The organism is Franzmannia pantelleriensis, from assembly GCF_900102875.1.
GTDB lineage: Bacteria > Pseudomonadota > Gammaproteobacteria > Pseudomonadales > Halomonadaceae > Franzmannia > Franzmannia pantelleriensis.
In genome coordinates this window covers 114,210-171,325 of record NZ_FNGH01000004.1, presented here as the reverse complement: position 1 = coordinate 171,325, position 57,116 = coordinate 114,210, and the positions used below count along the sequence as shown (strand labels likewise).

The following is a 57,116-nucleotide window of genomic DNA, read 5'->3' as shown; positions in this document are numbered from 1 at the left end:
TCGCTGAACTGCGGGCGCTGGTTCTGCAAGTGCTCCACGGTCCACAGCGCCGGCCCACTGGGTTCGTCAGCCGCCGCACGGCCCTGTTCGGCACTGGCCACCCGCGGCGCCTCGACCGGGGGGCGCTCTGGCTCGGGAGCCGGCTGGGGCTCGACGCCCGGCGACGTTTCATCGGCATCTGCCACATCATCCACAGCGTCGCTGACGCGCGGCGCTTCGCCAGGCTGGTCAAGATCGGACCATGACAGACGCGGCTCGTCGGCGTCGTCGTCCCAATCGGCGTCGCGCCAACTGACCAGGCTGGGCTCGCGCTTGTCGCTACGTGCAGGCGAGTGCGGTGACGAGCCCGATGAAGCCCAACCCTGCGCCGGCCTATCGTCGTCAGCGTCCTGCTCGTCATCAGCACTGGGCGGCGGCTCGGGAGGCGCCGGCTCGGACACGGCGGGGCTGGGCGCATCATCGCGCTGAGCGCTCAGCGACATGCCCGCCCAGGAGGGCTCATCGGTGTCCGGGCGCAGCGGCGTCTCGCTGGCCGCAGCGCTAGCGGCAGAGGCCGTGCCGGTCCAGGCAGCCTGATGGGGAGCCGCCGCCACCTGAGTGCTGTAAGCCGCCTCAGGGCGCTTGGCCGAGGGGGTATGCGCCGGCACTTCCCAGGGAATATCGGTCTTGCCGTCGTCGCCAAAGCCCGGCTCACGGCGCGTCTCGTCGCGTGAGGGCGCCGCATCTGATGTCACCTCGGGCATGCTGTCACCACCTCGCCCGGGCAGCAGGCGCTGCCACCAGCGGCGCACCGGCGCGTCGTCGGTTTCATCGACGTCAACATCGGACTTGGCCTCTTCATCGCTGCGCTTGGCATCACGGGCCTGCTCGCGGCGCACCAGCCAGTGATCCTTGGCGCCGCCCAGCTGGCTCCAGACCCAGCCGATGAGTCGAAACAGCTGGCGGCCCAGCTCGTCCATCACCGTCAGCCAGGAGAGGCCGGTAAACAGCGGAAAGCCGCAGAGGATCGCGACCATCGCCAGTAACGTCGTGCCGTGTGCGCCGACCAGCGGATAGAGTCCAGCGACCAACCCCTCGCCGAGAATCCCCCCCGAGGCGTAGGGCAGGCCGCTGTAGGGGCTGTAAAAATGCAGCGCCCCCAGCGTCGTGGTGCCCAGCAGCAGCAGCACCAGGCCAGCAGCCTTGACCGCCAACGCGGTGGTGTCCCACTCGAAGCGTACCTGGCGCGAGCGAACCAGCCACCAGGCGGCGAAGCCCAGCATGCCCGGCCACCACAGCGCGCTGGCGCCGAACAGCGAATACAACACGTCGGACAGCCAGGCGCCGACCGGCCCCATCCAGTTGCCAACCGCGGTTTCCGGGCCGCTGTGCGACCACCCCGGATCGCCGGACTGGTAGCTGAACAAGGCCAGCAGCAGAAACACGCAGCCGGCCAGCAATATGATCACCACGCCTTCACGGCTGGCACCCTGTAATTTCAAACCGACGCGGCGCGCCCTGTCCTTGGCCTGACTGGCCCTCCCGCTGGCCTGGGTCGCCGTAGTCCGGCGACCGCTGGCTCTCTTCTTGACACTCAAGCGGCCTTCCCCCTTGTACGCCTGTCACGGCGTCGTCCATGGTCACGCAATGGCGCCATCATACCGAGCCAATACGCTGCATCACAGTAGGGAATCGGCGACAGCGCCACCGCGGGGATGACCCCCGCCCCAGCCATGGTCAATAATGGTTGTCCGCTTCCAACACAGACCCTGTTCACCGATGCTGCCCTGGCTGCCCCCGACGCCGATTCAGTTTCCACCGACCGACACCGCGCTCGACGATCCCGACGGCCTGCTGGCCGCCGGCGGCGCCCTGACGCCGGCGTGGCTGCTGGCAGCCTACCGCCGCGGTATCTTCCCCTGGTACAGCGACGACCAGCCGATCCTATGGTGGAGCCCCGATCCTCGCATGGTGCTGTTTCCCAGCGAGCTCAAGGTGCGTCGCAGCCTGGCCAAGCGGCTACGCAACGGCGGCTTCTCGACCAGCGTCGACCGCGCCTTTACCGAGGTCATCGCCGCTTGCGCCGAGAGCCGCGCCGCACACGAAGGCACCTGGATCACCGACGAGATGCGCCACGCCTATCTGGCACTGCACCGCCTCGGCCACGCCCATTCGGTAGAGGTATGGCAGGGCGATGCGCTGGTCGGTGGCCTCTACGGCGTCGCCATCGGCCGGATGTTCTTCGGCGAGTCGATGTTCTCGCGGGAACGCGATGCCTCGAAGGTGGCACTGGTCACCCTGGCCAGGCGCCTCGAGGCGAGCGGTGGCGGATTGATCGACTGCCAGATGCATACCGCTCACCTGGCCAGCCTGGGCGCTCGGGACATCGCTCGGCCGGCGTTCCTCGACTATCTTGAGCAGTATGCACAGGCCGACCCAACGGCCTTTCACCCGCTAGGAGAGGGCGACAGTGAGCAGTAATACGCCTCGGCAGCCAACGCGGGATCTGCGTTTCTTTCTGACGGTCCCGCATGCCTGCAGCTATCTCGAGAAACGCGAAGCCACCACGCTGTTTCTCGACCCCCAAGAGTCACCCGGCCAGGGCGTCTATGATGCGCTGGCTCTGCTGGGTTTTCGGCGTAGCGGACGGCACCTCTATCGACCCCACTGCGATGCCTGCAACGCCTGTGTCTCGGTGCGTATCCCGGTTGCCGACTTCACCCCCAGCCGTAGCCAGCGCAAGCTGATGCGGCGCAATGCCGACCTGACCCTGCACGAGCGTCCGGCGCGCTTCGATGCCGAGCACTATGGCCTATATTCGCGCTACATTCGCGAACGCCACGCCGACGGCGACATGTACCCGCCCAGCCATGAGCAGTACCGTACCTTTCTGACCCTCGATCACCCCTATGCGCGGCTGCTCGAGTTTCGCCTCGAGGGGCGACTGGTGGCAGTCGCCGCCATCGATCTACTGGGGCACGGGCTGTCGGCAATCTATACCTTCTTCGACCCCGCCCCGGCCTTCGAGCGACGCTCGCTAGGCAGCTATGCGGTGCTGACCCTGGTGGAGCTGGCCCGTCGCCGAGATCTCCCCCACGTGTATCTCGGCTACTGGATTCGCGAATGCCGCAAAATGAACTATAAGCGCAGTTTTCAGCCGCTGGAGTACCTGCACGGCCGCCACTGGCGGCGCGAAATTCCATTATGAGCGGCTTTTTTGCCTTGTCGGGCGGCTTGCGGCACAATATCGCGCTATCTTGTTGACCAACACCAAGCACGAGGAACCGCCTCATATGGCACGTGAAGACCATATCGAAATGGAAGGTGTCGTCGTCGATACCCTTCCAAACACCATGTTCCGCGTCGAGCTGGAAAACGGCCACGTGGTCACCGCGCACATCTCCGGCAAGATGCGCAAGAACTACATCCGCATCCTGACCGGCGACAAAGTCAAGGTCGAGCTGACGCCCTACGACCTTTCCAAGGGCCGCATCGTCTACCGCTCACGCTGAGTGCGCCCCGCGCCTGCCCGCCACCGGCTCTGCGCCACCTCTTGGAACCGCGTGCGCCCGTTAGCGCACGGCTGAGCTAGCGACTTCCCAAAAGCGCGACGCCCCGTCATGTGACAGGGCGCCGGTGTTGTGTGGAAACGCGCTGCGTGCGACCGGCATTGCCGGTCGCCGATCGTTCAGGCCAGCTCGGCCTCGGTTTCCAGCCGCAGTTCGTTGCTGTCCTCCTCCAGGGTGACATGCACCACGCCACCGTGCTCGGCCAGTTCGCCGAACAGGATCAGCTCGGCCAGCGGTTTCTTGAGCTTCTCCTGTATCAGGCGTGCCATCGGCCGCGCCCCCATCTCCGGATCGTAGCCCTGCTCGGCAAGCCAGGTACGCGCCGCTTCGTCGACGTCGAGCTGTACCCGCTTCTCGTCGAGCTGGGCCTGTAGTTCGACCAGGAACTTGTCGACCACGTTGCGCACCACCTCTGGAGCCAGACCGTGGAACTGGATGATGCCGTCGAGACGATTGCGGAACTCGGGGGTGAAGGTCTTGCGAATCACCTCCATGCCATCGGTGGAGTGATCCTGGGTCTGGAAACCGATCGAGCGCCGTGCGATCTGTTCGGCGCCAGCGTTGGAGGTCATGATCAGGATCACGTGACGGAAATCCGCCTCGCGGCCGTTGTTATCGGTCAGGCGACCGTGGTCCATCACCTGCAGCAGCAGATTGAAAACCTCGGGGTGCGCCTTCTCGATCTCGTCGAGCAGCAGCACGCAGTGCGGCTGCTTGGTGATCGCCTCGGTCAGCAGGCCGCCCTGGTCGTAGCCAACATAGCCAGGAGGCGCGCCGATCAGCCGCGATACGGTGTGGCGCTCCATGTACTCGGACATGTCGAAGCGTACCAGCTCGATGCCCATCAGCGAGGCCAACTGCTTGGCCACCTCGGTCTTGCCGACCCCGGTGGGGCCTGAGAACAGGAAGCTGCCCACCGGCTTGTCAGGCGACTTCAGGCCTGCCCGCGACAGCTTGATCGCCGCCGACAGGCTAGTGATCGCCTCGTCCTGGCCGAATACCAGCATCTTGAGGTCGCGTTCGAGGTTCGAGAGCAGCTTGCGGTCGGAGCTGGAGACGCTCTTCGGCGGAATCCGCGCGATCGACGCCACCACCGCCTCGACCTGATCAACGTCGATGGTATCGACCCGCACTTCGGGCGGCAGCAGGCGCTGATGGGCGCCGGCCTCGTCGATCACGTCGATGGCCTTGTCAGGCAGGTGCCGGTCGTTGATGTAGCGATCCGCCAGGCGCGCCGCACTCTCCAGAGCCCCATCGGTGTACTTGAGCTTGTGATGCTCCTCGAAACGCCCGCGCAGCCCCTTGAGGATGCGAATGGTGTCCTCCACCGAAGGCGCCATCACATCGACCTTCTGGAAACGCCGCGCCAAGGCGCGATCCTTCTCGAATATCCCGCGGAACTCTTGGAAGGTCGTCGAGCCAATGCAGCGCAGCTCGCCCGACGAGAGCAGTGGCTTGAGCAGGTTGGAGGCGTCCATCACCCCGCCCGATGCCGCGCCGGCACCGATCACGGTATGGATCTCGTCAATGAACAACACCGCGTTGGGCTGTTTCTTGAGCTCGGCCAGCAGGCTCTTGAGACGTTTCTCGAAGTCGCCACGGTACTTGGTGCCGGCCAGCAAGGCGCCCATATCCAGCGAATAGACCACCGCATCGGCGATCACGTCGGGCACTTCCTCCTCGACGACCCGCTTGGCCAGGCCTTCGGCAATGGCGGTCTTGCCCACGCCGGCCTCGCCGACCAACAGCGGGTTGTTCTTGCGACGCCGGGCGAGGATCTGCACCACCCGCTCGAGCTCATGGTCACGACCGATCAACGGATCGATCTTGCCCAACCGGGCCTGCTCGTTGAGGTTAGTGGCATAGCCGGTAAGCGGGTGCGCGGCACCTTCGCTACCGCCCTCCTCGGCCTCTTCGGCATCCGATGACGGCGCCGACGAGGGGCTCTGGGTATGCCCCGACACCTTGGAGATGCCGTGGGCGATGTAGTTGACGGCATCCACGCGCGCCACATTCTGCTGCTTCAGGAAGTAGACTGCCTGACTCTCCTGCTCGGAGAAGATCGCCACCAATACGTTGGCACCGGTGACTTCGCTCTTGCCGGAGGATTGCACGTGGAAGACCGCACGCTGCAGGACGCGCTGGAACCCCAGCGTCGGCTGCGTCTCGCGGTCGACCTGATCCTCGGGAATCAGCGGCGTGGTGGAGTTGATGAAATCCTGCAGGTCGGAGCGCAGCTTTTCGAGGTTGGCCCCGCAGGCTCGTAGCACATCTGCCGCAGAGGCATTGTCCAGCAGAGCCAGCAGCAGGTGCTCCACGGTCATGAATTCGTGGCGCTTGGACCGGGCCACGGTAAAGGCCGTGTTCAGGGTCAGTTCAAGTTCTTTGCTCAGCATGGCAGTCCCCTTCTCGCCGCCTCGGGCTTACATCGGCAAATATTTCGGCCGTATTCTCACCATCGGGCACATTCACGGGTTTCGCAAGCTCGATGTTCCAACGCTTGCCGGTCGCAGCATGCGAACGACCGGTCGCGTAGTCACTCAATCCGCCGCATCGATATCACACAGCAGCGGATGCTGGCACTCGCGGGCGTATTCGTTGACCTGGTGACTCTTGGTTTCGGCAATGTCGCGAGTAAACACACCGCAGGTTGCCTTGCCCTGTGTATGTACCGCCAGCATGATCTGCACGGCTTTCTCGCTCTCGAAGTGAAAGAAGGTCTGCAGCACCTCGACCACAAACTCCATCGGCGTGAAGTCGTCGTTGTGCAGCACTACCTTATACATCGGCGGCCTGGCCAGTTCCGGATCGGCCGGCTTGACCGCCAGGTCACCGTCCTCCTGCGGATCCGATTCTGGCGGCCGCGTCATGCCCAGCGTGGCTGCGCGGTGGGCGGCGCCGATCCCTCTGAGCTCATCGTGTTCGTACATAAACATTCGTGTCCATCGATAACGTCTGCTCATCGTTGGCGCCACACTCTTTCGACGCCATTCACGGCAGCGGGTTCATTACTCAGTGATAAATGCGTCCCCGGGACGCGACTTGCAAGGCCCAGGCCAGCGGCACACGCAAAAAGGCCCCCGGCCGCCAGGCGGACGAGGGCCCTGTGCCTCAGCGGACGCTGGCGTCAGTCGTTGGCGACCACGTTCAGCGCAGCGTTGAGGGTCTGGCTGGGACGCATCGCCTCGCGGGTCAGATCGTGGTCCGGGTGATAGTAGCCACGGATATCGACCGGCTTGCCCTGCACGCCATTGAGTTCATTGAGGATAGCTGCTTCATTACTCTTCAGCGACTCGGCCAGGCGCGTGAACAGCGTCTTGAGCTCGGCATCGTCGTCCTGGGCGGCCAGCGCCTCAGCCCAGTACATCGCCAGGTAGAAGTGGCTACCGCGGTTGTCGATTTCACCGACCTTGCGCGACGGCGACTTGTTGCTGTCGAGGAACTTGCCGTTGGCGCTGTCCAGCGCCTTGGCCAGCAGCGTGGCGCGCACGTTGCCAAAGGCGTTGCCCAGATGCTCCAGCGACGCCGCCAAGGCCAGAAACTCGCCCAGCGAATCCCAGCGCAAATGGTTCTCCTCGAGGAATTGCTGGACGTGCTTGGGCGCCGAACCGCCAGCGCCGGTCTCGAACAGGCCACCGCCATTCATCAGCGGCACGATGGAGAGCATCTTGGCGCTGGTACCCAGTTCCATGATCGGGAACAGGTCGGTGAGGTAGTCGCGCAGCACGTTGCCGGTGACCGAAATGGTGTCCTGGCCATTGCGGATACGCGCTAGCGAGACCTGCATGGCCTCCACCGGCGGCAGGATGCGGATATCCAGGCCACTGGTGTCGTGGTCCTTGAGATAGGTCTCGACCTTGCTGATCAGCTGGGCATCGTGGGCGCGCTTGGCGTCAAGCCAGAAGATCGCCGGCGCGCCGCTGTCGCGGGCGCGGGTCACCGCCAGCTTGACCCAGTCCTGGATCGGCGCATCCTTGGTCTGGCACATGCGCCAGATATCACCGTGCTCGACGGCGTGCTCGAACAACACCGCGCCGCTCTCGTCGCTGACCCGCACGGTGCCGTCGGCGGGAATCTCGAAGGTCTTGTCGTGGGAGCCGTACTCCTCGGCTTTCTGCGCCATCAGACCGACGTTAGGCACGCTGCCCATGGTGGTCGGATCGAAGGCACCGTTGACCTTGCAGTCGTCGATCACGGTCTGATAGATGCTGGCATAGCAGCGATCCGGAATCACCGCCTTGGCATCGTGCAGCTGGTCGTCGGCGCCCCACATCTTCCCGGAGTCGCGGATCATCGCCGGCATCGAGGCGTCGACGATCACGTCACTGGGAACGTGCAGGTTGGTGATGCCCTTGTGGGAGTTGACCATCGCCAGGCGCGGACGCTCGGCGTAGAGCGCCTCGACATCGGCCTTGATCGCCTGCTGCTTGGCCTCGGGCAGGGTCTTGATGGTGGCGTAGAGGTCGCCGATACCGTTATTGGCGCTGAAACCGGCCTCGTGAAGGTCGTCGGCGTGCTTGGCCAGCACGTCGCGGTAGAAGGCATCCACTGCCACGCCGAAGATGATCGGGTCGGAGACCTTCATCATGGTGGCCTTGAGGTGCAGCGAGAACAGCACATCCTGCTGCTTGGCGTCTTCGATCTGCTCGGCGATGAAGGCGCTCAGCGCGCGGCGGCTCATCACTGAACCGTCGACCACTTCACCCGCGAGTACCGGGGTCTTTTCCTTGAGCACGCGGGCAGTGCCGTCGGCAGCCACCAGCTCGATCTTGACGTTGCCGGCGGCCTCGATCAGCGCTGACTTCTCGCTGGCGTAGAAATCGCCGTCGCTCATGCTCGCCACGTGGGATTTGGAATCGGCACTCCACTCACCCATGCGGTGCGGATACTTGCGCGCAAAGCCCTTGACCGACTGCGGCGCACGGCGGTCGGAATTGCCCTCGCGCAGCACCGGGTTGACCGCACTGCCCTTGACCTTGTCGTAGCGCGCCTTGACGTCGTGCTCGACCTGCGAGGCCGGCTCGTCGGGATAATTGGGCAACTTGTAGCCCTGCTGCTGCAGCTCGCGGATCGCTGCCTTGAGCTGCGGCGTCGAGGCGCTGATGTTGGGCAGCTTGATGATGTTGGCTTCCGGCGTCTTGGCCAGCTCACCAAGCTCAGCAAGGTGGTCGCCGATCTGCTGCGCGTCACTCAAGTAATCAGGAAACTGGGAAAGGATACGCCCGGCCAAGGAAATGTCGCGGGTTTCCACTTCGATGCCGGCGGGATCGGTGAACGCATCGATGATCGGCAGCAGCGAGTGGGTGGCAAGGGCGGGCGCTTCGTCGGTAAGCGTGTAGATAATCTTCGGCGTTTTTGACATGTTAGCGGTAGTCTCTCTGGTCTCTCTGGTCACAGCGATTGCAATAAAAAGCGAGCGGGTCGGAACACCAGGCAGGGACAGGACTCGGCGGGTCCGGTTGTGACGACGGCGCTCCCAGCGATCGGCTGGCAGTATACCAGTGCAGGGCCCGTTTCGCATGAGCGATATTCGTCTACCCCGGCGCCCAGACGCCCGCCCAGCGCTTGCCGGTCACCGTTTCCATCGCCAATCACGGAGTCACATGAGCACCCTCTATCTATTGCATAAGCCTTTCCAGGTGCTCTCGCAGTTTACCGATCGCGAGGGCCGCGCGACCCTGGCAGACTACCTTGGCGTTTCCGGGGTGTACGCCGCCGGGCGCCTCGACTACGACTCCGAAGGCCTGCTGCTGCTGTCCGATGATGGCGCGCTGATCCATCGCATCAGCCATCCGCGCCACAAGCAGCCCAAGACCTACCGCGTCCAGGTCGAGGGCGAGCCGGACGACGCCGCGCTGCAGGCCCTGCGCCACGGCATCCGGCTCAAGGATGGGCCGACACGACCGGCCAAGGTGCGACGCCTCGAGGCCAGCGGTCTGGCCGCGCGTCAGCCACCACTGGACCCCAGGCGGCATCCGCTGACGACCTGGCTGGAACTGACCATCAGCGAGGGTCGCAACCGCCAGGTGCGACGCATGACCGCCCATGTCGGCCACCCGACCCTGAGACTGGTACGCGTGGCCATCGGCCCTTGGCGACTCGACGGTCTGCCCCCCGGTGAATGGCGCCAAGAGCCCCTGCACGCACCGAACCGCCCCGCGGGCCGGGCACGCCCCGCATCACGGAGTCAATCGCGATGAAACGTTGGTCCCCCCGTGTCACGGTCGCCACCGTGGTCGAGCGCGCCGGGCGCTATCTGCTGGTCGAAGAGGATCGCGGCGGCCCTTTCACCCTCTTCAACCAGCCCGCCGGCCACCTCGAGCCCGACGAACGGCTGCTCGAGGCGGCCGAGCGTGAAGTCCGTGAAGAGACCGCCTGGCGGGTCGGCATCACCGACTACCTGGGACTCTACGTCTACCACGCACCGGACGGCGCCACCTTCCACAGCCACGGCTATGTGGGCATGGCCCTGGCCCACCTGGGTAACGAACTAGACCGCGACGTATTGGCCATTCACTGGCTGACCTTCGACGAGATCGAAGACCTGGAACGCGCCGGCCGGCTGAGAAGCCCGCTGGTGATGCGCCGCATCCGCGATGCGCGCAGCGGGCGGGTGTTTCCCATGGAGGTCATCCAGGAGCGCTAAGGTCGCATCAGCAACCGGTAAAGCGCCGGGATCACCAGCAGGGTCAGCAGCGTCGAGGCCACCAGCCCGGAGATGATCGCCCAGGCCATCGGCGGCCACAGCGTCGATTGCGTCAGGGTCAGCGGCACCAGGCCGGCCACGGTAGTCGCGGTGGTGAGCAGCACCGGCCGCGTGCGCCGGGCCACCGCCGAGACCACGGCCTCGCTCACCGACTCGCCCTGGCGTCGATTGGCATTCATCAGGTCGATCAGCACGATGGCGTTGTTGACCACGATGCCGACCAATGCCACTACACCGAGAATGGCGGTGAAGCCGAACGGCTGGCCGGCCAGCCACAGCCCCGGCACCACGCCGATGATCGCCAGCGGCAGCGTGGTCAGCACGATGAACAGCTGGCGGAAGGAGTTAAACTGGGCGAGCAGGAAGACCACCAGCAGCAGGCCACCAAACGGCAGCGTCTGGAACAGCGCAGTATTGGCATCGCCGGCAGATTCCGCCGCCCCGCCGATGCTGTAGCTGACCTCGGGCGGCAGTTCCAGCGCCTCCAGGCGCGGCAGGATCTCGCCCAACACGCCATCGTAGGTCCAGCCATCCGCCACCTCGGCGAGCACCGCGGTCATGCGCTGCAGGCCACGATGCTGAATCACCGCCGGCCGCCAGGCGGGCGTCAGGTTGGCAATCTCCCCCAGCGGTAGCGAACGCCCGTCGGACGCGGTCAGACGTAGCCCTTCGAGCCCCTCGACGGAGAAACGCTCGCCCTCCGGCGCACGCACCAGCAGCGGGGCCAGGTCGCGTCCGGCACGCCAGGCGCTGACCTCGATGCCGCGACTGGCACCGGCCAGGGCTAGGGCCACGTCGTGTCGCGAGAGGCCGTACTCGGCGGCGCGGGCATCGTCGGTTTCGACCCGCAGGGTGGCCAACCCCTCGCCCAGGCGATGCCGCGCATCCCGGGCGCCCTCGGCCGCCCGCACCACGCTGAGAATCGCACCGGCGGCGTCGGCCAGGGCGGTGCGATCCTCAGCGAATACGCGAATCTCCACCGGCGCTTCCAGCGGCGGCCCCTGCCCCAGCCGGCGCGCTACTACCTCGGCCTCGGGCAGCCACTCCGCTGCCACGGTTCTCACCCAACGGATCAGCGCGGGCAGATCGTCGGCACTATCGGCCTCCACTACCAGCCGCGCCAGGTGCGACTGGCGCGGCTGCTCGACCAGGTTGTAGTAGAAGCGCGGACCGCTGAAGCCGGCGAAACGGTGCACCGCCTGCACCGCCGGACGCGCAACCAGCTCGGCGGCCAGCACCTCGGCCTGATAGGCGGTGTAGTCGAGGTGGGTGCCCTCGGGAAAATTGAGGTCGACGACGAGTTGGTTGCGGTCGGTGTCGGGGAAAAAGTCCTGGTCGAGCAGCGGCAGCATGGCGATGGCCGCCACCAGCAGAACGCCCGCCCCTGCCAGCACCGCCAGCGGCCAGCGTACGGCGACCCGACCGACACGCTGGCCAATGGCCTGCAGCCGCTCGCGGCGTGCCGCCAACCGGGGCTTGAGGATACCGGCGGCGAATACCGGGGTGACGAACACCGCATAGACGTAGCTCACCGCCAGGGTCAGCATCACCATGATGGGTATGGCACGGGTGAAGTCGGCGGTGTTGCCGCCGGAAAGCAGCAGCGGCACGAAAGCGGCCAGCGTGGTGCCGGTCGCCGCCAGCAAGGGCGTGGCCAGCTCCCGCACCGAGCGGGTCACGGCCTGCATGGCCGAGCCCCCCTGATCGCGGTGGTACTGGATGTTCTCGACCATCACGATGGCGTTGTCCACCAGCATGCCCAGCGCAATCACCATGCCGGCCACGGCGATCTGGTGCAGCACACCGCCGCCCATGGCGTACAAGGCCAGGGCGGAAAAGGTCACCAGCGGCACGATCACCATCACCGCGAGCCCCAGCCGCAGCCCCATGACCAGGAACAGCAGCACGCCGAGAATGGCAACCCCCAGCAGCAGCGAGACGCCCAGCTCCGCCAGGCGGCGCTCCACCCAGTGCGGCTGATAGAAAGTCTCCTCGATGGCCAGCGGGGCGTAGGCGGGACGCAGCTCATCCACCAGCGCACGCAGCTGTTTGCCGAAGCGCACGGCGTTGCCCCGGTCGTTGGCGAGCACCACCCCCAGCGCCACCGCCGGGCGTCCGTCATGCCACATGCGCGCGGTGGCGGGCTCCTGGGGGGCCAGGCTGACGTCGGTGAGTTCGCCGAGCGGCACCAAGTCGCCCTGCCGGGTACGAATCGGGGTGGCGCCGAGCTCCTCCAGCGAGCCGAACTCGGTGAGCGGGTCGAGCACCAGGGAGCGCCCTGCCATCTCCAGCGTGCCTCCGGGCGAGGTCAGGTTGCGCGCGGCGAGCTGGTCGCCGAGGGCCCGGGCGTCGAGTCCGGTCATCTCGGCCAGCGTATCGTCCCAGCCCACCACCACCTGCTGGCCCGGGTCGGCGAGCAGGTCGATACGGGACACCGCCTTGAGCCGGAACAGGTCACGGCGCAGGCGCTTGGCCGCCTCGCGCAGCTCGAGCAGATCGTCCGAGCCGGTCACTGCCAGCACGATGCCGTGGGTATCGGCGTCACGGTCGCTGATCTCCGCCTCGCCCACGCCGTCGGGGAACTGCCGCATGGCCCGATTTACGGCGATACGTACCTGCTCCCAGGCGGCATCGGTGTCGTAGACGTGCTCGTGCATCTCGATGGTGACATGGGCCACGCCGAGACGCGCGGTACCGATGATGTCGTTGACCTCCTCGACCTGGGCCAACTCCTCTTCGAGGGGGTTGAGCACCAGCCGCTCGACCTGTTCCGGCTCCGCGCCGGGATAGGGCACCAGCACCTGGCCGAAGCGATAGGGAAAGAAGGGGTCCTCCTGACGGTCCATCGCCACCCAGGCCGCCAGGCCCAGTAGCGCCAGCAGCAGCGTGACGGTCAGGATCAGGCGTTTGTAGCGCAGCGAGGCGAGCATCCAGCTCATGGCAACACCCTCACCCGCATGCCCTCTTCCAGGCGCCCCTGCCCTGCCGTTACCACCCGGTCACCCGTCGCCAATCCCTCGCCGTTGACCGATACCCAACCGCCGGCCAGACGCCCCGGCATCACGTGTACACGCCGAATCGTGTCGTCGTCGTTCAACGCCAGTACGTAGGGCGCGCTGCCGGCGGGGTCGACCACCGCCGCCAGCGGCACCCGCGTAACCGCACGGGCGGCGATCTCGAGCTGAACCCGCACCGGCTCGCCCAGCGCCGGAGCACTGTGGACGGGAATCGCAGCGATGACCGGCGCCATGCTCTCTCCCGCCCGCCCGACATGGACGATTTCCGCGACGATCCGCTGGGCACCGAACGTCGGCATGACGCTCACCGCCTGCCCGGGCTCGAGACGCGAGGCGAGGCTCGCCGGCACCCGGACCTCCACCTCACGCTCGGCCACTCCGGCCAGCTGCATGATCGGCTGGCCGGCCGCAACGAAATCGCCGGGCTCGGCGTCCAGGTCGGTTACCACGGCGGCGAACGGTGCGCGCAGCGTCAGCTCATCGAGCTGCGCCTGAGCCTCGTCGCGCTGTGCCAGCGCCTGCTCGCGGGCCTGAGCGACCGCCTCACGTTCCGCGCTAAGTCGATCCAGTTCACTCGCGGCGCTGAGATTGCGTTCACGCAGGGTACGGGCACGCTCCACGTCGCGCCCTAGACGGCTCAGGCTGGCATCCAGTTCACGCACCCGCGCCTCGGCGACGGCGAGCGCCGGCGCCATGGCCGGGTTGTGCAGCGTGGCCAGCGGCTCCCCCTGCTCGACCCGCTGCCCCAGCACTACCTGGCGCTCGCGCAGTACGCCGCCGTGCAGAAAGGCCGTGGCCGCACGCTCGCTGGCTCGCACCACGCCAGGAAAGCGATATCGCACCTCGTCCGGCACGAACTGCACTGCTTCACTGCGCACACTGGGCAGCGGCGCTTCGACACCTTCTCTCTGCGCCGGTGCCGCATCGCAGCCCGCCAGTAGAGCCGCCGTCAGCATCAGCAAAGCCGCATGGCTTGCACGTCCCCCCCTCGCCATCGCTTTTCCCTCCCTCGAACGGTATTGACTGGCCACCTATAAACTGGCCGACCGGTCAGTTATTTACGTAAAAAAATGCTCATTCTCTTGGCGTTACGCCTTCCATGAAGATCTTCAGGAAATCCTCCAGAAACGCTTCATCGGAGCCCATGCCCGGCCAGTTCTCATGATGGCACTTGGCTTCGAACCACTGGGTGCAGGTCATCACGAAGACGGCGATGACATGTGAGGGGTTGATGTCGTCGCGCAGCAGGCCGCGCAGCTGGGTCTGCCGTACCCACTCGGCCCCTGCCCCGACGAGCTGGCTGTCGAGCTCGCTGCAGTGGTTGTCCCCTTCCAGATGGGTCCAGGCGAACAGGCGCACCACGCCGGGATTGTCGCGCAGAAAATGGAAGTAGGCTTCCACCGAGCGGCGCAGTAGCGCGGCATCCGGCTCCTTGGCTTCTTCTAGCATCGCCATCTGGGCCGTGAAGTAACGCTCGAAGGCGCGATTCTTGACCGCCTGCCACAGCTGCTCCTTGCTGCCAAAGTGGTGATGGATCAAGCTCTTGGTGACGCCAGCAGCACGCGCCAGCTCGCTTAGCTTGACGGCGGAAAAGCCCTGTTCGACGAACAACGCTTCGGCTGCGTCGAGGATGCGGGCACGGGTAAGTTCGGGGTCGCGGGTCTGGGGTTTCTGATTCATGCGGCGAACATAGCGCTAACTGGCCGGCCGGTCAATTACTCCCAGCGTATTCGACCCGCGCCTCACAGGATGAAGCTGCGCACCGACATGGGGTATAATTTTCGGCCACTTGCGATCCACTCAATCCGAGAGCGCCCATGACCGCCACCTCAGGCAAGGTCATCGTCGGCATGTCCGGCGGTGTCGACTCCTCCGTTTCCGCGCAGTTGCTGCTCGACCAGGGCTACCAGGTCGAGGGCTTGTTCATGAAGAACTGGGACGAGGACGACGGCACCGAATACTGCACCGCCAAGGAGGACTTGGCGGATGCCCAGGCGGTGTGCGACAAGCTGGGCATCACGCTACATACCGCCAATTTCGCCGCCGAATACTGGGATAACGTGTTCGAGCACTTCCTGGCCGAATACCAGGCCGGGCGGACGCCGAACCCGGACATCCTGTGTAACCGCGAGATCAAGTTCAAGGTGTTCCTCGAGTACGCCGAGATGCTCGGCGCCGACAAGATCGCCACCGGCCACTACGTGCGCGGCGGGGAGCGCGACGGTCGTCCACGCCTGCTCAAAGGCATCGACACCAACAAGGACCAGAGCTACTTTCTGCACGCGGTACCCGAGGCGGCCATCGCGCGCACCCTGTTCCCGGTCGGCGAACTCGAGAAACCCGAGGTGCGCGCACTGGCCGAGCGCCACGGCCTGGCCACCGCCAAGAAGAAGGATTCCACCGGGATCTGCTTTATCGGCGAGCGCCGCTTCAGCGACTTCCTCAAGCAGTACCTGCCAGCTCAACCGGGCACCATCGAGACCCCTGAAGGCGAGGTGATCGGCGAACACATGGGCCTGATGTACTACACCCTCGGTCAGCGCCAGGGGCTCGGTATCGGCGGGCTGGCCCATCATCCCGACGCGCCCTGGTACGTGGCTGCCAAGGACCTGGAGCGCAACGTGCTGGTCGCCGTGCAGGGCAAGCACCACCCGTTGCTTTACACCGACAGCCTGGCCACCGAGGCGATGGACTGGGTGGCCGGCGAGCCGCCCGTCACCGAGGGGCGCTTCACCGCCAAGACCCGCTACCGCCAGGAAGACGTGCCTTGCCATATGCAGACTCGGCCCGATGGCGGTGTCGAGGTGCGCTTCGACGCGCCGCAGCGCGCGGTCACGCCAGGCCAGTCGCTGGTGCTCTACGCTGGCGACATCTGCCTCGGCGGCGGCGTGATCCGCACCACCTGGAACGCCACGGAGGCCGCCGCATGAATACCACCCCGATCCACAGCGCCCCGGACAGTCCGGCAGCCCGCCAGGCCCTGGCGCTGGCCGGCGTGTTTCAGGCCGCCGCGGTGGTCGACGAAATGGCCCGCACCGGCCAGGCCGACGAACGCGCCTGGAGCACCTTGATTCGCGCCACCGTGGACACCGATCCCGACAGCTTCGAAGCGATCTACGGCGGCCATCCCAACTACCTGCGCCAGGGCCTCGACGTGCTCGAAGCGGTGGTGGGCCGCAAGCAGGCCAACCCGGTAGTGCTCCGCTACGGTTTCTCGCTGCTGATGCTGATGAACAAGCTGCGCAGCAACAGCAACATGATGAGCGAGCTGGGCAACAAGCTGACGCGCATTCAGGGCCAGGCCGAGCACTTCGGCGACACCCACGAGAACGTGGTCGCCAGTCTCGGCGAGCTCTATCAAGAGACCCTCTCCACCTTCAAATATCGCATCGTGGTGCAGGGCGAGCCCAGCCTGCTCCAGCAGCGCATGATGCCCGAGCGCGTGCGCGCCGCGCTGCTGGCAGGAGTGCGCTTTGCCCTGCTCTGGCATCAGCAGGGCGGCCGGCGCTGGAAGCTGATCTTCCAGCGCGGCGCCATGAAGCGTGCCATCGACCAGATCAACCGCCAGTGACGCGTGACCAGACGGCCCGTCCCAACCACCAGGAAGACCCGACCATGCAGCTCTCCTCCCTGACCGCCCTCTCCCCCGTCGACGGCCGCTACGGCAGCAAGGCCGCGGCGCTGCGCGAGCACTTCAGTGAATTCGGTCTGATCCGTGCCCGGGTTATCGTCGAGGTGCGCTGGCTAGAGGCGCTGGCCGCACTGCCAGGCATCGCCGAGGTGCCGCCGCTGTCTCCCGCCGCCAAGGCCTTCCTCGACGCCCTGGTAGCGGATTTCTGCGAAGCCGATGCCGCCCGTATCAAGGAGATAGAGCGCACCACCAACCACGACGTCAAGGCGGTGGAGTACTTCCTCAAGGAGCGCATCGCCGAGCAGCCCGAACTGCACGCCATCAGCGAGTTCGTGCACTTCGCCTGCACCAGCGAGGACATCAACAACCTGTCACACGGCGTCATGCTGACCGACGGGCTGAACAGCCTGCTGCCAATCATGCACGGGGTCGCCGACGCCATCGCCGCGCTGGCCCATGAGCACGCCGCCCAGCCGATGCTGTCACGTACCCACGGCCAGACCGCCAGCCCTACCACGTTGGGCAAGGAGATGGCCAACGTCGCCTATCGGCTGCGCCGCCAGCTCAAGCAGATCGAAAGCGTCGAGATCCTCGGCAAGATCAACGGCGCGGTGGGCAACTACAACGCCCACCTCACCACCTACCCCGAGGTCGACTGGGAAGCCAACGCCGAGCGTTTCATCAAGGGCCTGGGGCTTACCTTCAACCCCTACACCACTCAGATCGAACCCCACGACTACATCGCCGAGCTGTTCGACGCCATCTGTCGCTTCAACACCATCTTGATCGACTTTGATCGCGACGTGTGGGGCTACATCTCGCTGGGCTACTTCAAGCAGCGTACCGTCGAGGGCGAGATCGGCTCCTCGACCATGCCGCACAAGGTCAACCCCATCGACTTCGAGAACTCCGAGGGCAACCTGGGACTGGCCAACGCCATCCTCGGCCACCTCGCCCAGAAGCTGCCGATCTCGCGCTGGCAGCGCGACCTCACCGACTCCACGGTGCTGCGCAACCTCGGCGTCGGCCTGGCCTACGGCCTGATCGCCTACCAGGCCTCGCTCAAGGGCATCTCCAAGCTCGAGGCCAATCCCGCGCGCCTGGCCGAAGACCTCGACGCCAGCTGGGAGGTGCTCGCCGAGCCGATCCAGACGGTAATGCGCCGCTACGGCATCGAGCAGCCCTACGAGAAGCTCAAGGAACTGACCCGCGGCAAGCGCATCGACCAGGCCGGCTTCGCCGCCTTTATCGATACCCTCGAGCTGCCCGCCGAGGTCAAGACCGAGCTCAAGGCGCTCAGCCCGGCGACCTATACTGGCAATGCCAGTGAGCAAGCGAGCAGGCTGTAAGCGCCCAGCCCCCAGATAGTCTAGTAAGCATAAGCGGCGCCGGAGACAGGCCGTAGAGGGGGTTTTTGCCATGGATGGCAAAAGGTAGCGTACAGGAACGTATTCACAGCGCCCCCTCGCAGGCCTGTCGCCGGGTCAGCCGCGGGACAGCATAAGCGGCGCCGGGGACAGGCCATAGAAGGGGTTTTTGCCAGGGATGGCAAAAGGTAGCGTACAGGGAGGTATTCACAGCGCCCCCTCGCAGGCCTGTCGACGGATCAGCCGTGGGACAAGATGAGCGGCGCCGGGGACAGCCGCGACGCCTGCCCGCGGCTTCACACTTTGCAACGAGGTACGACGCATGTCCTCCGATACCCCGCGACAACTGCTCGGCGGTCTCACCGCCAGCGAGTTCCTGCGCGACGTCTGGCAGCAGAAACCGCTGCTGATCCGCGGCGCCCTGCCCGACCTCGAATGCCCACTGAGCCCCGACGAACTGGCTGGCCTGGCCTGCGAGGAAGGCATCGAGGCTCGCCTGGTCGAAGAGCATGGCCGCGATGGCCCTTGGCAAGTCCAGCACGGTCCCTTCGACGATGCCACCTTCGCCGCCCTGCCCGACGAGGACTGGTCACTGCTGGTCCAAGCCGTGGACCACTATGTGCCCGAGGTCGCCGCGCTGCTCGATCACTTCGACTTCCTGCCACGCTGGCGCCTCGACGACATCATGATCAGCTATGCCCCGCCCGGCGGCAGCGTAGGCCCCCACGTCGATCACTATGATGTCTTCCTGCTCCAGGCCAGCGGCCAGCGTCGCTGGCAACTGGGCGGCAGGGTCACCGACGATGCCCCGATCATTGATGGCATCGACCTACGCATCCTCGAGCGCTTCGACGTCACCCCCGGTGATGACTGGGTCCTCGAGCCCGGCGACATGCTCTACTTGCCCCCCGGCTGGGCACATCACGGGGTCAGCGATTCCGACGACTGCATGACCGTCTCGGTAGGCTTCCGCGCCCCTTCCGCCGACGAAGCAGTGACCTCCTATGCCGACTACGTCGGCGAGACGCTGCCCGCCTCGCAACGCTTCAGCGACGCCGGCATGCCCCTCCCCGCCGATCCCGGCGAGCTCAACGATGCCGCGCTGGAGCGTATGCGCCGGCTGATTCTCGACAGCCTCGACGACCCCGCCCAACTGGCACAGTGGTTCGGACGCGCGATGACCCAGCCCAAGTACGTCGACCAACTGGTGCCCGCCGACGAACCCATCGACATCGAAGAACTTGTTGCGGCACTACACGACGGCGAGGAGCTGGTGCGTAGCCTGGGGTCGCGCTTCGCCTGGCGAGCGCTCGACGCTGAGCGTGCCACGCTGTTCGTCGACGGCGATGGCCTGTCCTGCTCACTACCGCTGGCTCGGACGCTGGCGTCGGATGCTGCACTGGACGCTACACTGCTCGAATTCGACGGCGCCGCCGAGCTGCTCGCGCTGCTGCATGACCGTGGTAGCCTAAGCTGGCCCCAAGAGGACGATGACGACGAGGATGACCAATGAGTGACGCCATCAGCATTGAACAGGGTGACTGGGAAGAGCTCGGCAGCGAGGCCGGCGAGATACGCCGCATCGTATTCATCGTCGAGCAGCAGGTGCCCCAGGAGGAGGAGTGGGACGGCCGTGATGCCTTCTGCCTGCACTTCCTGATCCGCCACCAGGGGCGCGCGCTGGGCACCGCCCGACTGTTGCCGGACGGCCATCTGGGTCGGGTGGCCGTCCTCGAAGAGGGGCGCGGCCTGGGTCTTGGCCGACGCCTGGTCGAAGCCGCCATCGAGGCGGCACGCAGCCAGGGTCACGCCCATCTTGAGCTGGCCGCCCAGCTGCAAGCGATCCCCTTCTACGAGCAACTCGGCTTCAGCGCCTATGGCGACGAATTCCTCGACGCCGGCATTCCGCACCGCAACATGTCCCTCCCCCTAGGTGATTGATTCACCTGCGCCTTTCTAAAATCCGGAAAGTTGACTACAGAAAGCGAGCTATTCCTGGCTCGCTTGTAGTCATACTACAACCTCTTCTGCCGCTAAGTAATGATTGTTGAGGCCAGTATTCATGGGCCATAGTTCCATTACAGGCAAACATTAAAACGACTGTTTCAATGCTTCTTGTAGTCGCCATTAAACATTCGTTTTATATCGGCGCCTGATACGACCAAGGCAGTACAGACAGCGTTAATGGCCTGGTCAATGCTGAAACAACTTCGCAGGTGCAGCATAGAAGACGAACGCCAAGGCACCCGGTGAAGTCGACCAAGCCAATAGCGTGATACTGCAGCGCAATAGACGAGAAAGGACGGCCCCATGTCAGCTTACCAAGACGACCTCAACACCATCACTCGACTACGTGACGCCCAGGGCGGCAAGTGGGATGCCATCAATCCCGAGTATGCCGCGCGCATGAAAGCCCAGAACCGCTTCAAGACTGGCCTCGACATCGCCCGCTATACCGCTGGCATCATGCGTCAGGACATGGCCGACTACGACGCCGACACCAGCCAGCACACCCAGTCGCTGGGCTGCTGGCACGGTTTTATCGGCCAGCAGAAGATGATCGCCATCAAGCGCCACCACGGCACCACCAAGAAGCGCTACCTGTACCTGTCGGGATGGATGATTGCCGCGCTGCGCTCCGAGTTCGGCCCGCTGCCCGACCAGTCAATGCACGAAAAGACCTCGGTCCCGGCGCTGATCGAAGAGCTCTACACCTTCCTGCGTCAGGCCGATGCTCGCGAGCTGGGTCATCTGTTTCATGAGCTGGATGATGCCCGTGCCAAGGGCGATGACATCACCGTGCGCGCCGTGCAGAAGCGCATCGACAACTACGAAACCCACGTGGTACCGATCATCGCCGACATCGATGCCGGCTTCGGCAACGAAGAGGCGACCTATCTGCTGGCCAAGCGCATGATCGAAGCCGGGGCCTGCTGCATCCAGCTCGAGAATCAGGTCTCCGACGTCAAGCAGTGCGGCCACCAGGACGGCAAGGTTACCGTGCCCCATGAGGACTTCCTGGCCAAGATCAACGCCGTGCGCTATGCCTTCCTCGAACTCGGCGTCGACGACGGCGTGATCGTGGCGCGCACCGACTCCCTGGGCGCCGGTCTGACCCAGAAACTACCGGTGAGCAAGGAGCCGGGGGACCTCGCCGCGCAGTACAACAGCTTCCTCTACACCACCCCGATCGACTCCATCGACGACGTGCGCGAAGGCGACAGCGTGGTCAAGCTGGACGGAGAGCTACGCAAACCGCTGCGCCTGGCCAACGGCCTCTATCGATTCCGTTCGGGCACCGGCGAGGACCGCGTGGTACTGGACTGCATCACCAGCCTGCAGAACGGTGCTGACCTACTGTGGATCGAGACCGAGAAACCCCATGTCGGCCAGATTGCCAGCATGGTCGACCGCATCCGTGAAGTGGTGCCGGATGCCAAGCTGGTCTACAACAACTCGCCGTCGTTCAACTGGACCTTGAACTTCCGCCAGCAGGTATTCGACGCCTGGCAGGCCGAGGGCAAGGATGTATCAGGCTACGACCGCGATCAGCTGATGAGCGCCGAGTATGACGCCACTGAGCTGGCCAAGCTGGCCGACGAATGGACGCGCAACTTCCAGCGCGATGCGGCGCGTGAAGCGGGTATCTTCCACCATCTGATCACCCTGCCCACCTACCACACCGCGGCGCTATCCACCGATGAACTGGCCAAGGGCTACTTCGGCGAGGAGGGCATGCTGGCCTACGTCGCTGGTGTCCAGCGCAAGGAAATTCGCAGCGGCCTGGCCTGCGTCAAGCATCAGGACATGGCTGGCTCCAATATCGGCGACGACCACAAGGAGTACTTCTCCGGCGCCGGGGCCCTCAAGGCCGGCGGCAAGGACAACACCATGAACCAGTTTGGCTGAGGCAAAGCCAAGGCAAGCAGCTCGCATGGCACGACAGTGATTGGGGAGGCAGCCGCCTCCCCTTTTTTGTGCCTTTCCTTATTGTTTGTCGATTGGAGGGCCTACACTAGGGGCACTCGAGCGTATAGCGCTGGTCGAAGCGGGAAAGTAGGCTTAAACTCGCTGAAAACGCCGTTTTTTAATCTGTTTGATCATTGGAGGAGCTCCCATGAAACGTCTTCTTCCCGTCGTTGCCTTGGGCATACTGACACTGGCCGGCTGTGCCAACACCGCGCCCTATGGCGGCGATGTATACCGCGGCAGCCAGGCCCAGACCGGCCAGAGCGTTGCCTACGGCACCATCACCGCACTACGCCAGGTGCAGATCCAGGCCGACAGCCCGCAGGGCAACGTGATCGGTACCGTCGGCGGCGGGGTGATCGGCGGGCTGCTCGGTAGCCAGGTCGGCGGTGGCTCCGGGCGCCAGCTGGCAACGGCCGCGGGTGCCATCGGCGGTGCCGTAGCCGGCTCGCGTACCGAGGATGCGGTCAATCGCACCCGTGCCTGGGAAATGGAGGTACGCCGTGACAACGGCGAAAGCGTGGTCGTCGTTCAGCGCGCCGACCGCAACTTCCAGGTCGGCCAGCGGGTTCGCCTGATCGGCAGCGGTGCCAGCATGAGCGTAGCGCCCTACTGATACGCTCTCCTACGCAAAAAGGCTCGCCTACTGGCGAGCCTTTTTGCGTTGCGTATTAGCCAAATGCCTGTCGGCTCAGTGCGACTTGGCCTTCTTCATGGCCCAGCACAGCAGCCGTTTGGCGATCCACGCCACCAGCGCGATGACCAGCAGCGTCAACAGCATGTCCACCGGGCGCACCAGGAACGTCGCACCCAGCACTGCCACTGCCGGGCACCATACCCAGCGATCATCGCTGTCGCTGCGCAGCGCCTCAGGCAGCACGCTCGCCAATAACGGGCTCAGGGTGGCCTCCCAGCCGCGCAGGCTCAGAAAGAGGATAGCGGCAAATCCTATCAGCCAGATAATGGTCACGGTCATCGGCAATCTCCATCATTGATTATCGGTGGAAGGTCCAGGCGCAGAGTTAAATGGATCATCAGGGTAAAACATGCCGGCTGCGAAAAGTACCCGCTATTGGCCGCACACCGTGGCGCCATCTCAACGCCGCGCACGGCCGGCCGCCAGCCCAGGGCGGCTCGCTGCGGCCTTGAGCGTCAGTCATGATGGGCAATCGAAACCTGAAAAAATTCCCTGCGCCCCTGACAGCCCCCCAACCGGCACGTTACCATTATCAAGACATGCACTCACCGAAAGGTTCATCAATGCAGATTGCGCAGAACTCCGTTGTCGCGTTTCACTACACCCTGACCAACGACGCAGGTGAGGTGCTGGACAGCTCGGAAGGCCGCGACCCGCTGACGTATCTCCATGGCGCTGGCAACATCATTCCGGGCCTGGAAAAAGAGCTGGAAGGCCGTGAAAGCGGTGAGAAGCTGCAAGTGACCGTGCAGCCGGCCGAAGGCTACGGCGAGAACCAGCCGTCGCTGGTACAGGAAGTCCCGCGCGATGCCTTCCAGGGCGTCGAGAGCGTCGAGCCAGGGATGCAGTTCCAGGCGCAGACCCAAGGCGGCCCGCTGATGGTCACCGTGACCCAGGTCGAAGGTGATACCGTGACCGTAGATGGCAACCACCCGCTGGCCGGTCAGACGCTTAACTTCGACGTCGAAATCGCCACGGTACGCGAAGCCAGCCAGGAAGAGCTAGAGCACGGCCACGTGCACGGCGAAGGTGGCGTGGAGCACTAATCGCTCTCAACGTCGTCGCCTTCCCTACGCGCGGGGCAGCCATTGGCTGCCCCGCGCGCATTTCAAGACTCGTCTGCGTCCTGCTGTGGCACCAGCACTAGTTGACCGTGACGCACACTGCGCTCGGCGATCACCTCGCTGGCGAACGCCTGCACCTCACGCCCTTGCCCCTTGAGCACCGCCACCTCCAGGCAGCTGTGGTGGTCGAGATGCACGTGCAGGGTCGAGACGGTCAGGTGATGATGCGCATGCGAGTGGTGGGTCAGACGCTTGGCCAGCTCTCGTGCAGCGTGATCGTAGACATACACCAACGCCCCCACACAGGGCTGCTCGGCGTCGCCGTCGAGGGCCGTCTCCTTGATCCCGGCCCGCGCCAGGTCACGAATCGCCTCGGAGCGATTCTGATAACCGCGCTGGGCAATCAATCGATCCAGATCCGCCATCAGGCCATCATCCAGGGTCACCGTTACCCGCTGCATTACTCCCTCCTTACCTCGTGTCGCTCGCTGCACGAGTATGATGTTATTGGCTAGACTTCATACGATTTCGACTTTAGGGTAAAGAAAAAACCCAAGGACCCTATGATGACGCTATTGTGCCGCCACTGGCTGGCCGCCGCGGCGCTTGCCGCGCCCCTCGCGCTCCCCCCCCTTGCCGCTCAAGCGGAGACGTCGCTGGTGATGGCCATCGGCGGAGAGCCAGCGGACGGTTTTGATCCGCTGCTGGGTTGGGGCCACTACGGCCACCCGCTGTTCCAGTCGACGCTGCTGAGACGTGATGCCGACCTGGCGACCCAGCCCGAGCTGGCCAGGGAGTGGACGCTATCCGATGATCGGCTGCGTTGGACCCTCACCCTGCGTGATGATGTCACTTTCAGCGACGGCACGCCGCTAACCGCCGAGGACGTGGCGTTCACCTTCAACGCCGCTTCCCGCAGCGGAGGCCGCGCCGACCTCAGCGTATTGGCCCATGCCGAAGCCCTCGATGAGCGGCGGGTAGCGCTGACCCTCGAAGAGCCCCGGGTCACCTTCATGGACACTTTCTATACCCTGGGCATCGTCCCCGCCGCGGAGCGTGATAACGGTTACCACGACGGCTATGGACGTGCGCCGCTGGGATCCGGCCCCTATCGGCTGGTGGAGTGGCAGGAGGGCGAACAGCTGATCGTCGAGCGCAACCCCCATTACTACGGCGAGACGCCCGCATTCGAACGCCTGGTATTCCAATTCACCGGCGAGGATACCACGCTAGCCGCGGCCAATGCCGGCCGCCTGCACCTAGCCTCAGTCCCCCCGGCGCTAGCCGTCCAAGCACCCCACGGGATGCAGCGCGTTGCCATGCACAGCGTCGACAACCGCGGCATCCTGTTCCCGATGCAGCCGGCACGCGGCGAGGCCAGCGACAGCGGCGCCCCGATCGGCAACGATGTCACCGCTGACCCGGCGATCCGCCGCGCGGTCAATCTCGCCGTCGACCGCGAGCTGCTGGTCGACGTCGCCCTGCACGGCTTTGGCCAGCCGGCCTTCGGCCCCGCCGATGGGCTGGCCTGGACCGACCCGACCGAGCGCTTCGATGACGGCGACCTGGCAGCCGCCGCCGAGCTGCTCGACGCTGCAGGCTGGCAATTGGAGAGCGATGGCCTGCGCCGCCGCGACGGCCAGGCGGCGCGCTTTCGCCTCACCTACCCGGCCGGCGATACCACCCGCCAGCTGCTCGCCGAGAGCGTCGCCGAACTGCTGCGTCCGCTGGGCATCGCGATCGAGCCGAGGGGTCGCCACTGGGACGAGATCCGTCGCGAGGCACTGCATCAGGATGCCATCCTGTTTGGCTGGGGCAGCCACAGCCCTCAGGAGATCTACTACCTCTATCACAGCCAGTACGCCGGCCAGGATTATTACAACAGCGGCTACTACGCCAACCCAGCGGTTGACGCCCACCTAGAAGCAGCCCAGGCCGCCGAGGGCTTCGAGGCCTCGCTGCCCCACTGGCGCGCGGCTCAGTGGGACGGCGATACCGGCTATGGCATGCGCGGTGACGCCGCTTGGGCCTGGCTGGTCAACCTCGAGCATCTCTACTTCGTCGACGACTGCCTCGATCTGGGCGAACTAGGTATCGCCCCCCACGGTCACGGCTGGCCGATCACCGCCAATCTGCTCGACTGGCAGTGGCAGTGCGATTGATCGCGCCACTGACGCGGCGGCTGCTTCGCCTGGTCGCGGTGCTCGGCGTAGTGGCGCTGGCCGCCTTCGGCCTAATGCAGGCCTCGCCCATCGACCCGGTGGACGCCTATCTGGGACCTCAGGTCGCCCAGGTCAGTCCCGAGCAGCGCGCGCTTATCGCCGAGCGCTGGGGCGCCGATCAACCAGCGACGCAGCAGTTCCTGCACTGGCTCGGCAACATGCTGCGCGGCGAGCTTGGCTGGAGCCGGGTCTACAACGCCCCGGTCAGCGAGGTGATCGGGACTCGCTTCATGGCCTCGTTGCCGCTGCTGGCCAGCGCCTGGCTGGGCGCCACGCTGATCGGTTTCGCCCTCGGCGTGATCGCCGGTACCCGTGAAGGCGGCTGGGTGGATCGCTGGATTTGTCGCTACGCCTACACGCTGGCCTCAACGCCGACCTTCTGGCTGGCGATCCTCGGCCTGCTGCTGTTCTCGGTGACCCTGGGCTGGACGCCGGTGTGCTGCGCGGGTCCCGCTGGCGTGACCCGCGATGAACTGAGCCTCGCCACCCGCCTGCATCACCTGCTGCTGCCAGCGCTGACCCTGTCGCTTCTGGGTGTGGCCCAGATCACCCTGCACACCCGCGCGCGCATGCTTGAGCTGATGCGCTCCGAGGTGGCCCTGCACGCCCTGGCCCAGGGTGCCAGCCGGCGGGATGTGGCCTGGCGACATGGCGCGCGTCACGCCTGCCTACCGGCCTTGACGCTGGCGTTCGCTTCACTCGGCGAGCTGTTCGGCGGCTCGATGCTGGTCGAGCAGGTGTTCTCCTATCCCGGTCTGGGCCGTGCCACGGTGGAAGCCGGCCTGCGCAGTGACGTGCCGCTGCTGCTGGCCATCGCACTGTTCACCGCGCTATTCGTCAGCGTCGGCAATGCCCTCGCCGACGGCCTCTACCGCCTGGTCGACCCGCGCCTGCGCCAGGTGCACCCATGAGCGCCACGCCATCGCCGCGGCTGGCCCTGCGTGGTAACCCGCGCCTGGGCCTGGCATTGGGTACCCTCACCCTGCTGGTTGCCCTCGTCGCGCTGCTGATCGTTACCCCCCAGCTCGCCGAACGCGCCGGCGCCAGCGACTTCCAGGCGCGCCTGCTGGCACCGACAACCGACTACTGGTTCGGCACCGATGTACTCGGCCGCGACCTCCTGGCGCGCACCCTGCAGGGCCTGGCGCTGAGCCTGTGGGTAGGCGCCGCGGCGGCGTTGCTGGGCACCCTGATCGCCCTTGGCCTGGCAGCCCTGGCCTGCCTCGACCGCCGCGCCGATGCGGTAGTGGGGCTGCTGGTCGACAGCGTACTGGGGCTGCCGCATCTGATTCTGCTGATGCTGATCGCCTTCGCCCTGGGCGGTGGTACCCAGGCGGTGATTATCGCCGTGGCACTGACCCACTGGCCGAGCCTGACCCGGGTACTGCGCGCCGAGCTGCTGCAGCTGCAGCAGGCCGACTATGTCCGCCTGTCGCGGCGCTTCGGCAAGTCGCGTGGCTTCGTGATCTGGCACCACCTGCTGCCAGCGCTGCTGCCGCACTGCCTAGTCGGCGGGCTGCTGCTGTTTCCCCATGCGATCCTGCACGAGGCGGCGCTGACCTTTCTCGGCTTTGGCCTCAGCCCGGGACAGCCCGCCATCGGCGTGCTGCTGGCCGAGTCGATGCGCTATCTCAGCGCCGGCTACTGGTGGCTTGGGGTCTTCCCCGGGCTCGGCCTGCTGCTGTTGGTACTGGCCTTCGACCGGCTGGGCAATGCCCTGCGGCGACTGCTCACCCCGCACGAGGCCCAGCAATGACCCTGCGCTCAACCATCCGTGGAGTGTGACCATGCTCGAGATCGACCACCTCGCCCTCGACTTCCTGCGCTACCGCGGCCTGTGGCAACGCGAGGCAGTTCCTTGCCTGCGCGACGTCTCCCTCAGCCTGGTCCGCGGCGAGGTGCATGCGGTGGTAGGCGCCTCGGGAGCCGGCAAGAGCCTGATGGCCCAGGCGATCATCGGCCTGCTGCCCGGCAACGCCCGGCTGCGCGGAGAGCTTCGGCTAGACGGCGCCCCCCTCGACGCACCGCGCCAGGCAGCGCTGCGCGGCAAGCGCCTGGCGCTGATTCCCCAGTCGCTGGCAGCACTCGACCCGCTGGTGCGCAGCCATCGTCAGGTTACCTGGGCAGCGCAGCGCGCCGGGGTTAGTGCCCCGCGAGCTGCCGCCGAGCGAGCGTTGACCGAGGTCGGCATGGTCGGCGACAGTGCCCGCCGCTACCCCCATCAGCTCTCCGGCGGCATGGCGCGCCGGGTGCTGCTGGCCATGGCCACCGCCGGCGAGGCCGACTGGCTGATCGCCGATGAACCCAGCGTCGGCCTCGATCCGGCCCATCGCGACGGCGTGCTCGACCAGCTGCGGCGGCTCGCCGACGCCGGCAAGGGCGTGCTGCTGATCACCCATGACCTGCGCCACGCGCTGAGCGTGGCCGACCGGGTCACGGTGTTCCACGCCGGCACCACCCTGGAAACCGCCCCGGCCGATGCCTTTCAGGGTCGCGGCAAGGCGCTGGCCAGCGGCTATGCGCGGGCGCTATGGCGCGCCCTGCCCGACAACGACTTCGCTCGACCGCCGGTCCATGAGGTCGCCCCGCTTGCTTGAAGCACACGACATCACCCTCGGCTACCGCCCCGGCGTCAGCGTGCTGCGCGGCGTGTCGCTGCAGCTGGCTGCGGGAGAGTGGCTGGGTCTCAGCGGCGCCTCGGGGTCCGGCAAGTCGACGCTCGGCCGGGCACTCGCCGGACATCACACGCTGCGCAGTGGCTCGCTGCAGCTCGACGGCGCGCCGCTGCCCCGACATGGCCTGCACCCTGTACAGTGGCTACCCCAGGTGCCGGAGCTGGCGGTCAATCCGCGCTGGCGCATCGGCCGTATTCTCGCCGAGGCCTGGACGCCCGACGCCGCGCTGCGCCAGCGCTTCGGCATCGGCGACGACTGGCTGGAACGCTATCCCCACGAGCTGTCCGGCGGCGAACTGCAGCGGGTGGCGGTGCTGCGCAGCCTGGCACCTGGGGTGCGCTACCTGATTGCCGACGAGATCTCCTCGATGCTCGACGCCATTACCCAGGCCGAGCTATGGCAGACGCTGGCCGAGGTCGCCGAGCAGCGCGACCTCGGTGTGCTGGTCATCGGCCATGACCGGGCGCTGCTGAAACGGCTCTGCCAGCGGCGCCTATGGCTGGAGAACGGTCAGCTCTGCGCCGAGGCCTGAGCCTCACGTGCCCGCAGGGTGCGATAGCCGCCCCACAGCCGGGTGGCGGTGGTGATCAGGCAGGCCAGCGCAAACAGGCTGGCCAGCAGCGCAAAGTGCTGGGGAAACAGGCAGAACAGCACGAAGGCGAGCACGGTCTCGGTGCCCTCAGTGAGTCCGTGCAGATAATAGAACGCCTTTGATGCGAAGCGCGGCCGTTCGAGCTGATGCTTGGCGGCCATGATCGCGAAGGCCAGAAAGGAGGTCCCGGTACCGATGAAGGCGAACAGCAGCAGCGCCGCCGCCAGGGCATTGGTCGCCGGGTCAGCCAGCGCAAAGCCCAGTACCACCGCGGCGTAGAAGACGAAATCCAGGCCGATATCCAGAAAGCCGCCAGCGTCACTTGAGCGCCCGGTGTGGCGCGCCAGGGCACCGTCGAGCCCATCGCCGAGACGGTTGAACAGAATCACCGCCAGCGCCGCGGCGTACCACTCCAGCGCCAGCAGCGGCAAGGCCAGCATCCCCACCGCGAAAGCCACCACGGTGACCTGATCCGGGCGAATGCCGTACTGCGCCAGCACGGCGGCGATCCGTGCCAGCGGTGCCTGGGTCAACGGCATGGTCCAGCGGTCGAGCATCAGGGGCGCTCCTCGTGGGTGTCGATCAGGTGCAGGCGACCGCTACGCCGTCTCCAGCCGAAGTAGCGCGCCAACCAGCCAAGCAGCCGCTCTGGTTTGTGGGCGTTCTTCCACAGTCCGGCGCTGGCCTTGGCCGCCTCCGAGTAGCTCGGGTAGGGGTGAATCGTCGCCAGCAGCTTGTTGAGGCCGATATTGCGCGTCATCGCCAGAGTGAAGGTGGCCAACAGTTCACCGGCACCATGTCCGACCACGCTGGCGCCGAGAATCCGGTCCTTGCCGGGTACCGTCAGCACCTTGACGAAGCCGCGGTCGTGGCCGTCGGCGATGGCGCGGTCCAGCTCGGAGAGTTCGTAGCGGGTCAGTTCATAGGCAGTCCCGCGGGCCTTGGCCTCGCGCTCGCTGAGCCCGACCCGCGCCACCTCGGGGTCGCTGAAGGTCACCGCCGGCAGCGCGCGATAGCTGACCGAGAAGCGCTTGAGCTCGCCAAACAGCGCGTTGACCGTGGCATGCCAGGCCTGATGGGCGCTGGCGTGGGTCAGCTGATACGGCCCCACCACGTCGCCGCAGGCCCAGATATTGGGGTGCAGGCTGCGCAATGTGTCGTCGACATCCAGGGTGCCGTTGCTGCGAGTCGCAATGCCCAGCGCCTCCAGCCCCAGCCCCTCGACGTTGGCTTGGCGCCCCACCGCCATCAGCAGGCGGTCGAACACGATGCGCGACCGGCTGCCGTCGGCGCGCTCGATCACCAGTACCTTGGCCTGCGGGCCATGGCTGGGGCCAGGCTCCACCGCCAGCGCCCGGCAGCCCAGGTGCAGCCCCACGCCCTCCTCGCGCAGCGCGCCTTCGAGGGTCTCGGCGACGTCGCGATCCTCCCGCGGCAGCAGCTGAGCCGCCTCTTCCACCAGATGCACCCGGCTGCCCAAGCGCGCGAAGCTCTGGCCCAGCTCGCAGCCAATCGGCCCGCCGCCAATCACCACCAGCCGCTCCGGCAACCGCTCGAGCTGCCACAGATTGTCGGAGGTCAGGATCTCCTCGGCGTCGATACCCGGCAGCGGCAGCACACGCGGCCGCGCGCCGCTGGCGATGATGACATGGCGACTGGTCAGCACCCGTTCGCCGACGCGCACCTCCCAGGGCGTCTGCAGGCGCGCCTCGCCGTGCACCACATCGACGCCCAGGCCGCGATAGCGGGCGGGGCTGTCGTGGGGGGCGACCTTGGCGATGGCATCGTGCACATGGGCCATCACGCCGCGGACGTCCACCTCGGGCTCGCCTAGATGGACCCCGAAACGCTTGGCCTGACGCGCTTCGTGGGCGGCACGGGCGGCGCGAATCAGCGCCTTGGAGGGCACGCAGCCGGTATTCAGGCAGTCGCCGCCCATCGCGTCACGCTCCACCAGCGCCACCCGCGCCTTGACCGCTGAGGCGATATAGCTGGCCACCAGGCCCGCCGAGCCGGCACCGATTACCACGACGTCATAATCGAAGCCCTGGGGACGATGGTACGCCTTGGCCAGCCGGTGGCGTTTGATGGCATCCACCACCCAGCGCGCCACAAGAGGAAACAGCCCGATCAGCACGAAGGAGACGATCAGCGTCGGCGATAAAATACCCGACAGCGACTCGAGACTGCCGAGCTCGCGCCCGGCGTTCACGAACACCGCAGTGCCTGGCAGCATGCCCAGCTGGCTGACCCAGTAGAAGGTCACCACCTTCATCCGCGTCAGCCCCATCACCAGGTTGATGACAAAGAATGGGAACAGTGGAATCAACCGCAGGGTGAACAGGTACAGCGCCCCTTCTCGCTGGATCCCGCGGTTGATGCTGTCGAGCTGGGCAGCAAAGCGCCGCTCCAGCGGGCCGCGCGCCAGGGTGCGGGCAATCACAAACGCCAGGGTCGCGCCCAGGGTGCTGGCAAAGGAGATGATCAACAGCCCCCAGCCGAAGCCAAACAGCGCGCCGCCTAACAGCGTCAGCAACGTCGCCCCGGGGAGCGATAGCCCCGCCATCAGCGTATAGAGCAGAAAGAAGCCGCCGCCCACCAGCAGCGGCCGTTCACCGAACCAGCGCTGGAATTCGGTTTGATTGGCCTTGAGGTTGTCGAGGGTCAGCCACTGATGGGCGCCGCTGATAAAGAAGGCTGCCACCAGCAGCGCCACACTCACCAGGATCCACAGTCGTCGTTGTGCCAAGCTCATCTCTCCATGATCGGGATATCCGCCTGGGCCAGGCGGTGCGATAGCCCTTCCGTCGCCACCGCCTGCGCTTCCTTACACGGTGGCACCGCAGCCATCTCGGGAACCCCTGTGCCATCAGGCCATCAAAGCAGGCATCGCTCCGCAACCGGTCAATTACCATGCCATCGATTCGTCCGCTTCGCTACGCCCTGTTCGCGCTGCTGCCGCTTGCCGCCCACGCCGAAGAAGCCAACCAGTCAACCGCCGAAGCGGTATTTGGCGGTGGCTGCTTCTGGTGCGTGGAGGAGTTCTTCGATGCCGTCGACGGGGTAGTCGCCACCACCTCGGGCTTCAGCGGCGGCCACGTCGAGAATCCCAGCTATGAACAGGTAGTCGGCGGCGGCACCGGGCATGCCGAGGTGGTCAAGGTCGAATATGATCCGAGCCAGGTCGACTACGAGACGCTGCTGCACGTGTTCTGGCGCAATATCGACCCCTTCGTCGAGGACCGTCAGTTCTGCGACGCCGGCGAGGCCTACCGCAGCGCGATCTTCACCGCCAGCGACGAGGAGCGTGCCCTGGCCGAGGCTAGCCGAGATGCGGTGGCCGAGCGCTTCGACCGCGTCATTGCCACCGAAATCAACGACTTCGAGACGTTCTACGCGGCGGAGGACTATCACCAGAACTACTATCAAGAGAACCCGCTGCGCTACCGCTTCTACAAGTCCGCCTGCGGGCGTGAGGAACGCCTAGAAGAGATCTGGGGCGATGAAGCCGGCGGCCTGTAGCCGCTCGCGCGGCTGACATGTGACGATTCACCGCACTCGGGATCGCCACTCGGGTAGAACACTGCCTTACTAATGTGATTGAATCTCATTGTCTTTCACAAGCAAGGGAGTAGCCGATGATTCGTCCAATGGTAGCCGCCGCATTGCTCGGTCTGCTGAGCCTACCGGCCCTGGCCGATGAGTGTAGCGCCGTGGTGGAATCCAACGACCAGATGCAGTTCGATACCGATACTCTCGAGATCAGCCAGAGCTGCGATACCTTCACCCTCGAGCTGGAACATGTCGGCAGCATGGGCGTCGAGACCATGGGCCACAACTGGGTGCTGACTCGGGAAGCAGACATGGCCGACGTCGCCGAGGCGAGCATGGCGGCCGGTCCGGAGAACGACTATATCGTTCCCGACGACGAACGCATCATCGCCTATACCGAGATGATCGGCGGCGGCGAAAGTACCTCGGTGACCTTCGATGTCGATGAACTCGACGGCGACGACAGCTATGTCTTCTTCTGTAGTTTCCCCGGGCACTCGGGCATCATGCGCGGCGCCGTCACACTGGTCGACTGATCTTCAAGGCGTCAATCAAGGAGCGTGCGCGGCGCGCTCCTTGATCCCTAGCCAACCAGCCAATCCCAGGGTTATCGCCAGCACCAGCCATGAGGCCAGCGCCACCCCCCACCACTGGGCCAACTGCCAGAATGGCTCCAGATAGAAGCCCCCAAGGCTGGCGCCGACGTAGTAGAACACCAGGTAGAGCGCCGAGGCGCTACCGCGTGCGGCTTTGGCCTGGCGCCCGACCCAGCTCGAGGCCGTCGAATGGGTGAAGAAGAAGCCGAAGGCGTTGACGGTCAGCCCGACGATGATCGCGACCAGCGAATCGGCCAGGGTCAGCACCGTACCCACCGCGAAAATCGCGATGCCCAGCATCATGCAGCGCGGTTGAGAGAGCTGCTGAGCGGCGCGCCCCGACAGCGAGGCGCCCAGGGTGCCACCGAGGTAGGTGACGAAGATCATCCCCAGCCACTGAGTCGCCAAGCCGTAGGGCGCCTCACTCAGGCGAAAGGTGATGTAGCTGTACTGGTTGATGAAGATCAGAAAATTGAGCCCGCCGATCAGATAGGCCCCGAGCAGCAGCGGATTGCGCAGATGGGCAGTGATGGACCCCAGCGCCGCCGCCAGGCGAAACGGCTTTGGCTCGAAGTGGCGCGACGCCGGCAGCAGCTTCCAGAACAGCGCCACACACACCACGCTGACCACGCCGACGGTAGCGAAACTCGCCTGCCAGCCGCCCAAGTCGGCGGCGAAACCGCCCATCACCCGACCGCCGATGCCACCCAGGGTGTTGGCGCTGATATATAGGCCCACCGCCAGCATCAGCCCGCGCCTGTCGAACTCATCACCCATCCAGGCGATCGCCACCGCCGGCAGACCACCGAGCACAAAGCCCTGCACGGCCCGCAGCAACAGCAGCGTGTGGTAATTGGGTGCCAGCACCAGTCCCAGGCTGCACAGAGTGGTCAACACCAGGGTCACCAGCATGATACCGCGCCGGCCAATTGCATCGGAGAGGGTGCCGAACACCAGCAACGCCAGCGCTAGCGTGAGCGTCGACACCGACATCACCAGCCCCGCGGCCAGGGTCGAGATCCCGAACACCTGGCGCAGCTCGGGCAGCAGCGGCTGCGGCGCATAGAGATTAATGAACACCGTGAAGGATCCCAGGCAGAGCGCCAGGGTGGCACGCCACCAGGCGCGACTATGAGCTTCGATCATGGACGTCTCCGAGTGGGAGGGGCATGATCAATGCCTCGGACCAATAAGCCAAACAGCATCTTTTGATAACCGCCATCGGATTTTCTTATGAGCCTGCCCTTCGACCTGCGCGCGCTGCAGTGCTTCGTCAGCGTCGCCGACCATCGCGGCTTCAGCGCCGCCGCCCGCGAACTGCACGTGGCACAGTCGGCGATCAGCCAGACCGTCGCCAATCTCGAAAAGCGCCTCGAGCTGACCCTGTTTCATCGCCATGAACGGCGTATCAGTCTCACCGCCGAAGGCGAGGCACTCTACGTCCACGCCACGTCACTGCTCGAACGCGCCGAGGCGGCCCATCTGGCAATGCGCGAGCTGCATGGTCTGGTCAAGGGCGAGGTGCGCATCGGCATCCCCTCGATGCTCGGCTCCTACTACTTCCCACCACTGCTGATGGGCTTCAAGGCGCGTCATCCCGGTATCCGCCTGACGGTGGTGGAGGCCGGCACCCGACGCCTGCAGCGCATGATCAATGCCGGCGAGCTGGATCTCGGCGTGGTGATCGATGACGCGACTAGTCAGGGGCTGGAGCGACGCCGCTTCCTGCGCGAGGAGATGGTGGTGTGCGTGCCGGAGGATCACCCCTTCGCTGGACGTGCGAGCGTCTCGCCTGAGGACTTCTTCGGCGAGCCACTGGTGCTGTTTCAGGATGGGTACTTTCACCGCGAGTTCGTCGACGCCCTGGCCGATGCGGGGGGCCACCAGGCCGATGTGGCCTTTCAGTCGAACCTGATTCCGCTGACCAAGGCCATCGTCCGCCAGGGGTTCGGCATCACCACCTTTTTGCGCCGGGTGATCGACGAGCCGGGGCTGGCGGCAGTGTCGTTCGCCCCTCCGGCGTGGCTCGAGCTATCGCTGGCTTGGGCTCGCGGCAGCGGCCTGTCGCGGGCCGAGCAGGCATTCGTCGACTTCGTCCTTGAACATCCCGATCAGCCGCGCTGAGTCCAGGCGGCACGCTGTGCCAGCTGGTTTTGCTCCATCGGGCGCCGCGATTGCCAGTAGTGGCGCTGCCAATAGGTGTTATCGATCTCGGAGAGGATTACGCCCTGGGAGGTGGACGCGTGCAGGAAGTAGCCGTCGCCGACATATACCCCAACGTGGTTATAGGGGCCTGGCGGGCGGAAGAACACCAGATCGCCAGGGCGCAATTCACTACGCTCGATGCGGCTACCCTGCAGCGCCTGGGACTCGGTGGTTCGCGGCAGATCCATGCGGAAGCTGTCGTTGAAGACATGTTGCATCAGCGCCGAACAGTCGATGCCAGCCTGACCTTCGCCGCCGAGCCGATAGGGCGTGCCGACCCAGCGCTCGTGCTGCGCCAGTAGGGCCTGGCGCACCAGCGCCGGCGACGGCCGTTGGAAACTGCGTAGTTCACGGATCGGGTTATCGACCGGGGACATCAGGGGATCATGATCGAGAGACGGCAGTGACGAGCTGAAGTACTCAGCGGGCGGCTCTTCCTGCGGTGTTCCAGCACAGCCAGCCACGATACTGAGAAGCAGACATACGCCAGCGATACGCAACATTCCAGCGACCTCGTTCACGAATACGCGAACCGCGCTTCGCCTCCATCACGCGTATCGACGCATGTCGGGGGGCAGTGTGACGTCGCTGTGGAAGTGGTGCCCAGGGCGCATGCCCGACGTACCACGTCCATAGCGGCCTGTCAGCGGTCCGATGCCAAAGGGAAGTCAGGCGCCTGACAGGAAGCGCCTGTTGACAATAACCTAATGAATATAATCTATGTTATGGCACTTGGCGACAGCCGAGAAGGTAACGTTTCGTTAATGAAGGGTGCGCGCATCCCCCGGCAGCGTATCAATATGCATCGGCGCCCAGTGGCGCGGACGCGCACCGGGGAAGTCGAGACTCGCCCAGGCGCCAGCCAGCGGCGGTGCGCCGGTGAGCCAGGCGACCAGCGCCTCGCGGAAACTGGCGAGAAAAGCCGGGCGCTCATCCGTCTCGCCCATGAAGAACGAAAAGCCGGCGTACAGGCCTCGCGCATAGGCCGACCAGCCACCATAGTGCTCGGTCGCCAGGCGCATGGCGCGTTCCAGCACCGCGGCGAAGGCCGCCTCATCCAGCCAGTTCAACTGGCGGGCAGCAATCGCCAGATCTACTGCCTGGGCAATGTCCCAGGCCGTCATGTCGATGTCGTTGCAGCCATCCTCATTGTCGCGCACACGCGCCAGCCGTAGCAGGTGGTTGCGCTCCTCCTCGCCGCAGTCGTCGGACTCCAGGGTGGCGATTTCGGAGGCCAGGCGCGCGGCATTGAGGGTATAGGGGGCGTAGTTGATCTGATACTCCTGACGATCACCGGAGCCGAGCAGGAAATCCAGAAACTCGGCCACGCCCTCGGCGCTGTGCAAGCCATAGTGACCGTCGAGCCACTCGCGGATCGCTTCGCACTCGCGCGGGCTCTCAGGCAGCGGGTCGCTCCAGGCACTGGTATTGAGCGGCCCGACCAGGGCCAGCGCGGTGAAGCGCGGCAGGCTGGGGCGATCACCGGGTTCTTGCCAGGCCCCCGGTTTCCAGTCCAACCAGTGGAAGGGACTGCCAGGATCATCGCGATGCCAGCAGATCTCGTGACTCAGCAGTGGCCCCTCGCCGTCGGGGAGCACACTTTCCCAGGCGGCCCAGGCGCTCAGCAAGCGCCGCGCGTCGGGATAGAAGCGGCATAGCACGCAGCGCAGCGACTCGGCCTGGGCGGCCAGCGACGCGGCGTCGAACTCACCACTGTCCATGGTCATCTGAAGGTAGAAAGCGTACTTCTCGGCCATGTGGATGGTGGCCGCATGGCGGCTGCAGTCGGCCAGGGCATTGCGCTGGGCCAAGGCCACTGCCGACGGCTCGCCAAAGGGGGTGCGGTTTCTGGGCAGCGCCGCATGGCTGGCATCGGCGGCCAGCTGGTTGAGATGGTGTGCCTGGGCCGGCAACCAGTAGCGCCGCAGGCCGTCGGCACCATCGTCGGGGAACAGCCCCAACGTCTCACGCAGGTAGCTGCGGGCGTCGTCGCGCCGCGCCGCACTCACCGGCGGCGCAATCCCCTGGCGATACAAGAGGTCCGGTTCACGGATCGAGGCCAGCGCCAGCACCCAGTGATGCGGCTCACGGCGCCAGGCACGCATCGCCGCGCGGCTACGCTGGCGCAGCGGCTCCTCCAGCAGGTCGCCCAACGGCTCACGCCAGGGACTGACCGGCGACTGCAGCAGCAGCCCCCAGTCGCGGGGTACCTCACCGCAGCGGTCGCGCCCGTCGAACAGGCTGCGTCCACGCTGGTAGGCGTGGATCAGCGCCATCCAGTCGCTATAGCGTCGCGATAGCAGATCCAGGGCATGTGCCGCAACGTCCTCGGCCTCCTCCTGACTGAGCCACTCCAGACACCAACCGGCGTGCGCCAGCTCGACCAGTCGCAGCCAGTCCCAGGCCGCCCACTCCAGCGGTTCGCCGCGGGTCAGGAAGGTCAGCAGTACATGGCCGTAGGGCTCGGCGCCCTGCAGCCCGGCCAGCCACGCCTGTCGCTGGTCGGGGCCCTGCTCTAGCAGGCGACTGGCGTCAAGGTCCCAGCCGTAGCGATCCCCCTGCCCGGACAGCCACAGCATCAGGCGAATCAGTTCATCACGATCATGGACCTGCCATACCTCGCCGAGCCAGGCAGCGACGTCGGGCCAGTCGAGTCCCGGGCTAGGCGGCAACGCCAGGGTCGGGGCGAAGGCAGCGCGCAGACGCCACACCGCCTCTCCCGGCGCGCTTGGCCACAGGGGGGCCGGCGAGTCGCGCTGCGCCAGGCGTGCAACGAGCATCTCCCAGGTCACGCCATCGCCATCCTGCTCGAGGCGTGCCAACGCCTCACAGGCCTCATAGAAGCCATCGTCGCCACGCACCCAGCCCTCACCGCTGCGGATCGCGAGCAGCGCCTTGAGCCAGTCGTCGAGGTCGCCATAGTGAGCGCAGATGTCATCGCCCAGGTGCCTGACCCAGGCTCTTGCACGCTCGCCAGGCAGCCACCCTGCCGCTGCCGCCAGCGCCAGCAGCTCCAGGGCATCGAGCTGACTCAACGCATTGGGTGGGCCAGGGGGAAATGCCTCGAGCAGTCGCCAGCCAAGCTCGCTGCGATCCTCGACCCCGAGATATACCAGCCGTTCGGCGGCCAGCTCTGCCGACACCGCCGTCGGGTCGGGCTCGAAGGCCCAGCCGCACAGCACCAGTTGTTGAGCCCACCAGGCATTAAGGGGATCGACCAAGACTCACCTCGACATGACGAAAGACGGCAATGCATAAATCGGCGCCCAGTGTAGCCGAAAGCACTCAGGGCGCCGATGGGTCTAGGTTAATTGAGCGACATGTGTTTTATATATTGCACGACACGTCAATTATGATAACAATCGGAGCATCGACACTCAGGAGGCAGCATGCCCACGTACCCACTCCCCGAACTGACCATCGACAAGGCGTACATCGGCGGTGAATGGCGCCATGCCGACCGCCGCTTCACGGTAACCAACCCCGCTAACGGCGAGGTGCTTGCCGAGGTACCCGACCTGGATGCCGATGCGGCGCGCGACGCCGTGGCCGCCGCCGAGGCAGCCTGGCCGGCGTGGCGCAAGACCCCGGCCAAGCAGCGCAGCGCCCTGCTGCGCGCCTGGTTCGAGGCGATCATGGCGCATCAGGAGGACCTGGCACGGCTGATGACCCTCGAGCAGGGCAAGCCGCTCGCCGAATCCCGTGGCGAAGTCGCCTACGGCGCTGCCTTCATCGAGTTCTACGCCGAAGAGGCCAAGCGCATGGCCGGCGAGACCCTGCCCAGTCACGGCGCCGACAAGCGCCTGCTGGTGATGCGCGAGCCGATCGGCGTGGTCGCTGCCATCACCCCGTGGAACTTCCCGTTGGCGATGATTACCCGCAAGTGCGCCCCGGCGCTGGCCGCCGGCTGCCCGGTAGTGATCAAGCCCGCCGAGGCCACCCCGCTGACCGCCCTGGCCCTGGCCCGGCTCGCCGAGCAGGTCGGCTTCCCCGCCGGCCTGCTCAACGTGGTCACCGCCAGCCGCCCCGCCGCCATCGGCGAGGTACTGACCACCGACCCGCGGGTACGTAAGGTCTCCTTTACCGGCTCGACCCCGGTGGGCAAGAAACTGCTGGCGCAGTGCGCCGGCACGGTCAAGAAGGCTTCCATGGAACTGGGTGGCAACGCCCCCTTCATCGTCTTCGATGACGCTGACCTGGATGCTGCGGTAGAGGGCGCCATCGCCTCCAAGTTTCGCAATGCCGGCCAGACCTGCGTGTGTACCAACCGCTTCCTGGTTCAGGACGGCGTCTATGACGCCTTCCTCGAAAAACTCGCCGCCCGGGTCGCCGAGCTCCAGGTCGGCAACGGTCTCGATGAGGGCGTGGTACAGGGCCCACTGATCAACGCCGCCGCGGTGGACAAGGTCCAAACTCACATCCACGATGCCCTCGAGAAGGGCGGCCGGCTGATATGTGGCGGCGAACCCCACGCCCTGGGCGGCACCTTCTTCCAGCCCACCGTAGTGGCCGACGTCACCGACGCGATGCGCGTGGCCCGCGAGGAGACCTTCGGCCCGCTGGCCCCGGTATTCCGCTTCGACACCGACGAGCAGGCCATCGCCATGGCCAATGCCACCGAGTTCGGTCTCGCCGCCTACTTCTATGCCCGCGACTATCGGCGCATCTGGCATGTCATGGAGGGCCTGGAGTATGGCATGGTAGCCGTCAACGAGGGGCTACTCTCTACCGAACTTGCGCCCTTCGGCGGCGTCAAGGAATCAGGCCTGGGCCGAGAGGGATCACACCACGGCCTGGATGACTTCACTGAGCTAAAGTATGTGTGTATTGGCGGCCTGTGAGCGCCCCTTATCCACTATCCAAGGAGTGACATGATGACTAACGCAGAGCTCAACGACCTCAAGCAGCGCTACGTGGCCAGCGGTGCGGCCAGTCCCGCCACGGCCTTCGCCGACCGCGCCGAGAACGCCCAGGTGTGGGACGCCGATGGCAATCGCTTCGTCGACTTCGCCGGCGGCATCGGCGTGCTCAATATCGGCCACCGCCACCCCAAGGTGGTCGGGGCGGTCAAGGCACAGCTCGACCGCGTGATGCACACCTGCCAGACCGTGATGCCTTACGAGGGCTATGTGAAGGTGGCGGAGAAACTCAGCCAGATCACCCCGGTACGCGGCCATGCCAAAGTGATGCTGGCCAACTCCGGCGCCGAGGCGCTGGAGAACGCCGTCAAGGTGGCCCGCGCCGCCACCGGCAAGAACAACGTGATCTGCTTCGACGGCGGCTATCACGGCCGCACCTTCATGACCATGGCCATGAACGGCAAGGTCGCGCCCTACCAGACGGACTTCGGCAGCATGCCGGGCAACGTCTTTCGCGCGCCCTTCCCGGTGCCCTATCACGGTGTCAGCGAGGATGAAGCGCTGCGCGGCCTGAAGATGGCGCTCAAGACCGATGCCAATCCCAAGGATACCGCGGCGATCGTACTCGAGCCGGTACTCGGCGAGGGCGGTTTCTACCCGGCGCCGACCAGCTTCCTCAAGGCGATCCGCGAGATCTGCGACGAGCACGGCATCCTGATGATCATCGACGAAGTACAGTCCGGCTTCGGTCGCACCGGCAAGATGTTCGCCATCGAGCATAGCGGCGTCGAACCGGACATCATGACCATGGCCAAGAGCATGGCCGATGGCATGCCGATCTCTGCGGTAGTGGGTACCGACAAGGTGATGGACGCCTCCGGCGGCAACTCGCTGGGCGGCACCTACACCGGCAGTCCGGTCTCCTGCGCCGCGACCTTGGCGGTGCTCGAGGTGTTCGAGCAGGAAGGGATCCTCGACAAGAGCAACGCCCTGGGCGACAAGCTGGCCAAGCGCTTCGCCACCTGGCAGCAGGATTTCGACTGCATCGACAACGCCCGCAACATGGGCGCCATGGCGGCCTTCGACCTGGTATCCGACAAGGCCAACCACACGCCGGACGCCGACCTGGCCGCGGCGCTGTGCAAGAAAGCCCGCGAGAACGGCTTGATCCTGCTCTCCTGCGGCATGTACGGCAACACCATCCGCTTCCTGATGCCGGTGACCATCGAAGACGAGATCCTGGAAGAGGGACTGTCGATCATCGAATCCTGCCTCAAGGAACTGGTCGGCCAAAAGGCCGACGCCACCGCCTGAGGTCGATCATCCGGTAGTTAGACCCAACCGCCCGGCCAACCACAGTCGGGCGGTTTTTTTGGTGATATCCTTGGCCAGATGACTGCTGCTTGCGACCAAGGAAGTCCCGATGCTTCGCGCCCTCTCTCTGCTACGCTCGCTGCACGGCGCCCATCACTCGCTGGAGGATGCCCGCGCCAGCGTCCAGCGCGCCTGCGACTACCGCTGGCTGCGCGGGGCCATGGCCGGCTGCCATGTCACCGAGTCACCGCGGCCGCTGGCGGACGCCACGCCCTGCCTGGTGCTCACGCAGCTGTTTCCGGCCACGGCGGGTCGACTACGCGGGGGTAACTGGCCGACGGATGCCGGAGCAAGGGAGCGCTGCCGGGTTGAGGGAGCCCACGCCTGCCGTGCCGCCGGTGCCCCGGCCTATCGCACCCTGGAGAGTCTTTCCCAGGGTCTGGTGCACGGCGCGATGACGGTGCTTATAGACGCCGCACGCCTCGACTACCTGATCGAGCAGCAGGCGCTGTGGCTTAGCTGGCGCCGCCCTGAGCGCCTCGACGGCGCGCTGGCTGGCCTCGCTGGCCAGCGGCTCGGCCAGGCGTCCCAGGGCGTTTTCGTACTCGAGCTCAGAGTGCCTGGCCGCGACGCCCAGGGCGCACCCAACGCTGACTGGCTCGACCGACAGCTCGACCGTTATCGCAAGCTGCTGCGCGGCTGACCCCTTGTCTGCCACGCCGGGAACCTCCTAGGCTGAACGTGACGCATGATGCGTCGCCATCTGCACAAGGAGAGACGTGTGAAAGACACCGACCTCGGCGTTCTCGACGCCGCCCAGCTCGTCGAGCGCTACCGACGCCGCGACTGCTCGCCCCTCGACGCCACCCGCGCCGCCCTGGCACGCATCGAGCGCTTCAATCCCGCCGTCAATGCCTATGTTCACGTCGACCGCGAGGGGGCTGAAGAAGCCGCCCGCGCCTCGGCGCGACGCTGGGGCAAGGGCGAGCCGCTGAGTCCCATCGATGGTGTCCCCGTGTCACTGAAGGACCTGACCGAAGTGGCCGGCATGCCTTCGCGGGAGGGCTCGCTTACCACCAACGACGCCCCCCGCCAGCACGACTCGCCGCCGGCCAGAAAGCTACGCCAGGCCGGCGCGGTTCTGCTCGGCAAGACCAACACCCCGGAATTCGGCTGGAAGGCGGTGACCGACAACCGAATCCACGGCGCCACCCGCAACCCCTGGGATACCCGATTGACGCCGGGCGGCTCCTCCGGTGGCGCGGCGACCGCCGCCGCGCTCAATATGGGGGTGCTGCACCAGGGCGGCGACTCCGGCGGATCGATCCGCATTCCCGCCGCCTTCACCGGCACCTTCGGCTTCAAGCCGTCGTTTGGCTGGGTACCGCAGTGGCCGCCCTCCCAGGAACCGACCCTTTCGCACCTAGGGCCGATGACCCGCAGCGTGCGCGATGCGGCCATGATGCTCAATGTGATGGGCCGCTACGATTACCATGATCCCTATGCCACCCGTGGGCAGCCGGACGACTGGGGCAGTGATATCGGCCAGGACCTCAAGGGGCTGCGCATTGCCTACTCCGCCGACCTCGGCTATGCCAGGGTCGATACCCAGGTGGCCATGCGCGTCAGGGAAGCCGCCGACAAGCTCGCCGCCTTAGGAGCCGAGATCGTCGAGGTCGACCCCGGCTTCATCTCGCCGCTTGCGACCTTCCAGACCATCTGGTTCACCGCCTCACTGGACATGTACCAGCAGTTGAGCGCGAGTCAGCGCGAACAGCTCGACCCGGGGCTGGTCTCCAACGCGCTGCGCGCCGAATCGCTGTCGTCGGTGGATCTGTTTCGCGCGCTGAGCGATAGAGCGCGCCTCACCGAGCGTCTGGAACACTTCAATCGCGACTTTCACCTACTGATGACGCCGACGGTGGCCATCGAGCCCTTTGCCATCAATCACGAGGTACCGCCGGGCAGCGGCATGCAGGATTGGGAAGACTGGGCGCCGTTCTCATACCCGTTCAATCTCAGCCAGCAGCCCGCCGCCTCGGTGCCCTGCGGCTTTACCGACAAAGGCCTGCCGGTAGGCTTTCAACTGGCCGGCGGCAAGTTCGACGACGTGCGCGTGCTGCGCGCCTGTCATGCGTTCATGGAGGCGCATCCGCCGCGCTTTCCGGCCATGCCCGACCCTATTCAGCAAGCCTGAACGCACACCGCCCGGCACGGGCCGGGCGGTGATTCGCTACTGGCGCGGCTATGTCAGCCGCTACGCACCTTGGAAATCACCCACAGCAGCACCACGGCACCCACCGTGGCGGTCACCAGGGAACCGATGAAACCGCCGGACTGCAGCCCCAACAGGCTGAACAGGAAACCGCCGATTACCGCCCCTACGACGCCGACGCCGATATTGCCGAGGATGCCAAAGCCGCCCCCGCGCATGATGTTACCGGCGATCCAGCCCGCCAGACCGCCAATGATCAACCACAGAATCAGTCCCATCGTGAGTCTCCTTCGTCCATTGAATCGTCTCGCATGCAGCCACCCGCGGCACTGGCGCGTCAGAACGACGAGCCAGGCTCCTCGAGAAAGGCCAACTCCTGCACCGTGGAGTCGCGTCCCAGTATGGCATTACGATGGGGGTAGCGGCCAAACCTGGCGATGATATCGCGATGACGATGCTCGAAGCGCAGGTTCTCCTCGAGGCCAGGCTGGTCGAACAGCCGCAGCGCTTCGTCGTGCACCTTGAGCGATTCGCTATGCATGTAGGGCATATAGAGGAAGGCTCTCCAGGCAACGTCGAGATGACGGTCTCGGCGTTGGGCGACCGCCTCCTGGGCCAGCACCAGGGCCATGCCATCATTGGCGAAGGCCGCTGGCGTATCGCGATGCACATTGCGCGAGAACTGATCGAGCACGATGATCTCAGCCAGACGCCCGCGCGCCGAAAGCCGCCACTCCCACAGCTCGCCGCGGCTCGCCGCTTCAAGCACCTCGGCAAAGCGCCGAGCAATGGCGGCGTCGATCTCCGCGTCCTTTCGGAACCACTGAGCGGGCGTCAGTTCGTCGAACCAGAATCCCAAGACCTCATCTGCATCAGCCATGCGCCCTCCCGTCATCGTTGCGGCACTGCAGTCGTGTAGTGCAGTTGCTATCATCTGAGCCCGCCACCCACCGCGGGTTCCCTCTCAGCCTACGCCAAGGAGTCTCGATGGCCACCCAGGAACTGCTGGAAATGTCGCTATTCGCCTTCAACCTGGTCGGACTGGTGGTGTGCCTGGTCGGGCTCAGCCTGGCCCGGCGACGCCAGCGTCGTGCACTCGGCTATACCATCGCCGTACTCGGCTTTCTGATTGCTGCCACCCCCATGCTGGCCCAGCTCGTGGGCGGCCGGTAGGCACCACAAGGGCATTTTTTAGTAAACTTACAAAAATAAATCGAGAATTTACGACTAAAGGCGAATGTGAGAATCGTGTCACCTAACTAGAATCACGTCATCAGAAATGTCTCACATTTACCTCGACGCTCTCGGTGATGCCGCGTCGAAACATCCACGCCAACCGCAAGGTTACCCATCATGCACGCCCTGACCCTGGCGTCCTTCCTGTTCTTCACGGGACTGGTCGCCCTCATTACCTGGCGCATCACGCGCCGCGATGATCACGAGAGCACCAGCGGCTACTTCCTCGCCGGCCGCACCCTGACCTTTCCCCTGATCGCCGGCTCACTATTGATGACCAACCTGTCCACCGAGCAGATGGTGGGCCTCAACGGTGCCGCTTTCAGCGACGGCTTGAGCGTGATGGCCTGGGAGGTGGTCGCGGTAATCGCGCTGGTGGCACTGGCACTGTTCTTCCTGCCGCGCTTCCTGCGCAGCGGTATCGCTACCCTGCCGCAGCTGCTGGCAATCCGCTTCGACGCCGGCACCCAGTTGATTACCAACGTCATCTTTCTGATTGCCTACGCGGTGATCCTGCTGCCGATCATTCTCTACTCCGGCGCCATGGGCCTGCAGGGCATGCTCGACTTGCAGGGCCTTACCGGCATTCAATCGCCCACTACCCTGCTGTGGCTGACGGTATGGATCGTCGGCATCATCGGTGCCATCTACGCACTGTTCGGCGGGCTGCGCACGGTCGCCGTGTCCGACACCCTCAACGGCGTGGGCCTGCTGATCGGCGGCTTCGTGATCGTCTACTTCGGCCTGCAGGCGGTCAGCGGCGGTGACGGCATCGTCGAAGGCTGGAGCATTCTCAAGGAGAGCGACCCCGAGAAACTCAACTCGATCGGCGGTTCTGATCAGCAGGTACCGTTCTTCACACTGTTCACCGGGGTGTTCCTGATCAACCTGTTCTACTGGACCACCAACCAGCAGATCATCCAGCGTACCTTCGCCGCCAAGAACCTCGCCGAGGGCCAGAAGGGCGTGCTGTTGACCGGCTTCTTCAAGCTGCTGGGGCCGCTCTACCTGGTGCTGCCGGGCATCATTGCCTACCACCTCTACGCCGAGCAGGGCGTGCGCGCTGACGAGGCCTACGGCCATCTGGTGTTCAATGTGCTGCCTCCCTACCTCACCGGCTTCTTCGCCGCGGTGATGGTCGGCGCCATCCTGTCGTCGTTCAACTCGGCGCTCAACAGCACCACCACTATCTTCAGCCTGGGCATCTACAAGGGCGTGCTCAACCAGGACGCCAGCGAGGAGCAGGTGGTCAAGTCGGGCAAGGTGTTCGGCTGGATCATGGCCTTCGCCACCATGACCATCGCCCCGCTGCTGGCCGGCCAGGAGAGCCTGTTCGGCTACCTGCAGCGCATGAACGCCATCTACTTCATTCCGATCCTGGCGGTGGTCATCGTTGGCCTGCTGACCAAGCGGGTGCCGCCGATGGCGGCCAAGATCGCGCTGGTCGGCGGCTGCCTGCTGATCGCCGCCGGCTACTTCGTACCGCCCTTCAACCAGCTGCCGGTGGTGATGCACGAGTTCCACTTCGTGGCCAGCGTGTTCGTGCTGCTGGTGGGGGTGATGCTGGTGATCGGCAAGCTGCGCCCGCGCGAGACCGACTGGGTCCACGAGCACAGCGGCGATGTCGACTTGACGCCGTGGAAAGGCGCCGTGCCCACCGGCATCGTGTTGATCGTGCTGGTGGTGATCATGTACGCCGCCTTCGCCGGCGTCTGACCCGACACGCCATACCGACCTACGCAGCCCCGCCCCGTGCGGGGCTGTGTGGTTCCGCGCCCATCATGTCCGAATCGGTGGCCAAGCGGTCCTTGCCGACATTACCGCCAGCGCCGACACTGCAAGGGTCAATTCGCCGGAGATTGCCCCGTGGCACGCCGCATCGCCCTGTTCGCCTACCCCGACTGCCAGCTGCTCGACGTCAGCGGTCCCTGGCAGGTGTTCGCCAGCGCCAATGCCCTCAGCGCGACACCGCTGTATCAGCTGCATCTGGTGGCGCCTGAAGCGGGCAGCGTAATGACCAACGGCGGCCTGGCCGTGCAGGCCACCCACGGTCAGGCCGAGCTCGCTGCCCTGGCGCCCCTCGATACCCTGTTGGTCGCCGGCGGGCACGGCGTCATGCCGCTGCGCCAGGACGCCGCCCTGCTGACCACCCTGCGCGACCTGGCGCCGGCGGTGCGGCGGCTCGGCTCGATCTGCACCGGGGCCTTCCTGCTCGCCGCTGCCGGGTTGCTCGACGGCTGCCGGGTCACCACCCATTGGCGTCACGCCGCGGCGCTGGCCGAGGCGTATCCGGCACTCAAGGTCGAGCCCGATGCGCTCTACGTTGAGAGCCGCGGCCGCTATACCAGCGCCGGTGTCACCGCCGGCATCGATCTGGCGCTGGCCATGCTGGAAGCCGATCACGGTGCCGTCTTGGCCGGCCGGGTGGCCCGCGAGCTGGTGGTCTTCCTGCACCGTCCCGGCGGCCAGTCGCAGTTCAGCGAGGTGCTGCGCCAGCAGCAGGACGCCGGCCCGCTGCGGCGCCTGCTCGACCACCTGCACGGCGACCCCGGCGGCGATCACCACGTCGAGGCCATGGCCGCGCAGATGGCCGTATCGCCGCGCCACCTGACCCGGCTGTTTCGCCGCCACTTGAACACAACGCCCGGCGCCTACCTGACCCGGCTGCGCCTCGAGCAGGCGCGCCTGGCACTGCTCGACACCAGCCAGCCGGTATCGCTGCCGCGCCTTGCCGCGCGCTGGCGACTGGGCGGCGCCGAACAGCTGCGCCGCCAGTTTCAGCGCCACTATGGCGTCTCACCCAGCGTCTACCGCCAGCGTTTCGCCTCCACCGATAGCACCCGTTAGCCACCGGAGAACCTGCATGCCCATTACCGTCACCCTGCTATCGCTATGCCAGGCCCTGCTGGTCAGCGGCAATATCCTGCTGATTGCGGTATCGCCGCTGATCGGCGCCAGCCTGGCACCCAGCGCCAACTGGTCCACCGCGCCAGTGGCCACCCAGTGGCTGGGGCTGATGTGCGCCACCATCCCGGCGTCACTGATCATGGCCCGACTGGGCCGCAAGCGCGGCTTCGTGCTCGGCAACCTGCTGGGGCTAGTGGGCGTGGTAGTGGCAATACAGGCGCTGCGCGGCCAGCACTTCGCGCTGTTCCTGCTGGCCACCTGGCTGATCGGCATCGGCATCGGCTTCGGCCAGCTGTACCGTTTCGCCGCGGTGGAGGCCGCCCCGGCGCCGCTGCGTGACCGCGCCATCGGCCTGGTGATGGGCGGCGGCGTGCTGGCAGCCTTCTTCGGCCCGTGGCTGGCCCGGGTCAGTCGCGAGCTCGGCGAGGTGCCCTTCCTGGGCAGCTTCGTCGGGCTGGGTGCGCTCTACCTGGTGGCCCTGCTGGTGCTCGCCGTGACGCGGCTACCGCCGGCGACACGCACCCACGGCGAGGGCACCCCGCGGCCGCTGGGCGAGATCCTGCGCCAGCCGACCTTTGTGGTCGCTGTCATGGCGGCGCTGATCGGCTACGGGGTGATGAACCTGGCGATGACCGCCACGCCGCTGGCGATGGCTAGCGTTGGACACCACTTCGACCACGTGGCGGCGACCATTCAGTGGCACGTGGTAGCGATGTTCCTGCCCTCATTCTTCACCGGCCACCTGACCGCCCGCTTCGGCGCCCGGCGCATGATCGTCGCCGGCTGCTTGCTGCTGGCCGCCAGCGCCCTGGCCGCGCAGGTCGAGGCCGGGGTGATGGGCTTCCATATTGCCCTGATACTGCTGGGGTTGGGCTGGAACTTCACCTTCCTACCCGCCACCGGGCTGCTCACCGAGACCTATCGACCGGTGGAAAAGGCTCGCACCCAGGCCGCCAACGAGTTCCTGGTGTTCTCCACCGTGGCCGTCACCGCACTGCTCGCCGGGCCCTTGGTCAGCCAACTCGGCTGGGCCACCCTCAACGCGCTGCTGATCCCGCTGGCGCTGCTGCCGATCGCAATCCTGGCGTGGCAGCGACTTGCCAAGGCGCCCGCTCGCCCGCACATTAGTGACTGAATTCATCCCACGAGTGGTCATGCATGCCGCACCCCCTGGCACGCGAACTGGGTAACCTCATCGAACGCGGTCGCGACCGCCAGCTGCGGCTGGCGGTTACCGGTCTGTCGCGGGCCGGCAAGACCGCGTTTCTCACCTCGCTGGTCCATCAGCTGCGCCACGCCGGCCTCGAGGCGCACCTCGACCTGCTGCCGGCAGCGCGCGACGACCGCCTGCTGGGTGCCAGCCGGGTCGCTCAAGGCGACCTCGGCGTGCCGCGCTTCCCCTACGACCAGGCGCTGGCGGCGCTGGATGACACTCCGCCACGCTGGCCGGAGCCAACCCGTGGCATCAGCGAGCTGCGGCTGGTGATTCGCTACCGCCCGGCCAAGCGCGGCCTGCTCAGCAGTGAGATCCGCGAGCTTACCCTCGATCTGTTCGACTATCCGGGCGAGTGGTTGCTCGACCTGCCGCTTCTCGACCACGACTATCTGAGCTGGAGCGAGGCGCAGAACCACAGGCTGCACGACGGTGACACCCGTCAGGCGCTGTTCGCCGAGTGGCGCCGCGCGGTGGCCGAGCTAGCTCCCGATGACGAAGCCGATGAAGCGCAGCTGGCGGCGATTGCCGAACGCTATGCCGCAGGGCTGCGCGCCGCCCGCGAGGCCGGTTTCGCCGATCTCCAGCCAGGGCGCTTCCTGCTGCCGGGCGATCTCGACGGCGCGCCGGTGCTGCAGTTCTTTCCGCTGCCGGGCCTTGCCACCAGCCAGCGCAAGACGCTCGAGGCACTGCCCGAGAATAGCGTCTATCGCACCCTGGCCGCACGCTACGCTCATTACCGCCAGCACATCGTCAAACCCTTCTATCAACAGCACTTTCGGCGCTTCGACCGACAGATCGTGCTGGTCGACGTGCTCGGCGCCCTCAACGCCGGCCCCGAGCGCTTCGAGGACCTGTCTCGCGCCTTGGGGACGCTGATGCAGAGCTTCGCCTATGGTAAGCGCAGCCTGGTCTCGCGACTGTTCTCACCGCGCATCGACCGCCTGGCAATCGCCGCCACCAAGGCCGACCACGTCACCCCCGATCAGCACGGCCAATTAGTCAGCCTGCTCGAGGCCCTGCTCGCCGAGCCGCTCAAGGACCTGCGCTTCGCCGACGTACCGGTGCGCGCCATGTCACTGGCCTCGATCCGCGCCACCCGCTCGCGGGAGGTCGAACAGCGCGGCAAGCGTACGCCGGCGCTGGCCGGCACCACCCTCGATGGCGATGAGGTGCTGCTGTTCCCCGGCGAAGTGCCCCCACGCCTGCCGGACCCCGGCTTCTGGGCGCGCCAAGGGTTCGACTTCCACGCCTTCCGACCGCTGCCCCGCGATGCCGGCGCGCTGCCTCACATTCGCCTGGATGCGGCCCTCGACTGGCTGATCGGAGACAAGCTGCAATGAACGACCCCCGCCCCGGCCAGCGCTTCGCGCCCGATGATCCACCGTCTGCCCCCAGCGATCCGCGCCCCGCTCAGGCCTTCGACCCAGCCACCACCAGCCGGGACTGGCAGCCCGAAGCAGAACCGGAGGCGCCTGGCGAGGCTGCCCTGGTCGCTGGCCTAGCCCATCCGCGCAAGCGCCGTTGGGGGCTGCTGACACTGCTTGGCGGAGCGCTCGGACTCGGCGCCGTCGAGGCCGGCCAGACCCTGTATGCGGCAAGCCTCGGGGGAGATTGGCTGGCCGGTGCCTGGGGCATATTGTTGCTGCTGGCGCTGGGGCTGGGCGGTAGCGCCCTGCTGCGCGAGCTGTGGCGACTCCGTCGGCTGCGGCGTCACGGCCGCCTGCGCGAAGCACTGGCCGACCTCGACCAGGCCAGTCCGCGCCAGGCCCGCAAGCTCGCCGACCAACTGCGCCACCAGCTCGGGCTCGATGATGACCACCCCCACTGGCAGGGTTTCGTAGCCTCCCACCAGCCGCACCACGACGGCGCTGAGACCCGCACCCTGCTGGCTCACCATCTGCTCGCCCCCCGCGACCGCGAGGCGCGACGCCTGATCTCGCGGATGTCGGGCGATACCGCGGTGCTGGTGGCCGTCAGTCCGCTGACGCTGGTGGATATGGCGCTGGTGGCCTGGCGCAACCTGGCGCTGATCGACCGCCTGGCACGGCTCTACGGGCTCGAGCTCGGCTACGCCAGCCGCCTACGGCTGTTTCGCGCGGTGCTCTACAACATGGCGTTTGCCGGCGCCAGCGAACTCGCCAGTGAAGCGAGCATGGAGATTCTGTCGATGAACCTCGCCGGGCGGCTATCGACCCGTGCCGGCCAAGGGCTCGGGGTGGGCCTGCTGAGCGCGCGACTGGGGCTGCGCACCGCCCGCCTGACCCGGCCGCTGGCCTTCGATGCCGATGAGGCACCGCGCATGAAGGATCTGCGCGGCGAGGTATGGCAGCGGCTGCGCCGCCTGGAAGAGACTCGCTGAGCGTTGCTTGATCCGGGTCAATGCAACGCCAGCATGATCGGCTAGGCTGTGAGGGAATATCCCTGACGGAGTATTGCCATGTTCAACTCAGTACTGATTGCCGTAGACGGCTCGGAGCACGCCAAGAAGGCCCTCGAGGTTGCCTGTCAGCTGGTCCATAAAGAGAACGCCACCCTGCATATCTTGCATATCCCCGAGGCGCTGTCACATGAGACCACCCTGGTATGGGGAATCGGCGCCATTGCCATTGAATCTTCCCGCGAGGCGCTCGAGGAGGCCGGCAAATCGGTCGTCGAGCGCGCCAGCGAGGCCGCACGCGGCATGGGGGCAAGCCACGTCGAGACGCACCTCAGCAAGGGCGACCCGGCGCGCAATATCCTGCGCCACGCGGAGAAACTCGGCGTCGACGCCATCGTGATGGGCAGCCGCGGCCTGGGTGACTTTGCCGGGCTGATGATGGGCAGCGTCTCGCACAAGGTCACCCACAGCGCCAAATGCACGGTAATCAGCGTGCGCTGAAGCCGGCTCAGATCCCGAAATAGCCCTGCAAGCGCCTGGCTACTGCAACTCCAGCATGATGACCGATCACTGTGGCGCCAGGCACCCGCCCCGATAGCTCGGGGTGGGCATTGGCCATCACGTGGGCCTCGCCGGCCACCGACAGCATTTCGGTGTCGTTGAGGTTATCGCCGAAGGCCAGGCAGGCCTCGGGGGCCACGTCCAGACGCTCGAGCAGGGCCAGAAGCGCCTGGCCCTTGTTGACCCCGCCGGCCATCACCTCCAGGGAGTTGGCCATCGAGTAGGTGACGTGCAGCTGTTCGCCAGTTCGCGCGACGATGCCGGCCTCGAGCTCGGCCAGATGCGCCGGATCGCCGATATACAGCACCTTGCCCACCCCCTGCCCATCGAGCAGGGCCGGCTCCACCACCCGGTAGCCGAACCCGGTATGCGCGTGTAGCGCCAGCAACTCCGGCGCCGGGGCGTCGATCAGCCACTCGTCGTCTTGATAGAGATTGAGGCGCACCTCGGCCGGGCGCTCCAGGGCGATCAGCTCGCGGGCGTGCTCCGCCGCCAGGTGGCGGGCGTGCAGCAGCTGATCGTCAGGGGCATGCAGGTAAGCGCCGTTGGTGCTGATCAGATGGACTGGCACTCCCAGGCGTTCACGAAATGCCAGCATGTCACGGTAGTGGCGCCCTGATGCAAAGGCCAGGTGGTGGCCCCGCTCGGCCAAGGCCTGCAGAGTCGCGACGGTCTCGGGGTGTAGATCATGGTCGGCTCCCAGCAGGGTACCGTCGAGATCGGAGACGATCAGATGTGGGGGCATGCAGCGTCCTTTCATGGAATCGTGTCACCCCGACTAACGTATAGCCGAACGGCCTGCGACCACAAGCGTCGAACGCGTATGCTGAATGGAAAACAACGTGTTAGAGGAGAGGCCATGAAGACACTCGTGATCGGCGCCAACGGTCAGATCGGCCGCCAGTTCTGCGAGCTGGCACGTGCTGGCGGCATGTCACTGCGGGCCATGATCCGCAATTCCAACCAGCAGTCGTGGTTCCATGAACGCGGTATCGAGACCGTCATCGGCGACCTGGAGGGCGACTTCCAGCAAGCGTTCAATGCCTGTGACCAGGTGATCTTCTGCGCCGGATCCGGCCCCCATACCGGCCCCGACAAGACCCTGCTGATCGACCTCTACGGGGCGATACGCGCCGTGGACCTGGCGGTCGAGCGCGGCTTGGAACGCTTCGTGATGGTCAGCGCGCTGCGCGCAAGCGACCCCATGGCCGCCCCTGCCAAGCTGCGCCCCTACATGGCGGCCAAGTTCGCCGCCGACGCCTACCTACGCTGCGCGCGCATTCCCCATGTGATCCTCAAACCCGGCAAGCTTACCGACGCTCCCGCCAGCCGGCTGGTCAGCGCCGCTGCCGCTCACGCCGATGGGATCGAGGTGTCGCGGGGCAATGTGGCCCATGCGCTGCTCTATCTGGCCCAGGCGCGCATGCTCAAGAATCGTGAATTCGACCTGCTCGACGGCGACTCAAGCATCGCCATGGCGCTGCTGTAATTGGCGGGGCCGACGGGAATCCGTATAGTGGCTTTCTACCCCCGCCAAGCTAAAGTGTCCGATGCTGCAGAACAATGCCCTGCTTGCACAGCTCAAGCAACAGATTCGCTCAACCACGCCCCGCGTAGAGGGCGTGATCAAGGCCACCGACAAGGGTTTTGGCTTTCTCGAGACCGACGATGGCGAGTCCTACTTCGTGCCACCGCCGGCCATGAAGCAGGTCATCCACGGTGATCGCGTTGCGGCCGTCGTCCATGAGGAGGGCGACAAGCGCTCTGTCGAGCCGGATACCCTTATCGAACAGGGTCTGGCGCGCTTCGTCGCCCGGGTTCAGAAACGCGACGGACGCCTGGCGGTGGTGCCCGACCACCCCTCGATCAAGAACGTGCTCAAGTCGCGGATCAAGAACAGCCTCGACGAGGACAGTATTGCCGACGGCGACTGGATCGTGGCGCGCCTGGTGCGCCATCCGCTCAAGGAGAACGATCGCGGTTTCTTCGCCCAGATCGACGAGCTGGTGGTCAAGGCCAACGACCCGGCGGTACCGTGGCGTGTGACCCTGGCCCGCCATGCCCTCGAACAGGCCTCTCCCGAGGCCGGTGACGACTGGCCGCTGCGTGATGAAGGCCTCGCACGCGAGGATCTGACCACCGAGCCATTCTTCACCATCGATGGCGAGAAGACCCGCGACATGGACGATGCGCTGCGCGTCGAGCCGCGCGACGGCGGCGGCTGGCGGCTCAGCGTGGCGATCGCCGACCCTACCGCCTACGTCGACGAGCAGCACGCCGCTGACCTCGAGGCACGCGTTCGTGCCTTCACCGTCTACCTGCCGGGACAGAACGTCACCATGCTGCCGGAAGTGCTGGCCGACGATCTCTGTTCGCTGTGGGAAGGCCGTGAGCGTCCGGTGCTGGCCTGCTCGCTCGAGGTCAATGCCGACGGCAGCCTCGGCGACTACCGTTTCTTTGCTGCCACCGCCAAGTCGCATGCCAAGCTGGTTTATGATCAGGTCTCCGACTGGCTCGAAGGCCAGGGCGAATGGGCACCCGACGCAGCGATCGCCCCTCAGTTGGAGGCGCTACGCGACCTCACCGAGGCACGCAGCGCTTGGCGTGCCGAGCATGCACTGGTGTTCAAGGATCGTCCCGACTACGAATTCGAGCTCGACGAAGCCGGCAACGTGCTCGGCATCCGCACCGAGGAGCGGCGCATCGCCAATCGCATGATCGAAGAGTCGATGATCGCTGCCAACGCCTGCTGCGCTGACCTGCTTGCCGACAAGGTCGGGCACGGCATCTTCAACGTGCATCGCGCCTTCGATCCGGACAAGGCCGAGGCCGCTCACGAGTTTCTCAGCGCCCAGCAGATCGACGTCGAGCGTGAAGCGCTCACCGAGCTTCCACGCTACCGTGAGCTCAAGCGCGCCCTTGAGAGCCGCGAGGACGCCTGGCTGGACATCCGCCTACGCCGCTTCCAGGGGTTTACCAGCATGTCGGCGCTACCCGGCCCGCACTTCGGCCTAGGGCTTGCTGCCTACGCTACCTGGACCTCACCGATCCGCAAGTACGGCGATATGGTCAATCACCGCCTGATCAAACAGGTCCTCAAGGGTGAGAGCGCCTCGGCAGAGGCCAGCCAGCAGCTCACCGAGCAGCTCACCGAGCGTCGGCGGCTGAACCGCATGGCCGAGCGCGACGTCAAGGACTGGCTCTACGTGCGCTTTCTCAGTGAGGCAGCCAAGCAGCAGCAGGCCTTCGACGCCGAGGTCATCGCCATCAACCGCGGCGGCATGCGCGTGCGCCTTACCGCCAACGGCGCCACCGCCTTCGTGCCCGCGCCGATGATGCACAGCGACCGCGACAAGGTCGTCATCGACGACAAGGAAGGCCGCGTGCAGATCGAGGGCGAAGAGCGCTTCAAGCTCGGCGATGCAATTCGCGTGGTGCTCACCGAAGCGCGTGAAGAGACGCGATCGCTGGTAGCCCGCCCCGAAGCATGACGTCTCCTACGCTATTAGCGCCTCGGCAGGCAGCGCCTGTCGAGGCGCTGTCGTGATTGCGGTGAAAAAGGTAACTCGCGGCTAAGGGAAAGTTATGGCAAGGTAATCTTAAAGGACGACAACGGTGGATGAGCTCATCCATCAGGGAAGTCAATGTGATGGCAGCAAACCTTGGATTACGCGGCAAGTCAGTCTTGGCGCTGCTGGTGGCCTGTCTTTTGGCATTGATTCCAGCCAGCCTTATCGGCTGGAAGGCCGTCGATGAGGTAAGACGCCACTTTGCTACTGCCTATGCCGAACAGTACACCTTGCTGCAAATGCAGCGCATTACGGCACCGGTCTCCCGCGAGCTAGCACTCTCCCGTCGTTTCGCCAACTCTGTGGTTACCCGAGAATGGCTGCGCCAGCCAGAAGATCCGGAGCGTCGCGAACGATTCTTTGCCGAGGCCGAAGGTTTCCGGCAGCAGTTCGGCAGTAACGCCTACTTCATTATTGACCACGCGACCCACGACTACTACTTCGCCGATCAGCGTGATGCCGAGCCTAGTCCCCGCTACCGACTAGACGCCGGTGAATCGCAGGATGCCTGGTACTTCGCAGCCATGGCCAGCACCTCGACCTACAACATCGATGTCAGCCATGATCGCAAACTGGATCGCAGCATGCTGTGGGTCAACGTCAAAGTCCGTGACAACGGCGAATTGCTCGGCCTGGCTGGCGGCGCCCTGGATCTCGAGAACTACCTGTCGCGCGTGATCCGCACGGGGGCTCCCGGGCTGACGTCGATGATCGTTGACCCTCGCGGAATCCTGCAGGCCCATCCCGATCAATCCCGTCTGGCGCTTGGCTCGAACAGCCACCCTTTCGAGGCCGATAGTCAGCAGCACATCCAATCGCTGGTCGATAATGCCCAACAGCGTGAGGCGCTCAGACAGGCGATGCAGGCAGTCGTCAGGCGTCCCGGCGATATCCGCGGGCTCGAGGTCGAGATCGATGGCGAGCACCGCTTGCTGTCTGTAGGCTATGTGCCGGAACTGCAGTGGCTACTGGTCACGACGCTGGACATGCAAGCCGCGCCGCTGTTCGAGGGCCGCTGGTT

At 65.8% G+C, this 57,116-nt stretch carries 52 protein-coding genes (2 of these 52 cut by a window edge); 35 read left to right on the top strand and 17 right to left on the bottom strand.

The genetic code is table 11. The features are described 5' to 3' along the window. Positions 1-1,577: the 5' portion of a DNA translocase FtsK gene (locus BLT16_RS06515; protein ID WP_089657729.1), read on the bottom strand. 1,522 nt of this gene lie to the left of the window's left edge; the window shows 1,577 of its 3,099 coding nt (coding positions 1-1,577); it begins with the start codon at positions 1,575-1,577; its stop codon lies beyond the left edge, outside the window. Positions 1,578-1,758: 181 nt separating this feature from the next. Between BLT16_RS06515 and aat the strand changes: the two genes are divergently transcribed. From aat to infA, 3 genes are all read left to right on the top strand, one after another. Beyond that, positions 1,759-2,460 carry a leucyl/phenylalanyl-tRNA--protein transferase gene (gene aat, locus BLT16_RS06510; protein WP_089657728.1) on the top strand — a complete coding sequence of 234 codons (702 nt, stop codon included), beginning with the start codon at positions 1,759-1,761 and terminating at the stop codon, positions 2,458-2,460. Continuing rightward, the gene (locus BLT16_RS06505) at positions 2,450-3,187 is read left to right on the top strand and encodes an arginyltransferase (RefSeq protein ID WP_089657727.1); all 738 of its coding nucleotides are present in this window, start codon (positions 2,450-2,452) and stop codon (positions 3,185-3,187) included. Before aat ends, BLT16_RS06505 begins: the two co-directional genes overlap by 11 nt. A gap of 85 nt (positions 3,188-3,272) precedes the next feature. Further along, positions 3,273-3,491, top strand: coding sequence for a translation initiation factor IF-1 (gene infA, locus BLT16_RS06500; RefSeq protein ID WP_013332816.1), 219 nt, complete (start codon positions 3,273-3,275; stop codon positions 3,489-3,491). Between the two features lie 176 nt (positions 3,492-3,667). Here the strand turns inward: infA and clpA are convergent, their stop codons facing one another. From clpA to BLT16_RS06485, 3 genes are all read right to left on the bottom strand, one after another. Further along, positions 3,668-5,944, bottom strand: a complete 2,277-nt coding sequence (clpA, locus tag BLT16_RS06495; protein ID WP_089657726.1) for an ATP-dependent Clp protease ATP-binding subunit ClpA — start codon at positions 5,942-5,944, stop codon at positions 3,668-3,670. A 144-nt stretch (positions 5,945-6,088) separates the two neighbouring features. Continuing rightward, positions 6,089-6,418, bottom strand: coding sequence for an ATP-dependent Clp protease adapter ClpS (gene clpS / locus BLT16_RS06490; protein WP_089657845.1), 330 nt, complete (start codon positions 6,416-6,418; stop codon positions 6,089-6,091). A gap of 257 nt (positions 6,419-6,675) precedes the next feature. Continuing rightward, positions 6,676-8,910 (bottom strand): NADP-dependent isocitrate dehydrogenase, encoded by a 2,235-nt coding sequence (locus tag BLT16_RS06485; protein ID WP_089657725.1) that lies wholly within the window; start codon positions 8,908-8,910, stop codon positions 6,676-6,678. Between the two features lie 241 nt (positions 8,911-9,151). On the opposite strand from BLT16_RS06485, the gene BLT16_RS06480 reads away from it, so the two are divergent. Beyond that, the gene (locus tag BLT16_RS06480) at positions 9,152-9,748 is read left to right on the top strand and encodes a pseudouridine synthase (RefSeq protein WP_089657724.1); all 597 of its coding nucleotides are present in this window, start codon (positions 9,152-9,154) and stop codon (positions 9,746-9,748) included. Beyond that, a complete protein-coding gene (locus BLT16_RS06475; protein WP_089657723.1) occupies positions 9,745-10,194 on the top strand; it encodes an NUDIX domain-containing protein in 450 nt (149 codons plus the stop codon). Before BLT16_RS06480 ends, BLT16_RS06475 begins: the two co-directional genes overlap by 4 nt. On the opposite strand, the gene BLT16_RS06470 is transcribed toward BLT16_RS06475, so the two are convergent. The 3 genes from BLT16_RS06470 to BLT16_RS06460 all read right to left on the bottom strand — a co-directional run bounded on the left by BLT16_RS06470 (position 10,191) and on the right by BLT16_RS06460 (position 14,951). Further along, complete coding sequence (locus tag BLT16_RS06470; RefSeq protein ID WP_089657722.1) at positions 10,191-13,193, bottom strand: efflux RND transporter permease subunit; 3,003 nt, start codon at positions 13,191-13,193, stop codon at positions 10,191-10,193. The two genes, BLT16_RS06475 and BLT16_RS06470, sit on opposite strands and share 4 nt — an antisense overlap. Continuing rightward, positions 13,190-14,227, bottom strand: a complete 1,038-nt coding sequence (locus tag BLT16_RS06465) for an efflux RND transporter periplasmic adaptor subunit (protein ID WP_176817174.1) — start codon at positions 14,225-14,227, stop codon at positions 13,190-13,192. The genes BLT16_RS06470 and BLT16_RS06465 overlap by 4 nt, the downstream gene beginning before the upstream one ends. A 118-nt stretch (positions 14,228-14,345) precedes the next feature. Next, a complete protein-coding gene (locus BLT16_RS06460; protein WP_089657720.1) occupies positions 14,346-14,951 on the bottom strand; it encodes a TetR/AcrR family transcriptional regulator in 606 nt (201 codons plus the stop codon). A 137-nt stretch (positions 14,952-15,088) separates the two neighbouring features. On the opposite strand from BLT16_RS06460, the gene mnmA reads away from it, so the two are divergent. From mnmA to BLT16_RS06425, 7 genes are all read left to right on the top strand, one after another. Further along, positions 15,089-16,201, top strand: coding sequence for a tRNA 2-thiouridine(34) synthase MnmA (gene mnmA, locus BLT16_RS06455; protein WP_089657719.1), 1,113 nt, complete (start codon positions 15,089-15,091; stop codon positions 16,199-16,201). Further along, the gene (gene hflD / locus BLT16_RS06450; RefSeq protein ID WP_089657718.1) at positions 16,198-16,842 is read left to right on the top strand and encodes a high frequency lysogenization protein HflD; all 645 of its coding nucleotides are present in this window, start codon (positions 16,198-16,200) and stop codon (positions 16,840-16,842) included. Before mnmA ends, hflD begins: the two co-directional genes overlap by 4 nt. A gap of 44 nt (positions 16,843-16,886) precedes the next feature. Further along, positions 16,887-18,251 (top strand): adenylosuccinate lyase, encoded by a 1,365-nt coding sequence (gene purB / locus BLT16_RS06445; RefSeq protein WP_089657717.1) that lies wholly within the window; start codon positions 16,887-16,889, stop codon positions 18,249-18,251. Between the two features lie 340 nt (positions 18,252-18,591). Continuing rightward, positions 18,592-19,782 (top strand): cupin domain-containing protein, encoded by a 1,191-nt coding sequence (locus BLT16_RS06440; RefSeq protein WP_089657716.1) that lies wholly within the window; start codon positions 18,592-18,594, stop codon positions 19,780-19,782. After that, positions 19,779-20,210: a GNAT family N-acetyltransferase gene (locus tag BLT16_RS06435; protein WP_089657715.1), complete on the top strand. Its 432-nt coding sequence runs from the start codon at positions 19,779-19,781 to the stop codon at positions 20,208-20,210. Before BLT16_RS06440 ends, BLT16_RS06435 begins: the two co-directional genes overlap by 4 nt. A 369-nt stretch (positions 20,211-20,579) precedes the next feature. Continuing rightward, positions 20,580-22,178: an isocitrate lyase gene (locus BLT16_RS06430; protein ID WP_089657714.1), complete on the top strand. Its 1,599-nt coding sequence runs from the start codon at positions 20,580-20,582 to the stop codon at positions 22,176-22,178. A 208-nt stretch (positions 22,179-22,386) separates the two neighbouring features. Beyond that, entirely contained in the window at positions 22,387-22,854 is a 468-nt protein-coding gene (locus tag BLT16_RS06425) for an outer membrane lipoprotein (protein WP_089657713.1), read from the top strand. A 75-nt stretch (positions 22,855-22,929) separates the two neighbouring features. Here the strand turns inward: BLT16_RS06425 and BLT16_RS06420 are convergent, their stop codons facing one another. Then, complete coding sequence (locus BLT16_RS06420; RefSeq protein ID WP_089657712.1) at positions 22,930-23,214, bottom strand: hypothetical protein; 285 nt, start codon at positions 23,212-23,214, stop codon at positions 22,930-22,932. A gap of 284 nt (positions 23,215-23,498) precedes the next feature. Between BLT16_RS06420 and BLT16_RS06415 the strand changes: the two genes are divergently transcribed. Beyond that, positions 23,499-23,981: an FKBP-type peptidyl-prolyl cis-trans isomerase gene (locus BLT16_RS06415; RefSeq protein WP_089657711.1), complete on the top strand. Its 483-nt coding sequence runs from the start codon at positions 23,499-23,501 to the stop codon at positions 23,979-23,981. 62 nt (positions 23,982-24,043) lie between these two features. Here BLT16_RS06415 and nikR read toward each other — a convergent pair whose 3' ends face one another. Next, complete coding sequence (gene nikR, locus BLT16_RS06410; RefSeq protein ID WP_089657710.1) at positions 24,044-24,460, bottom strand: nickel-responsive transcriptional regulator NikR; 417 nt, start codon at positions 24,458-24,460, stop codon at positions 24,044-24,046. Between the two features lie 105 nt (positions 24,461-24,565). Between nikR and BLT16_RS06405 the strand changes: the two genes are divergently transcribed. From BLT16_RS06405 to BLT16_RS06385, 5 genes are read left to right on the top strand one after another with little or no spacing between them, the layout of a single operon-like run. Then, positions 24,566-26,161, top strand: a complete 1,596-nt coding sequence (locus BLT16_RS06405; protein WP_089657709.1) for an ABC transporter substrate-binding protein — start codon at positions 24,566-24,568, stop codon at positions 26,159-26,161. Next, entirely contained in the window at positions 26,152-27,132 is a 981-nt protein-coding gene (locus tag BLT16_RS06400; RefSeq protein ID WP_089657708.1) for an ABC transporter permease, read from the top strand. The genes BLT16_RS06405 and BLT16_RS06400 overlap by 10 nt, the downstream gene beginning before the upstream one ends. Beyond that, a complete protein-coding gene (locus BLT16_RS06395) occupies positions 27,129-27,977 on the top strand; it encodes an ABC transporter permease (RefSeq protein ID WP_089657707.1) in 849 nt (282 codons plus the stop codon). Before BLT16_RS06400 ends, BLT16_RS06395 begins: the two co-directional genes overlap by 4 nt. Before the next feature lie 31 nt (positions 27,978-28,008). Beyond that, a complete protein-coding gene (locus BLT16_RS06390) occupies positions 28,009-28,818 on the top strand; it encodes an ATP-binding cassette domain-containing protein (protein WP_089657706.1) in 810 nt (269 codons plus the stop codon). Further along, positions 28,811-29,428 carry an ABC transporter ATP-binding protein gene (locus BLT16_RS06385; RefSeq protein ID WP_089657705.1) on the top strand — a complete coding sequence of 206 codons (618 nt, stop codon included), beginning with the start codon at positions 28,811-28,813 and terminating at the stop codon, positions 29,426-29,428. The genes BLT16_RS06390 and BLT16_RS06385 overlap by 8 nt, the downstream gene beginning before the upstream one ends. On the opposite strand, the gene BLT16_RS06380 is transcribed toward BLT16_RS06385, so the two are convergent. After that, a complete protein-coding gene (locus BLT16_RS06380) occupies positions 29,407-30,045 on the bottom strand; it encodes a CDP-alcohol phosphatidyltransferase family protein (protein ID WP_089657704.1) in 639 nt (212 codons plus the stop codon). The genes BLT16_RS06385 and BLT16_RS06380 overlap by 22 nt on opposite strands. Next, entirely contained in the window at positions 30,045-32,243 is a 2,199-nt protein-coding gene (locus BLT16_RS06375) for an FAD-dependent oxidoreductase (RefSeq protein WP_422717918.1), read from the bottom strand. The genes BLT16_RS06380 and BLT16_RS06375 overlap by 1 nt, the downstream gene beginning before the upstream one ends. A gap of 158 nt (positions 32,244-32,401) precedes the next feature. Here BLT16_RS06375 and msrA point away from each other — a divergent pair, with 158 nt between their 5' ends. Next, positions 32,402-33,010, top strand: a complete 609-nt coding sequence (gene msrA / locus BLT16_RS06370; RefSeq protein WP_089657703.1) for a peptide-methionine (S)-S-oxide reductase MsrA — start codon at positions 32,402-32,404, stop codon at positions 33,008-33,010. A 116-nt stretch (positions 33,011-33,126) separates the two neighbouring features. Next, complete coding sequence (azu, locus tag BLT16_RS06365) at positions 33,127-33,576, top strand: azurin (RefSeq protein ID WP_089657702.1); 450 nt, start codon at positions 33,127-33,129, stop codon at positions 33,574-33,576. A gap of 15 nt (positions 33,577-33,591) precedes the next feature. Here azu and BLT16_RS06360 read toward each other — a convergent pair whose 3' ends face one another. Beyond that, the gene (locus BLT16_RS06360; protein WP_089657701.1) at positions 33,592-34,782 is read right to left on the bottom strand and encodes an MFS transporter; all 1,191 of its coding nucleotides are present in this window, start codon (positions 34,780-34,782) and stop codon (positions 33,592-33,594) included. 87 nt (positions 34,783-34,869) lie between these two features. Here BLT16_RS06360 and BLT16_RS06355 point away from each other — a divergent pair, with 87 nt between their 5' ends. Next, the gene (locus BLT16_RS06355) at positions 34,870-35,760 is read left to right on the top strand and encodes a LysR family transcriptional regulator (protein WP_089657700.1); all 891 of its coding nucleotides are present in this window, start codon (positions 34,870-34,872) and stop codon (positions 35,758-35,760) included. Here BLT16_RS06355 and BLT16_RS06350 read toward each other — a convergent pair. Then, positions 35,748-36,218, bottom strand: coding sequence for a C40 family peptidase (locus BLT16_RS06350; RefSeq protein ID WP_340148248.1), 471 nt, complete (start codon positions 36,216-36,218; stop codon positions 35,748-35,750). The two genes, BLT16_RS06355 and BLT16_RS06350, sit on opposite strands and share 13 nt — an antisense overlap. 384 nt (positions 36,219-36,602) lie before the next feature. Next, positions 36,603-39,062: a DUF1266 domain-containing protein gene (locus BLT16_RS06345; RefSeq protein ID WP_089657698.1), complete on the bottom strand. Its 2,460-nt coding sequence runs from the start codon at positions 39,060-39,062 to the stop codon at positions 36,603-36,605. A gap of 168 nt (positions 39,063-39,230) precedes the next feature. Here BLT16_RS06345 and BLT16_RS06340 point away from each other — a divergent pair, with 168 nt between their 5' ends. The 4 genes from BLT16_RS06340 to BLT16_RS06325 all read left to right on the top strand — a co-directional run bounded on the left by BLT16_RS06340 (position 39,231) and on the right by BLT16_RS06325 (position 44,211). Further along, complete coding sequence (locus BLT16_RS06340) at positions 39,231-40,682, top strand: NAD-dependent succinate-semialdehyde dehydrogenase (RefSeq protein ID WP_089657697.1); 1,452 nt, start codon at positions 39,231-39,233, stop codon at positions 40,680-40,682. A 33-nt stretch (positions 40,683-40,715) separates the two neighbouring features. After that, positions 40,716-42,014: a 4-aminobutyrate--2-oxoglutarate transaminase gene (gene gabT, locus BLT16_RS06335; protein WP_089657696.1), complete on the top strand. Its 1,299-nt coding sequence runs from the start codon at positions 40,716-40,718 to the stop codon at positions 42,012-42,014. Positions 42,015-42,123: 109 nt separating this feature from the next. Beyond that, positions 42,124-42,717 (top strand): hypothetical protein, encoded by a 594-nt coding sequence (locus tag BLT16_RS06330; RefSeq protein WP_089657695.1) that lies wholly within the window; start codon positions 42,124-42,126, stop codon positions 42,715-42,717. A gap of 78 nt (positions 42,718-42,795) precedes the next feature. Next, entirely contained in the window at positions 42,796-44,211 is a 1,416-nt protein-coding gene (locus BLT16_RS06325) for an amidase (RefSeq protein ID WP_089657694.1), read from the top strand. A gap of 53 nt (positions 44,212-44,264) precedes the next feature. Here BLT16_RS06325 and BLT16_RS06320 read toward each other — a convergent pair whose 3' ends face one another. Further along, the gene (locus BLT16_RS06320) at positions 44,265-44,507 is read right to left on the bottom strand and encodes a GlsB/YeaQ/YmgE family stress response membrane protein (protein ID WP_089657693.1); all 243 of its coding nucleotides are present in this window, start codon (positions 44,505-44,507) and stop codon (positions 44,265-44,267) included. 59 nt (positions 44,508-44,566) lie between these two features. Then, positions 44,567-45,109 (bottom strand): DUF924 family protein, encoded by a 543-nt coding sequence (locus BLT16_RS06315; RefSeq protein ID WP_089657692.1) that lies wholly within the window; start codon positions 45,107-45,109, stop codon positions 44,567-44,569. Between the two features lie 107 nt (positions 45,110-45,216). On the opposite strand from BLT16_RS06315, the gene BLT16_RS06310 reads away from it, so the two are divergent. From BLT16_RS06310 to BLT16_RS06280, 7 genes are all read left to right on the top strand, one after another. Next, positions 45,217-45,402: a hypothetical protein gene (locus BLT16_RS06310; protein WP_089657691.1), complete on the top strand. Its 186-nt coding sequence runs from the start codon at positions 45,217-45,219 to the stop codon at positions 45,400-45,402. 180 nt (positions 45,403-45,582) lie between these two features. After that, positions 45,583-47,181, top strand: a complete 1,599-nt coding sequence (locus BLT16_RS06305) for a solute:sodium symporter family transporter (protein WP_089657690.1) — start codon at positions 45,583-45,585, stop codon at positions 47,179-47,181. 150 nt (positions 47,182-47,331) lie between these two features. After that, positions 47,332-48,312: a GlxA family transcriptional regulator gene (locus BLT16_RS06300; protein ID WP_089657689.1), complete on the top strand. Its 981-nt coding sequence runs from the start codon at positions 47,332-47,334 to the stop codon at positions 48,310-48,312. A 16-nt stretch (positions 48,313-48,328) separates the two neighbouring features. After that, entirely contained in the window at positions 48,329-49,507 is a 1,179-nt protein-coding gene (locus tag BLT16_RS06295; RefSeq protein ID WP_089657688.1) for an MFS transporter, read from the top strand. A 23-nt stretch (positions 49,508-49,530) separates the two neighbouring features. Next, a complete protein-coding gene (locus BLT16_RS06290) occupies positions 49,531-50,928 on the top strand; it encodes a YcjX family GTP-binding protein (RefSeq protein ID WP_089657687.1) in 1,398 nt (465 codons plus the stop codon). Next, entirely contained in the window at positions 50,925-51,947 is a 1,023-nt protein-coding gene (locus tag BLT16_RS06285; RefSeq protein ID WP_089657686.1) for a TIGR01620 family protein, read from the top strand. The genes BLT16_RS06290 and BLT16_RS06285 overlap by 4 nt, the downstream gene beginning before the upstream one ends. 78 nt (positions 51,948-52,025) lie before the next feature. After that, positions 52,026-52,466, top strand: coding sequence for a universal stress protein (locus tag BLT16_RS06280; RefSeq protein ID WP_089657685.1), 441 nt, complete (start codon positions 52,026-52,028; stop codon positions 52,464-52,466). Positions 52,467-52,473: 7 nt separating this feature from the next. Here BLT16_RS06280 and BLT16_RS06275 read toward each other — a convergent pair whose 3' ends face one another. Then, positions 52,474-53,271: a Cof-type HAD-IIB family hydrolase gene (locus BLT16_RS06275; protein ID WP_089657684.1), complete on the bottom strand. Its 798-nt coding sequence runs from the start codon at positions 53,269-53,271 to the stop codon at positions 52,474-52,476. 114 nt (positions 53,272-53,385) lie between these two features. Here BLT16_RS06275 and BLT16_RS06270 point away from each other — a divergent pair, with 114 nt between their 5' ends. From BLT16_RS06270 to siaA, 3 genes are all read left to right on the top strand, one after another. Further along, entirely contained in the window at positions 53,386-54,015 is a 630-nt protein-coding gene (locus BLT16_RS06270; protein WP_089657683.1) for an NAD(P)H-binding protein, read from the top strand. Between the two features lie 61 nt (positions 54,016-54,076). Continuing rightward, a complete protein-coding gene (locus BLT16_RS06265) occupies positions 54,077-56,017 on the top strand; it encodes an exoribonuclease II (protein WP_089657682.1) in 1,941 nt (646 codons plus the stop codon). Between the two features lie 158 nt (positions 56,018-56,175). Further along, positions 56,176-57,116, top strand: the 5' portion of a protein-coding gene (gene siaA, locus BLT16_RS06260; protein WP_089657843.1) for a biofilm regulation protein phosphatase SiaA. It continues 1,102 nt past the right edge of the window; 941 of the gene's 2,043 nt are visible here — the first part of the coding sequence; its start codon is at positions 56,176-56,178; its stop codon lies beyond the right edge, outside the window.

Bases quoted from the DNA above. Each gene is read 5' to 3' on its own strand.
- aat (WP_089657728.1), top strand. From the start codon at position 1,759: ATGCTGCCCTGGCTGCCCCCGACGCCGATTCAGTTTCCACCGACCGAC.
- infA (WP_013332816.1), top strand. From the start codon at position 3,273: ATGGCACGTGAAGACCATATCGAAATGGAAGGTGTCGTCGTCGATACC.
- clpA (WP_089657726.1), bottom strand. From the start codon at position 5,944: ATGCTGAGCAAAGAACTTGAACTGACCCTGAACACGGCCTTTACCGTG.
- clpS (WP_089657845.1), bottom strand. From the start codon at position 6,418: ATGACGCGGCCGCCAGAATCGGATCCGCAGGAGGACGGTGACCTGGCG.
- BLT16_RS06485 (WP_089657725.1), bottom strand. From the start codon at position 8,910: ATGTCAAAAACGCCGAAGATTATCTACACGCTTACCGACGAAGCGCCC.
- BLT16_RS06480 (WP_089657724.1), top strand. From the start codon at position 9,152: ATGAGCACCCTCTATCTATTGCATAAGCCTTTCCAGGTGCTCTCGCAG.
- BLT16_RS06475 (WP_089657723.1), top strand. From the start codon at position 9,745: ATGAAACGTTGGTCCCCCCGTGTCACGGTCGCCACCGTGGTCGAGCGC.
- BLT16_RS06470 (WP_089657722.1), bottom strand. From the start codon at position 13,193: ATGAGCTGGATGCTCGCCTCGCTGCGCTACAAACGCCTGATCCTGACC.
- BLT16_RS06465 (WP_176817174.1), bottom strand. From the start codon at position 14,227: ATGCTGACGGCGGCTCTACTGGCGGGCTGCGATGCGGCACCGGCGCAG.
- BLT16_RS06460 (WP_089657720.1), bottom strand. From the start codon at position 14,951: ATGAATCAGAAACCCCAGACCCGCGACCCCGAACTTACCCGTGCCCGC.
- mnmA (WP_089657719.1), top strand. From the start codon at position 15,089: ATGACCGCCACCTCAGGCAAGGTCATCGTCGGCATGTCCGGCGGTGTC.
- hflD (WP_089657718.1), top strand. From the start codon at position 16,198: ATGAATACCACCCCGATCCACAGCGCCCCGGACAGTCCGGCAGCCCGC.
- purB (WP_089657717.1), top strand. From the start codon at position 16,887: ATGCAGCTCTCCTCCCTGACCGCCCTCTCCCCCGTCGACGGCCGCTAC.
- BLT16_RS06440 (WP_089657716.1), top strand. From the start codon at position 18,592: ATGTCCTCCGATACCCCGCGACAACTGCTCGGCGGTCTCACCGCCAGC.
- BLT16_RS06435 (WP_089657715.1), top strand. From the start codon at position 19,779: ATGAGTGACGCCATCAGCATTGAACAGGGTGACTGGGAAGAGCTCGGC.
- BLT16_RS06430 (WP_089657714.1), top strand. From the start codon at position 20,580: ATGTCAGCTTACCAAGACGACCTCAACACCATCACTCGACTACGTGAC.
- BLT16_RS06425 (WP_089657713.1), top strand. From the start codon at position 22,387: ATGAAACGTCTTCTTCCCGTCGTTGCCTTGGGCATACTGACACTGGCC.
- BLT16_RS06420 (WP_089657712.1), bottom strand. From the start codon at position 23,214: ATGACCGTGACCATTATCTGGCTGATAGGATTTGCCGCTATCCTCTTT.
- BLT16_RS06415 (WP_089657711.1), top strand. From the start codon at position 23,499: ATGCAGATTGCGCAGAACTCCGTTGTCGCGTTTCACTACACCCTGACC.
- nikR (WP_089657710.1), bottom strand. From the start codon at position 24,460: ATGCAGCGGGTAACGGTGACCCTGGATGATGGCCTGATGGCGGATCTG.
- BLT16_RS06405 (WP_089657709.1), top strand. From the start codon at position 24,566: ATGACGCTATTGTGCCGCCACTGGCTGGCCGCCGCGGCGCTTGCCGCG.
- BLT16_RS06395 (WP_089657707.1), top strand. From the start codon at position 27,129: ATGAGCGCCACGCCATCGCCGCGGCTGGCCCTGCGTGGTAACCCGCGC.
- BLT16_RS06390 (WP_089657706.1), top strand. From the start codon at position 28,009: ATGCTCGAGATCGACCACCTCGCCCTCGACTTCCTGCGCTACCGCGGC.
- BLT16_RS06380 (WP_089657704.1), bottom strand. From the start codon at position 30,045: ATGCTCGACCGCTGGACCATGCCGTTGACCCAGGCACCGCTGGCACGG.
- BLT16_RS06375 (WP_422717918.1), bottom strand. From the start codon at position 32,243: ATGAGCTTGGCACAACGACGACTGTGGATCCTGGTGAGTGTGGCGCTG.
- msrA (WP_089657703.1), top strand. From the start codon at position 32,402: ATGCCATCGATTCGTCCGCTTCGCTACGCCCTGTTCGCGCTGCTGCCG.
- azu (WP_089657702.1), top strand. From the start codon at position 33,127: ATGATTCGTCCAATGGTAGCCGCCGCATTGCTCGGTCTGCTGAGCCTA.
- BLT16_RS06360 (WP_089657701.1), bottom strand. From the start codon at position 34,782: ATGATCGAAGCTCATAGTCGCGCCTGGTGGCGTGCCACCCTGGCGCTC.
- BLT16_RS06355 (WP_089657700.1), top strand. From the start codon at position 34,870: ATGAGCCTGCCCTTCGACCTGCGCGCGCTGCAGTGCTTCGTCAGCGTC.
- BLT16_RS06350 (WP_340148248.1), bottom strand. From the start codon at position 36,218: ATGTCCCCGGTCGATAACCCGATCCGTGAACTACGCAGTTTCCAACGG.
- BLT16_RS06340 (WP_089657697.1), top strand. From the start codon at position 39,231: ATGCCCACGTACCCACTCCCCGAACTGACCATCGACAAGGCGTACATC.
- gabT (WP_089657696.1), top strand. From the start codon at position 40,716: ATGACTAACGCAGAGCTCAACGACCTCAAGCAGCGCTACGTGGCCAGC.
- BLT16_RS06330 (WP_089657695.1), top strand. From the start codon at position 42,124: ATGCTTCGCGCCCTCTCTCTGCTACGCTCGCTGCACGGCGCCCATCAC.
- BLT16_RS06320 (WP_089657693.1), bottom strand. From the start codon at position 44,507: ATGGGACTGATTCTGTGGTTGATCATTGGCGGTCTGGCGGGCTGGATC.
- BLT16_RS06315 (WP_089657692.1), bottom strand. From the start codon at position 45,109: ATGGCTGATGCAGATGAGGTCTTGGGATTCTGGTTCGACGAACTGACG.
- BLT16_RS06310 (WP_089657691.1), top strand. From the start codon at position 45,217: ATGGCCACCCAGGAACTGCTGGAAATGTCGCTATTCGCCTTCAACCTG.
- BLT16_RS06305 (WP_089657690.1), top strand. From the start codon at position 45,583: ATGCACGCCCTGACCCTGGCGTCCTTCCTGTTCTTCACGGGACTGGTC.
- BLT16_RS06295 (WP_089657688.1), top strand. From the start codon at position 48,329: ATGCCCATTACCGTCACCCTGCTATCGCTATGCCAGGCCCTGCTGGTC.
- BLT16_RS06290 (WP_089657687.1), top strand. From the start codon at position 49,531: ATGCCGCACCCCCTGGCACGCGAACTGGGTAACCTCATCGAACGCGGT.
- BLT16_RS06285 (WP_089657686.1), top strand. From the start codon at position 50,925: ATGAACGACCCCCGCCCCGGCCAGCGCTTCGCGCCCGATGATCCACCG.
- BLT16_RS06280 (WP_089657685.1), top strand. From the start codon at position 52,026: ATGTTCAACTCAGTACTGATTGCCGTAGACGGCTCGGAGCACGCCAAG.
- BLT16_RS06275 (WP_089657684.1), bottom strand. From the start codon at position 53,271: ATGCCCCCACATCTGATCGTCTCCGATCTCGACGGTACCCTGCTGGGA.
- BLT16_RS06270 (WP_089657683.1), top strand. From the start codon at position 53,386: ATGAAGACACTCGTGATCGGCGCCAACGGTCAGATCGGCCGCCAGTTC.
- BLT16_RS06265 (WP_089657682.1), top strand. From the start codon at position 54,077: ATGCTGCAGAACAATGCCCTGCTTGCACAGCTCAAGCAACAGATTCGC.